Origin of the sequence: Aquimarina aquimarini, from assembly GCF_900299535.1 — a bacterium.
Classification (GTDB): Bacteria; Bacteroidota; Bacteroidia; order Flavobacteriales; family Flavobacteriaceae; genus Aquimarina; species Aquimarina aquimarini.
The window spans coordinates 57,672-115,342 of the sequence record NZ_OMKE01000001.1 but is presented as its reverse complement, the minus strand read 5'-3'; the positions used below and the strand labels follow the sequence as shown (position 1 = coordinate 115,342).

Genomic DNA, 57,671 nt, shown 5'->3' with positions numbered 1-57,671 from the left:
GCAAAGTGTTTCTGATCTTCTACAGACATTTCACTTACAAATGCTTTACCCTGAACAATAACTGTATCATTCTCTATATCTTTAGGCACAAAAAATCCATAATCTCTAAATTTTACCATCGTCTCCTGATCATTGTTTAAGGCAACTCTCATCCAACATCCTTTTACCTTACAAACACTATTCACTGTACCAGTAAAAGAAACATCTATAGAATCTCCTTCTTTTAAACCATCATAGGTATCTGTTATAGTACTGGTATCATATATTTTATCTGAAACTACTTTTTCTCCAAAACTCTTATAATCTTCAATAGAAATATCTGAGGTAGAGAAAGTATCTTTTTTTTGCACTGAATTGCAACTAATCAGTACTAAAACAGCAATAAGAAATAGTATATTATTTTTCATAATTCTTCAATATCTGAATGATTTGTAAAATTAAACATTTTTAGAATTCTTATTTTAATAGAAAAAAGTATTTTTGTAGGGAATCTCATGTGGTGTTAGTATTACCATGATTTTCGGACAAAAAACATAGACGCTAAATTTACTATTGTATCGATACTTTATTTTTTTCAATAATTAAAGTATTCAAACAAAATAAAAACATACGAAAAGTAAGAATCTAATCAACACTGAGAATTCTTGAGTTTTTAAATAAATCTAGCATCAAATAATTAAAAGTTCTAAACGTATGAAAAACACAATTCCTCAAACCTTAAAAATCACTAAGGCAAGCGAGTCTAAAATAGGGCAGGTAGATTTTGAAAATCTTGATTTTGGAAAGATATTCACTGATCATATGTTTGTCTGTGACTATGCAAATGGAAAATGGCAAACGCCAGAAATTACCCCTTACGGACCACTAACAATGGATCCTTCTGCACGTGTTTTTCATTACGGACAGGCTGTTTTTGAAGGTATGAAAGCGTATAAAGATGATCAAGGAAATACTTTCTTATTCAGACCTGATGAGAATTTCAAACGTATTAATAAATCTGCTGAGCGCTTAGCTATTCCTGAATTTCCTGAAGATTATTTCTTTGAAGGGCTACAGGCCTTATTAAAACTGGATAATGACTGGATAAAATCTGGTTTTGGTAATTCTTTATATATACGTCCATTTGTTATTGCAACACAAGCTAGTGTCTCTGCTTCTGAAGCTGATGAGTATAAATTTATGATCATATGCTCACCTGCACAATCTTATTACAGTGGTGATGTAAGTGTTTTAGTGGCCGAAAAGTTTAGCCGTTCTGCTAGTGGTGGATTTGGATATGCCAAAGCTGCTGGTAACTATGCAGGACAATTTTATCCAACAAACCTTGCCAAAAAAGAAGGTTACCAACAGATTATATGGACAGACTCTAATGCTCATGAATATATGGAAGAAGCTGGAACTATGAATGTATTCTTTAGGGTTAATGACACACTTCTTACCGCTCCTACAAGTGATCGTATCCTTGATGGAATTACACGAAAAAGTTTGATCGATATTGCCAAAAAAGAAGGTATTAATATAGATGTAAGGCCTGTAAAGGTGAGTGAAATTGTAGCCGCATCCAAAAACGGAAGTTTAAAAGAGATTTTTGGAGCAGGAACTGCTGCTGTAATAAGCCCTATAAAATCTTTTGGCTATAAAGGAGAGCATTATGAATTAGAAAAACAAGAGAACTCTTATGCTTCTTACTTTAAAAAAGCGCTGATGGATATACAATATAATAAAGCTGAGGATTCTTTTGGATGGAGACATAAAGTATGCTAGATGCTAGAAAATTATAACATCATTTTTAAATAAAAAAAAAAAATTGAATATGTATTCAAGAGTTTTTTTTTATTTAAAAGTAATACCGTTTTTACCAGACTTACTTATCCAATATCTCTTTTATATTAGGTTTGAAATAATTAGGCCCTTTTAGCACCTTACCATCTTCACGGTAAATTGGCTGACCATCTTCTCCTAATTTACTCATATTACTACGTTGAATTTCATTAAACACCTCTTCAATCTTATGCTGCATTCCATGTTCTATAATTGTACCACATAATATATATAACATATCACCCAACGCATCTGCCACTTCAACAAGGTCGTTATTTTGAGCTGCTTCAAAATACTCTTCATTTTCTTCTTTCATCAAATTAAATCGAAGTGTATTTTTAGCTTCTCCTAAATCTGCTATAGGTTCATTTTTATACCCAATATTAAACGAAGTATGAAATTCTTGTACTGCAGCAATTTTATCTTTCATCAGTATATTTTTATAGATTATCTTTGCTGTAAAAGTAACAAAATATGTTTAGTCAAGGTCAGTTAGTATTTGCAGGTTTTTTTGTGGTAGCTTTTATCTTTTTGATGATCTTCAGCTATCGTAAAGATATTAAGTTACATCGCAAATATTACAAAGGTAGCCTTTTTATCCTTGTAGGTTTTATCATCTTTATTTTGTTACTATTTGCACTAAAAACCTATTTACACCCCTAATCATCTGTAAACATACAACACTGGTATCCTCTAGATACTGATACATAAAATTACCCCACTTATATAATACCTAATAAATATACCTTGTATTGGGTATGGATTGATGATGCTTTTTCGGAGAGATTTGAAGAAACTAAATAACTATAAAATTCTTATATCATGAAAATTACTTTAAAAATTATTTATCTATCTTTAATTTGTGTTTTTTTTAATAGCTGTTGCACCAATTGTGATTCAAAATGTGAGAATAGAGAGGTAAAATCAAAAAACCAGTTCTTTTTAAATGTCATACCTCAAGAAAAAAATCAGGATAATCCATATAGATTCCAAACTATTTTTGTTGAATCACCTTGCACTAATGTTAATGATGTTTTTGCAATTGCAACTAAAGTTATAAAAAAAGAAAACAGCATTATTCTTGATGACTTCTCTATAAGAAGATTATTTGGAAACAACTATAAAATAACTAACTTAGAGCTACTTACACATTCAAAACAAAATATTCAAAAAATACTTTTTACTATAAAAGAAGTTGATAATATACCTTCAAAAGATGAAAACATCTATAATAAAACAATAGAAATCAAAAATACAAATACAGTTAACATGATAGAAACAGAAGTAAAAAAAGAAGGATCGGGACCGTTAGTTTGTATTGCTTCAAAAATTTGTCAACTCCAAATAGCTAACTAAAATTTGATTCTAAAAACAACAATATTATTTTTCCTGTTTACCAGCATTGTTTTCTCACAAGACTTAACAACGGATTTTGATGACATAAGAGTATTTAATCTTCATAAAATTAAATACAAGATTGATTCTATTACAAATCCACAAGATTTTTTCTTAAAACAACAATATCTCTATTTAAAAGAAGGAACTACTATAAACCCATTGTTAATGGGTTTTAAGTACCCTTCTTTATCACAAAAACAGAAAGTTTTTTTTCATCTTTCCTCAGGGGATTATTATATCATCAGTAATCAACATAAAAACCCTGACAGTCTTGCAATATCAAATTACTTTAATGCTTTAAAACTCTCTGAAGAGTTAAAAAACACACCTTTAATCTGCGAAAGTTTAAAACGTATTTTGGTATACCATTTTAAAAATCAAAAAGACATTAATGCTTTTTATAATTACGCAAAACAATATAAAAAAGTAGCATATGACAATCACGAACAGCTATATGCCAATTATTTTTACATGGGTAGCATTTTGGGTAAAATAGTATATCAAAAAGATTATTCGGAAGATCCTTTACCTATTGGGAAACATTACCTTCAAATATCAAAACAGAAAAACAAACCCTTTTTTGAAGGACGATTTTCGCAATTATTAGGAGTACACCATGATCTAATCTTAAAAAATCCGGAAATAGGAAGGCAATTCTACAATAACGCTATTAACTCATATAAAAAAATCAAATACTACTATGGGCAAAAACATGTGTATGATCTATTATACAACTTGGGAACACTAGAACAAGAACAAGGCAATTACAATAAAGCAATGCAATATTTTAATCAAATTGATCAAAGTTTGATAGAAAAAAGAGATGCGAAAGATGTAATTGCTATTACGGATTATATTTATAAAAACTACAAACAACAGAATAAAACTGATAGCGCTCTTTATTTCTTAGAAAAGAAATATATTCTTAATGATAGTTTACAATTATTGGAAAGAGCTAATTTAATTTCTGATATCGAAACAAAATATCAAACTGAAAAAAAAGAAAAAAAAATAGTTCAACTTCTAAATACCAACCTTAAATCTGAGGCCAGCAGAATACGCAACAGAAATCTATTAATAGGCTCTCTTTTTGTTTTAATAGTTGCAACAATCATAGCACTACTTATACATAAAAACACCAAACGAAAACAACGTATTGCAGAACAAGAACGTGAACTTGAAATTCAAAAAACCGAAAAACTACTTAAAGAACAGGAACTCACTGCCATTGATGCAATGATCTCGGGACAAGAAAAAGAGCGTCAACGGCTTGCTAATGATCTTCATGATAATCTAGGAAGTACCCTTGCCACGGTAAAGCTTCACTTTCAACATTTACGAAACAATAAAGACAACCCTAAAATCAAGAATATAGAAGAACTATACTCTAAAACAGATAACCTACTAGAAGAAGCGTATCAAAAAGTAAGAACCATCGCCCATGAAAAGAATAGTGGTGTCATGGCACATCAAGGATTATTACCTGCAATCAAAAATCTGGCTAAAAAAGCATCTAATGGGAAACATTTACAAATCGAAGTACAAGGATATGGACTCGAAGAGCGATTGGATAACACTTTAGAAATTTCAATTTTTAGAATCATCCAAGAACTAATTACTAATATAATCAAACATGCCGACGCAACAGAAATTCAGATTTCTCTAACCAATCATGATTCTCTACTTAATATTATTGTAGAAGATAACGGTAAAGGATTTGATGCCAAAATATTACCAGAAAAAGACGGAATGGGGTTAGCAACCATAGAAAAACGCATAGAACATCTAGAAGGAACATTTGAAATTGATTCTACTATTAATAAAGGAACAAATATCATCATAAATATACCCATATGATAACCGTGGCTATCGCAGAAGATCACCAGTCTCTAATTGATGGGATTGAATTACTTCTTAAGTATGAAGAAGAAATTAGTATTGTTGGCGTAGCTAATGATGGTGAAGCATTACTCACTATCGCAAGACGAAAACAACCCAAGGTGATATTAATGGATATACGAATGCCTAAAATTGATGGCATTGCCGCTACCAGAATCATAAAAAAGGAATTACCTCATACCAAAATTATCGGTTTTTCTATGTTTGATCAAGAGGATGCTGTGCGACAAATGATAGCTGCGGGAGCATCTGGGTATTTACTAAAAAACTCTCCTCTAGAAGAAGTATTAACAGCTATCAAACAAGTTGTTGCAGGAGAAACTTATTTTGATGCTGCTATCAATCTCTCACTTTTTTCTAAAGATGCAAAACAACCCTCAAAAAAACAGTTATTATCCAAAAGTGAGCGAGAAATTCTAACTCTTATCGGTCGAGGAAAAACCTCTTCAGAAATTGCCGCAATACGTTTTAATTCTGTATCAACTATAGAGACTCATCGCAAAAATATCATTCGCAAACTTGGCATAAAAGGTAAAGGTGAATTATTACGCTATGCCATCGAAAAAAAATACGATTTTTAAAGATTTATAAATAGTAGAAAACAATAAATATACCCTGCTATGGGTATTTTTTTGTACTTGATTATAAGGTAGTTTTGAAATATATGAAACAAAAAACCTTGGAAATCATGAAAAAATTCATCCTTATTTATGTGTTCTGTCTACTATACTCATTCAATGGCAAAACACAGGAACTACATGCCAGTTACATATTTAATACTAATTACACAAATACCTCGACAGCGTTAAACTACAAGAAAGGATACAAAATCAAAGTAATCAACATCATACCAGCATCAGACGGTAATGAAAAAAAAGATGATATCATATTCACAGTAAATAGATTCGTAGCAGATTCTACTAATAAAAACAACAAAGGCTTTGAACTTAACTCCCTATTTTACGAAACAACAAATAATTCCTCTATTCATCATAGTATGCCTCGAGAGGTATTCAACAAATATACCATCCCTATTTATTCTTCTTTTAGAGGAGTAAGAGCAGGATTTTATACAATTCCTTTTAAAATTAGAATAGATGACTTTGATTTTGAGCAAAATATAAATTTTGGAATGAACATTGGATTTCAATTTAGGTTTAACAAAAAAATCGAGGATCGATGGCTTTACGAACCTTCAATAGGAATAGGTCTATCTTCTATAAACTTGAATAACAAAAATAGTAATGTTAACGAGGAAAGAACAGCAAGTGCATTTAGCACTTCGTTAGGCCTAATTCTTCATTTTGACAAAAACATTAATCTAGGGCTATTTTCTGGAATAGATTTCTTAGGAAACAATGATGCCGAAGTAAACTGGAAATATGACAAAAAACCATGGCTTGGGATTGGTATCAACATTGGTTTTTCTCTTTCTGAAAGTAAAGGGAATAATTCTGAAAATGTTGCTCAAAAACCTGATTAATAAACAAAAAAACACCTGCTTTTTCACTATAAAAAAGTAGGTGTTTTTAGAATTTCTTAAAACAAACCCTTAGTTTACTTCAGGCAAGAAATTATAGTTTTTACTATATTCTAACATTTGAGAAACAAAATCTTTCGGTTGCGTTACATTGATCTTAGTAATTTCTCCTTTTTCATTGGTTTCTGGAACCAATACAGGATTTACAAAACCACTATAAGGAGCAGATGTAAATTGCTCATTACGTTTCAATACCTCGGCATGTATTGCCTGATCAACTTTCACACCATAACCTTCTACCAAAGCTTCTGCCGCTTTGTAATCTCCTTCAGACTTAATGCGTTGTGTTTCACGTAATAAACGCCCAAAAATCTCACGTAACTTGGTATAATCATTAATATTAAAATACGTTTTCCCTTCTCTGGTAACTTTCTCTATTACATTATCTTTCTTTCCTTGCTCAAAAGCCCAACCACTTACCCACTGGCGGTTACGCATATGCGCTTCTTCTACTTCATCTCCTAGGTTCAAACGAATTAATTGTGTCATCAATCCATTTCTGATATATCCATCATAGGCAGCTTTACCTGTTTTCTCCCAATCTTCTACCAGCCCAAGTTCTTGCAACTTTGGATCCATCAAGTAATATAGTCCAACTAAATCAGCACGACCTTCTTCCATCGTAGAAGCATAATTTTTTAACGTTTCTTTAGTTTCTCCTACTCCAGGGTTTAATTGTCCAGAGGCATGCCCTATTACTTCATGTAATGCTGTATGCAATTTATCTGCCAACTGACCATATTTTTCCTCTAACTCAAATTCTTCTTTATCATTTACAAACTCTTTTAGCCTTCCTGAACCTCCTGCATTGCTATACGCTTCTATTATATTCCCTAAGGAAACAGATTTTGATCCTACAGCAGCTCTAATCCAATTGGCATTAGGCAAATTAACTCCTATTGGAGTACTTGGTGAGGCATCTCCTGCTTCTCCTGCAACTGCTACCACTTTATAAGAAACCCCTACAACACTATCTTTTTTATGTGCATCCATCAATGGAGAATTATCTTCAAACCACTGTGCATTTTCTGATAACACAGACATCTTTTTTGACATATCAAAATCTTTGATTTGCACAACAGTTTCATAAGAACCTCTATATCCTAATGGGTCATTATACACCTCTATAAAACTATTGATGTAATCAATATTTCCTTCTGTAGCAGCTGTCCATGCAACATTATAATCATCCCAGATTTGTAAATCTCCTGTTTTGTAATATTGGATCAATAAACCAAGTGCATCACCTTGTGCCTTGTTTTCTGCTACTCCTTGTGCTTTTTCTAACCACTTGATGATTTCATCAATCGCAGCTCCATATAATCCACCAGATTTATATATTCTTTCTTTTAATTCTCCATTCTCTTTTACTAATTGAGAATTAAGCCCAAAAGACAATGGTTTTGTTGCATCAGGAGATTTTTTCTTAGCGTAAAAAGAAGTTACATCATCGTTTGTCACTCCTTGCCCATAAAAATTCACAGCAGATAATGCTACATTATCTACTCCCCTTGATTGATTTACTTTTTTAGCTTCTTTATCGTTAAAGATTACTTCATATACTTCTTTAGAAAACTCAACTCCTGTAGCAGCAAGCAATGAACTAAAGTAGTCTTTACTGAACTCAGGTTTAATCTTATCATTACTATAATGGTGATGTATTCCATTTGAGAACCAAACACGTTTTAAATATGTTTCAAAAGCTTTCCAGTCTGCAGCATTCTTATCTCCTTCATAAGTAGTGTAAATTTTCTCTAATGCCTTACGGATAGTAAGATTATAGCGATAATTCTGATCCCACATAATATCACGTCCACTCAATCCTGCTTGAGTAAGATAATACACCAATTTTTGTTCTTTCAAGGTAAGATTTTCCCATCCTGGTATTTGATATCTTAAAATCTTAAGGTCAGCAAATTGCTCTACAACATAATCAAATTTTTGCGTTGCTGTTTCTCCTTCCTGTTCTTGTTTTTCTGCAGTTTGATCAACTTGATCTTTTGCTTTTGGGTCTTTTTTACACCCAATCATCAAACCTATGATGGCTGCAAAAAACAATGTTCTATTGAGTTTCATTTGTTCTATTTTATTGTTTTGGCAAATGTAACAAAATAAAGGATGTTAAATATTGATTATATTAGCTGACCAAACAATCTAATCTAACTAAACATGAAAATAGTAAAGTATTTATTTTTTCTATTATTATTAGTAATTATTGGTGGTGCTGTTTATGTATCCACAATTGATGGTGAGTTTCAAGTAGAGGAAAGTAGGGTAATTGATGCTCCAGATGAATTATTATTTAGCACAATAAACGAATATAAAACTTGGGATAAATGGGGTCCTTGGATGGATGAATCTGATGATTTTATCATGGAGTATCCTGATAAAACTAGCGGAAAAGGCGCTTATTATAATTGGAAAAGTGAAACACAACCTAGTGGTAAAATGGAAACCAAGAAAGTTTCCCCCTTTTCTAGCATAGACCAACAACTCACAATGAATGTCCCTGTAGTTGGTGATATTTATAGTGATGTATATTGGAAGTTTGAAAAAATAGAAGGAAAAAAAACCAAAGTTACTTGGGGCACCAAAGGAACGCAATCATTTATGCAAAAAGTATATGGATTGACACAAGATAGTACAATGGCACAAATGATAAAGCCTATGTATGCTCATGGACTTAAAAAGCTTGATGTTTTTGTAAATGAAAAAATGAAAAAATATTCAATCAATGTTGACGGGGTGACCGAACATGGTGGTGGTTTTTATATGTATAGCGCAACAGCCACATCAATCGCTGTTATCCAAGAGAAAACAAAAGAAATGCTTCCTGCTGTTTCTATGTACATGAAAGAAAACAATCTTCCTCAAACAGGCATGCCATTTACTCTATATAACGAATACAACACAGATCATGGAACCGCAATTTTTTCTATAGCTATCCCTACAAGAGATAAAGTCATTACTCCAAAAGAAAGCTCAATTCTCTGTGACTTTCTGCCAAGGCAAAAAATTGTAAAAACTACTTTAAAAGGAGATCACAATAACTTAAAAGAAGCTTGGAATACTGCTTATAAATACATTTCAGAAAACAACTTAGAACTCAATACAACTTCTCCTGCCTTTGAGGTCTATAGAGTTCAACCTTCTCTACAACCAAATCCCGCAGAGTGGGTTACCGAAATTTATGTACCTATACTATAAAAGCATTATAACACACTGCATTTTATCATCTGATAAAATGCAGTATTATAAATTATTAAACTAATGAAACAACTATTTTTGGTATTTATTGGCGGAGGTACAGGCAGCATACTACGCTATCTTATAAGTAAATATCTCAATAGCTCTACTACAGGTATCCCATACGGAACTTTTACTGCTAATGTTTTAGGGAGTCTTTTTATAGGAATCATCTTAGGCCTTGCCCTAAAAAACAATACTATATCTCAAAACACCGTTGCTCTTTTAGCTACTGGGTTTTGTGGTGGATTTACCACTTTTTCTACTTTTGCATATGAGAATCATATGTTACTTAAATCTGGTGATTTCTTACATTTTCTAATCTATGCTCTTGGCTCTTTTATAATTGGGTTTTTATTTGTTTTCTTAGGAATGTTTATTGCTAAATAAACTCTCCTTGAGAATACCCATAAAGTGTTCGTTTAAAATGATTTTTTAACATAACTCGAAGAAATACCAAGGCAACTATTTCTTTTGGCGTACTTATCTGATATTCTATAAAAAAACCTAACGCATTACACTGATTTATAACTCATCTAAAATAGCTTTTTAAACATTCTTTATCCCTAATCTATTCCTTTTTAGAACTAACACAACACTTCAAAAAGCTAAAACCTTAAATTCAAATTCTTAAAAAAACACCATTATAACAAGTATACCCTATTTTTTACAAGGTATAAAATAAAATTATGATAAAAAAAACCAATAAACCCCTTAAAAAAATAGGATAACTAATGTTTTTAAATAAATTTAATACACAATTAAAAACTAAAATTCAAATTAATCCCTAAAGATTATGAAAACAAAAAGTGTACTAAATTTCTTCAAAAAAAATCTTCTAATTACTATTTTATTTTTGTGCCATACCACATACGCATTGCAAGAAGACACTTCTTTATCGGTAAAAAACATAACATCAAACATCCATTTATCAGGATCAATAGATGGGTATTACAGATATAATTTTAACACCTCTAACACTAATTCTATAGCTCCAAAAACTTCTTTTGTTAATCAAAGTGGTTTTGCATTAGGAATGGCTAACACTATTTTTGCATATAAAAATAAAGAAACAGGTATTATAGCTGATTTAGTATTTGGCCCTAGAGGAAAAGATGCTGTTTTTAACTCTGAAGGTTCTTCTCAAGTTATCAACCAGCTATATGCATACTGGAATATTACCAAAAGTATTAAACTAACTTTTGGTAATTTTAATACCTTTTTAGGATATGAAGTCATCTCTCCATCAGAAAATTTTAATTACTCTACATCATACATGTTTTCATATGGTCCATTCTCACATACAGGGTTAAAAGCAGATTTTACAATTAACGAAAAATGGTCTGCTATGTTCTCCATAATGAACCCTACAGATTATACTGAAACCAACCCTTTTGACACCTATATTATTGGTGGGCAATTAGGTTATAACGGAAATACCTATCTCAATATAAGATATGGTAACGAAGGAAAACCAAAGGAAGTAGCCCCTTCTTTTCAAGTAGATCTTACTTCTTGGTGGAACCTCACTCCAAGCTTTTATCTGGGAATAAATACTACTTACCTAACAACCAAACTTGAAGAAGGTAAAGAATCATCTGGTTTTTATGGGGTTGCACTATATCCTCAGCTTAAAATATCTGGAAATCTTTCTATAGGAGTAAGAAGTGAATATTTTACTGTATATAATAGTGGATTAACAGATGCTATTGGACTAAATTTTGATGGGGATGGGAGTGTACTAGCTACTACATTTACTATGGATTATTCTATAGGGAATCTAACATTAAAACCTGAATTTAGACTAGACACCACTTCAGAAAACTCTTTTATTGATCGAGAAGGAGAGATTACAAAAAGTATTTCTTCTTTTGTAATTGGATCTATCTACAAGTTTTGATCATATGACTATACTCTTGTTTTAATTATAAAAACATGAATATCAACTTAATATACAGCACAAAATAATTAACATATATTGTTCCTGTTAAAATTCTTTTATATAGTTTTACGCCCTTTATTAAAATATTTACGAGAACTACAATCAATTATGAAAACAAAAACCGTTACAAACTTTTTAAAAACAGTAACTCTTTTTACTTTACTTTTTTCAAGCTATTCACTTTTTAGTCAAGAAGAAAAACCAGCGAACACTCTAGATAAATTACTATCAAAAGTAAGCTTATCAGGATCTGTTGATGGGTATTATAGACACAATTTTAATGCACCTAATGACAATTCTGTAGCTCCAAAAACTTTTTTTGTAGATGAAAGTGGTTTTGCTTTAGGGATGGTGAATACCATTTTGAAATATGAAGATAAAAAAGTTGGTTTTGTTGCTGATCTTGTTTTTGGACCAAGAGGTCAAGATGCAGTGTTTAATTCTGATGAATCTGCTCAAATCATCAATCAATTATATGTGTATTGGAATGCTACAGAAAAACTTACTCTTACTTTTGGAAATTTTAATACATATATAGGGTATGAGTTGATTGCCCCTACAGGTAATTTTAATTATTCTACTTCGTATATGTTTACCTACGGGCCATTATCTCACACAGGATTGAAAGCTGATTATTCCATTAATGACAAATGGTCTGCAATGCTTTCTATAATGAACCCAAGTGATTATACAGAAAATAATCCTTTTGACACTTATATCGTTGGGGCACAATTGGGCTATGAGGTTGATAAAGGCAGTGCTTATCTTAATTTTAGATATGGTAATGAGGGAGAACCAGGAGAAGTAGGCCCTACTTTTAATGCTGATCTTACTACAAGTTGGGACCTCAACAATAAATTCTATCTCGGTGCAAATGCTACATATGTAACTACAGAGCCTCAAGAATCAGGAGATACATCAGGATTTTATGGAGTTGCTTTGTATCCACAATACAAGGCTTCTGATAAATTTTCTATTGGCTTAAGAGGAGAATATTTTTCTGTTTACAATGGAGGGTTAACCAACGTAATTGGATTAGATACTGAAGGTGACGGAGATGTAATTGCTACTACACTTACAGGAAACTATACTATCGGTAATTTAACCTTAAAACCTGAATTTCGATTAGATACTACTTCTGAAAATTCTTTTATTGATAGTGACGGAGAAGCTACTAAGAATCTTTTCTCATTTGTGTTTGGAACGGTATACAAATTCTAAAAACCTCTTAAAAAAACATATTAAACAGAAGCGTTCTGAATTTTCAGGACGCTTTTCTTATTTATTTTCAGGATGTTTATCATATTTTTTAACTCCAGCCAATATTTTTATATCTAGATTATTTTCTTCTGGCGGAATAGGACAAGAATAACGATCATTATATGCACAATATGGATTGTATGCTGTATTAAAATCGATGAGAATAAAACCATCTTTGGGGGTTTTGAGATCTATAAAACGTCCTCCATTATAACTTGATTTTCCATTGGTCAAATCTGTAAACGGCAGAAATAAATAATCTTCATACTCTGGCTGTGTTTTTAATCCTTGATTTTCATAGATCATCAAGACACATTTCTTTTCTTGTAACACAAAATGAGCTTCTCCATACTTTACATACAATGGCTCTCTTCCTGTGGTCGTTTTCATGATAAAAGGGGTCTCATGAGGGGTACGTATAAATTTTGCTCGAATACAAAAAGAAGTGTCAATTTCAAAAAAATCAAGAGTTTTAAAATTTTTTATAGCTTTTGATGGTAACGGTGATATTTCTTCTGTAGTAAAATCTTTATTCAACTTTTCCTGAAAAGATAATATTCTTTTTACCGTCGTAGAATCTTGCGCTACTATATTTCCAATAAAAAAAACAAATAAAACTGATAATCTAAACACTTGCCCCTATTTTTTTGCAAAAGTACAATTTACGATTAGTTAACTAATTAATTTCAACAGAAATGTGCTTTAATCATAGATAAAAAACTATTTTTATTCAATTATTTAAAACTTTAATACAAAAGACAAGTAGTTTCTTGAAAATTATTCTCCAATATTTCAAATCCTTTTCTGGCTTATCAAAAGAAGTTTGGTGGCTAGGTTTTATTACATTGATTAATAGATCAGGGGCAATGGTTATCCCTTTTTTATCCTTGTACTTAACAGATAGTTTAGATTTCTCTCTACAACAAGCAGGATGGGTAATGACTAGCTATGGCCTTGGTTCTTTTTTAGGAGCTTGGTTAGGAGGAAAACTATGTGATCAAATAGGATACTATAAAGTCATTCTCCTTTCTTTATTGTTAACAGGAGTATCTTTTATTATTATTCAATATTTCACAAGTTTTTGGAGCATCTGTATAAGTTTTTTCTTCCTAATTGCTATTGCCGATATGGCTAGACCTGCCTTTTTTGTAGCATTAAGTGCTTATAGCAAACCCGAGAATAAAACAAGATCGCTCACTTTTATTAGACTAGCTATTAATCTAGGGTTTTCTGCTGGACCAGCTATTGGTGGTATCATTATAGCATCAATAGGTTACTATGGTTTATTTTGGGTAGATGGGATTACCTGTATTATCGCAGGAATCGTAATGACACAAACCTTACATCCTAAAAAGGCTAAAATACTTGACAAAGAAGTCATTGTTGACAACCCTACAGAAGCCCATAAAGATGGTATCTACATATTGTTTTTGATTGCACTAGCATTATTCGGGTTTATATTCGTTCAATACTTCTCTACCATCCCATTGTATTACAAAGAGATACATCATTTATCAGAGCAAAAAATCGGCTTGTTATTGGCTCTTAATGGTGCGCTGATATTTTTTACTGAAATGCCTTTAATTGCTTATTTAGAAAAAACGAAAGTTTCTAAAATATCAAATGTAATTTGGGGATTTGCACTTACAGGAATAAGTTTTATCCTCTTCTTACTTACTCCCTGGGCAGGGATTTTGATTATAGGAATGGTCATTGCTACATTTGGTGAAATGGTCGCTTTCCCTTTTGGAAATGCTTTTGCTCTTGATCGTTCAAAAAAAGGAAAACAAGGAGCATACATGGGGTTATATACTATGGCATTTTCTGTTTCTCATATTTTTGGACATAACTCAGGAATGCAGTTAATCAATAATTTTGGTTATGATTTTACGTGGATTTTAATGTTTCTTATTTCTGTATTAGGAATCTTTTTACTTTATATAGTAAAACGAAAATCTGAACCCAAAACTATTGTAAATTAGCTTATTATTTTTCAATCTTTATCCTAATGAAACATTTATTTCTTGTCGTATCTATAGTATTGATTTTTGGTTGTTCACAGGTACAAAATCAACCAAAGGAAACACATCAAACAACGATTATAAAAAAAGAAAAAGTTTTTCCTAAACTAGTATCAAATCGTTATAATGTTGCTTTCTTAATTATGGATGGAACCTATAATACTGAATTAACAGCCCCTTATGACATTTTTCAACATACACAATATCGCAAAAACATAAAACAGATGAATGTTTTTACAGTTGCCAATACAGATGAAGCTATTACAACTTTTGAAGGGTTAAAAATAATTCCTGATTATAATTACACACTAGATTCTTTACCAAAAATAGATATACTTGTTGTTCCTAGTGCAGAACACCATCTGGATACTGATCTTAATGATAAGGCTATGATTAAATTTGTACAACAAGTTGATAAAACTGCTGAGTTTATAACCTCTCATTGTGACGGTGCATTTGTACTTGCCAAGGCTGGCTTACTTGATCATAGTGTATCTACTACTTTTCCTGGTGATATCGATACAATGCGTGCCATGTTTCCTGAACTCGATATCAGACATGATCTCTTATTTGTGCATGATAAAAAATATATTACCTCTGCTGGAGGTGCAAAGAGTTTTGAAGCTGCATTGTATTTATGTGAGTACCTATATGGCTCTGAGATCACAAAATCACTTGCCAAAGGATTAGTTATTGATTGGGATTTAAAAAATATTCCTTATCTAGTCATCAAATAAATTAGTATATAACAAAAGCGCTCCTTATCGGAACGCTTTCTTATATATAGGGTTAAATTACGTACTCTCTTTAGCTCAAGATCTGGGGTCTTTAAGACTAATGTCCTCACACCTAATTCGACCCTGATGTATTCCAAACTAATATTTTAATCCGTATCGTCATACAATCTAAAATGTTAGCTTTGAGACATACACCAAAGTATTATTTCTTATTGTAAATATACTGCAAAAAAACAGTACCAGCAAAAAAAACAACGATAAAAAACACAAATATTCGACTAAATACACAAAATTTTAAGATTTCAATTTAATTTGAAAAGAAATACTTTGATTTACCAAGGTATTTTTTGATCATTCTATTATATTCTTCAGACATTCTTATAGATAAAGTTCCTTCTATGGAATATAATCTATTAAAATCATTATACCCATTTTCTAATAATTGCTCTAAGTAAAAAAGAGCAGTTTCCTTATCTTGATCCGCAGCACTCAATGAGATGACCTCTAGATAGGACATAAAGTCTTTTTTATCAATTATAGTACTTAAGATATTTAGAAGTAATCGTTCTTCTAAATTATTATTGGTAGTAGATACTACTTTTTTATAAGTATCAACAAGATACTTCATATAGCCTTTGGTTCTATACGCCATATTATGAGCATATTTTTCTTTTTTCTGTTGCAGAGAGTCTAATTCTAAAATTTGATATTTCCACCAACCTAAATTTTCAAACTTTTTTTCTTTTACATCAATATCTAAAGAATATGCATATAGTTCTTTGAGAAAACGTTCTTTCTTAAAATACTTAGTTTGCAACCGTTTCTGACGTTTATATTCTTTTTCTTTTTTTATTTCTTTTTGTTTTTCTTTGAGATGAGTCGTTTGCATAAACATCCCGTATTTACTACGAATGCGTTCTATTTCATTATAAGCTTCTAAAAACAACCCTGTATCTATATATGATGTCACTTGTATCATATCTTTTTGAAAGAGTTTCTTGACCCAAAGTGTGTCTTTTGCCACTCTTCCTTTTGCCATTGCCTGAAGAGTAAATGTAGAAAGTGATTTGCCTATCAATTCTGAGCGCTGATCTGCTATTGTTTTTTGATATACAAAGACATCTGCGGGTATTGCCTTGTTTTTTAGATATTTTTTGTTATTTAAAAAGCTGGAATACTTATAATTATCGGCACTTACGATACCTAGATAAGAAAAATTCTTTTTATTTTTTATTTCGGGAGTATAGTAATAACTATCATTTATTGCAATTACCCCAAAAACCTCATCAGTATATATTAGAGGAATAAGACTTGCTAGTCTGGCGTCACTCTCCTGCCCTATTAGATATACTCTTCTATCTTGAATAGGAAAAAGAGAAAAAACATGATTCATAAAATCTGAGACATACTTTATCTTTTTTCCTTCTTTTTGATCTTCTAGAAAATTACTAATAGCTACTATATACCCATGTTCTTCAGCTACTTTTTTATATAACGTCGCAGTTTTACCAGTTTCTCCTGTAGAATCAAACCCTAGAAGTATTGGCCATTTTTTATTCAAATCAAACGATTTGGGTAAATAAATACTAAAACGATTTCCTGTTGAAGGAATAACCAAAGAATCTTTTACAATACCTTTCTTGAGGGTGAGTGTATTTTGACTAGAACTCACTATTGTAAAAAATAGCATGCTAAAAAAAAGGTACTTTTTGAGAGTAAGCACTTGCACAATTCTACAGTTTTATAATTAAGTAGCATAAAAATAACACCACTTGCTATACTTATGCAGTATTTTAATGCTTTTTTTTATTACAAATTTTGCAGTTTTCTTTGCTTTTGGTTTCGCCCACTAATTTCCCTTTGTTATTCATGGTGTAATTACAGCACTCCATATATCCCTTAACAATCAGTTTTCTAGCACGTTGTATCTGAGATTTTACAGTAGATATCGGCAATTGTAGTTGTTCTGCTATTTGTTCCTGCTTATACCCTTTTATATCTGATAAAAATAGTGGAACTCTATATTTCTGGGGTAGTGCATTAATTAGCCCTGGCAAACAATCTTTCTCAGAGTGCTCAGGCTCTATATTTATTTCTTCATATGTAGACTCTTCTACAATTTCAATCGTCTGTTGTTTCGTTTCTTTAAAAAAATCATAGACCGTATTCCTTGCAATAGTAAACAACCAAGATTTAATTTTTGATTCGTCTTTTAATGTATCTTTCTTATTATGGACTTTTATAAAAGTTTCTTGTACCAAATCATCTGTAATATGATCATTTTTGACTTTACTTTTTATAAAAATCCTAATATCATCCTGATATGTTTCCCAGAAATGTATTGTTTCCATAAAGAAAAAACAAAGAGATTATATTGGTTCGGTGATAGTATAAGATATCATTTTGACTTACTTTGATATCACCGAACCGATACTATAAATTAACAATTAGTACATTCTGTGTTTAAACAATTACCACATTGTCCTTCTGCACAACTTGAACACGTGCAGGTGCATTCTTTATTTTTCATAATTTTATAAATTTATATGTTATATCTATAAGACTGAAAAAGGTATAAAAAGATGCATTTCCTACTTTATAAAAATAAAAAAAAGATTCTTTAAATAACGAAAAAAACGCCTGAATTACTCCAGACGTTTTTTATCTTTCCCTCGTACTCTCTTTAGTTTCCCTAACTAATGTCCTCACACAAGATAAAGATGTTTTATACTACAAATATATCAATTCTTATGCCAAAAATTAAATTTCTGTCCCGTTCAATTCTTTATTTTTTGTAATTGGATTGTTCTCTATAAGATTAGATAATATGATATGAGTTTTAACCTCTCCATATGTTATCAAACGATCTATAAATTCTTGTAGATGCATCTGATCTCTTAATATAACCTCCATAATTATATTTTCGTTTCCTGTAATTCTATAACAATTCATGACCTCTTTAAAATCAGCAACTTTTATTAGAAATGGTTTTAATCTCCCCATAAACGCTCGTAATGTAATCATTGCTTTTAGCTGATACCCTGTTTTTGTATAAGAAACATCTGCTTGATATCCTTTTAAGATACCATAATCTTCCATTTTTTTTATTCTTTCTGCTACAGCAGGAGAACTTAACCCTACTTTTCTACCTATTTCTGCATTAGATAACCGTGCATTTTGTTGTAGGCATTCCAAAATTTCCCAATTGGTCGTATCGATTTTCATGTATTGATTTTTATTGCCTATTTATATTATTTTGAATATCTGTATTTACCATTAATTCATGATTTCATACCATCTATATCTAGGCATTTTATAAGCCAACCACAAGACCTTTATTATTAATCAAAAAATAACAATATTAATCAATAGTTAAAGCAAATTAGCCATTTGACCTTAAATATTAAAGTACTAATAGCAAAAATAGCATTATTTTTGAATTAGCAAACCATTATGAGATCAAAGCCTAGAAATAAAAGATTATATAAAAAGGCACTAGAGATATTTACACTTTCTAGGAGTATTTCTAATTATCTTGTTCATGATTTATCTGCACTACAACATAATGGTAATGAAAATCCTCATATTTATTTTACTGGTGATATTATAAGGCAATCTGATGCATTGGCTCCTAAAATAATCAAAGCAGAGAATCAAGCATATCAAGATGAACGTATAAAACAAGCAACTTCTCTTATACATATTACTAATAGGCTATATAAAAATTGTGAACGCCTAGAACAATCTGAGAGTAACGGAAAAGAGTTTTTAATTCTATTACGTAGGGAACTTCGTAAATTTAGACGCTTACAACGTTTATGGATGATGAGTTTATAGATTTTAAAAAAAGCTAGTCCTATAAACAAAAGTAACCATCTGTTATAAAGACTCTTTACAACAGATAGTTCTATAGTCTCTTTTATATTGTTTTCTAATTATTCTTTTCTGAAATTACTTTCTTTACTCGAAGTATTTTTTCTTCTAATTTTTTATCTGAAACACCTCTTTCTATTGCCCACTTATAAAATTCTAATGCTTTTTCTGGCATACTCTTCATCATACACAAATCTCCATAGGTTACAATTCGTGTAGGTGATGGCTGTAGTTGTACAGCTATCTTTGATGATTTTTTACTGAATTCTCCTTTTACATATTCCTTGGTCATTCTACTATCTAAATGTCTAAAGCTAGTATCATTTAGTAGTAGTGTCAATCCATCTTGAATTGCAGGAATCAAAACTGTATAATGATTTTTGTCTTTGTAAAAAATAGATTCAAAATCTGACATTTCCTTTTTGTGAGATTCCATAAGGTTTCTAAATTTCTCTATACTTATAGAATGTAAATTATCTTCTTTTGGTCCAGCCTCTGCAAGAAATAACATAGAATTATGTTTCTTATTCTTTTCAAAAAATGAGTTATACTCTTTTACTACCCCCCCATTATTCCACCATAAACTAGGGTCTATTGCAATAACACCTTTAAAAAAGGCATCTTCCTGCATAGCATGCAGTGCAAAAAGTCCTCCAAATGAATGTCCAACAAGGTTTACAAAATCATTGGTTCTATATTTTTTTTGTATTTCAGGATGTAGTTCATTTTTTATAAATTTATAAAAAGAATCTGCCCCTCCCATATTCATAGTTTCAGGAATCTTTATTCCATTAAAAAAATGAGTTCCTTTACTAGGCGTTAACTCATACGATCTATCAACTTGATTAATAGCAACAATGATAGATTCTAAAATCATCGGTCTCTTATTATCTGCCAAAAATTGATAGATGGTATGTACCAGATCTTTTCTTTTATTACCATCCAACACATAAATAATTGGGTATTCATAGTTTTTATTCTCTTGAGAATAATATGTTTTTGGCAGATATACTGTATACTCCCGATACTGTTTTAGTTCTTTAGAATATACGCTATCTGCCAACGTCTTTTTACCCCCTTCTTGTCCATACATAGAAAGATTGGTTATTGCTAACAAAAAAAAGGAATAGAAAAACATATGTTTTAGAGCTCTCATAAGAGTAATTTTTATATTTAGATTCACTTTATGCATTAGAAAAATCTATTACATTTTGCAAGTTCTACAAAAACGGGCGTGACGTTACATTTTTTAATTTAATCGTGGTGATGCTACGCTAAAATTAAGAAAGTATCTCTTTGTTATTGTACTTCATAGCTTCATAACGAAGTTCTAATGCATAAATCGGGTTAAAAAGTAATATTAATCGTACAAATATATTTCTATCTAAGAATATATTTGCAACGTAAAGAGCAGGAATAAAGCCGTAAAAAGTCTCTGTAATACTCTTTAATTTTAAATAGAGTGCGAGTAGAGTTTTTCATTACAAAAAAAGGAATGACAAAAATAACTGATCATTACTTTTGTCATTCCTTGATAAAAAATATAAGGCTTTTCAACCTATAAGTATATTTTACTAGATTATATAGTCTAATTTTTAGATTTTAAATCTTTACATATTTCTACGATACTGTCCCCCTACCTCAAATAAAGCTGCCGTAATCTGACCCAGTGAGCATTTTTTACAAACCTCCATCAGAGCCTCAAAAATATTTTCATTATTGACTGCTCTTTGTTGTAGGTCTTTTAATAAGTCAGTTGTAGTATCAATATTTCCGTTATGCAACTCTTTTAGCATTGTAATCTGATATTGTTTCTCCTCTTCTGTAGCACGAATAACTTCTCCTGGTGTTACTGTAGGAGATCCTTTTGAGCTTAAGAAAGTATTTACTCCTATGATTGGGAACTCTCCTGTATGTTTAAGAGTTTCATAATACAAGCTCTCTTCTTGTATTTTACTACGTTGATACATCGTCTCCATAGCTCCTAGTACTCCACCTCTTTCAGTAATTCTATCAAATTCTGTCAATACAGCTTCTTCTACCAAATCTGTTAACTCTTCTATAATAAAAGATCCTTGAATTGGATTTTCATTTTTTGCCAATCCTAATTCTTTATTAATAATTAGTTGTATTGCCATTGCCCGTCTTACAGACTCTTCTGTTGGCGTAGTAATCGCCTCGTCATACGCATTGGTGTGCAATGAATTACAATTATCATAGATTGCATACAGAGCTTGTAATGTTGTACGAATATCATTAAAATCAATTTCCTGAGCATGTAGTGATCTTCCTGATGTTTGAATATGATATTTCAACATCTGAGCTCTGGAGTTTGCTCCATACTTATTTTTCAAAGCTTTTGCCCATATTTTTCTAGCTACACGTCCTATTACTGCATATTCTGGATCAATTCCGTTAGAAAAGAAAAAGGATAAATTAGGTCCAAATTTATTGATATCCATACCACGACTTAGGTAGTACTCTACGTAAGTAAAACCATTTGCTAGTGTTAATGCCAGCTGTGTAATTGGGTTTGCTCCTGCTTCTGCAATATGATACCCTGAAATCGATACCGAATAAAAATTACGTACTTGCCTATCGATAAAATATTCTTGTACATCCCCCATTAATCTCAACGCAAATTCTGTAGAGAAAATACAGGTATTTTGTGCTTGATCTTCTTTGAGAATATCTGCTTGTACAGTTCCACGAACTGTATTTAGGGTTTGAGCTTTTATTTGAGTATAAACATCTGTTGGCAACACCTGATCTCCTGTAACACCAAGCAACATCAACCCTAATCCATCATTCCCCTCAGGGAGTTCACCTTGATATTCTGGACGATCTACTCCTTTATCTTGGTATATTTCTTTGATTTTTGCCTTTACTTCAGCTTCCAAATCATTTTCTTTTATATACTTCTCACAATTTTGATCAATTGCTGCATTCATAAAGAATCCTAATAACATCGGTGCAGGACCATTGATAGTCATACTTACAGAAGTCATTGCATGCGTAAGATCGAATCCTGAGTATAATTTTTTGGCATCATCAAGGCAACAGATAGATACTCCTGCATTACCTATTTTACCATAAATATCAGGTCTGATATCAGGATCATTCCCATATAAAGTTACCGAGTCAAAAGCTGTAGATAATCTTTTTGCTGGCATTCCTAAACTTACATAATGAAAACGGCGATTGGTACGCTCTGGCCCTCCTTCTCCTGCAAACATACGTGTAGGATCTTCCCCTGTACGTTTAAAAGGGTATAATCCTGATGCATACGGAAATTCTCCTGGCACGTTTTCTTGCAAACACCATTTGAGGATATCTCCCCAAGCCTGATACTTAGGTAATGCTACTTTTGGAATTTGACTGTGAGACAAGGACTCTGTATGTGTTTCTATTTTTATCTCTTTATCTCTTACCTTAAAAGAATAAATAGGGTCTTTATATTTTTTAACTTTGACAGCCCATCCTGTAATAATTTCCCAATTATAGGGATCAAGATTAAGCTTTACTCTATCAAACTCTGCAAGAAGTAATTTTAAAAAATCTGCATTCTCATCATTTTGTTGATGACGGAGTCCTTCTTCATCAATACCATTCTTTGACAGTCCAAGAAAATGCACATTGGCAACACTGCAAATAGTTTTATATATTCCATATAATTTTTGAGCTACCTCTACTTGAGTTTCTGCTGTTTTATCATATGCTCTATTATTTTCTGCAATTTCTGATAGATATCGGGTTCTACTTGGTGGAATCACGAATATTTTTTCAGACATTTCTTTAGAGATATGAAAGTCTGATTTGAGTGCAGCTCCTGTCTTCTCTACAACCTTATCCATGATCGCTTTATATAGCGTATTCATTCCTGGGTCATTAAACTGAGAAGCTATGGTTCCATACACTGGTAATTGATCTTGTGGAATATCCCATAATTGATGATTACGCATGTATTGTTTTTTTACATCCCGCAATGCATCTAGAGAACCTCGCTTATCAAATTTATTGATCGCTACCAGATCTGCAAAATCCAGCATATCTATTTTTTCTAATTGTGTTGCTGCTCCAAACTCAGGAGTCATTACATATAATGAGGTATCACTATGTTCAAGAATCTCAGTATCAGACTGCCCGATTCCAGAAGTTTCAAGGATAATCAGATCAAATTCTGCTGCTTTGAGAACTTCTATTGCCTCTGCAACATATTTAGATAGTGCCAAATTAGATTGTCTGGTTGCCAGAGATCGCATATATACTCTAGGAGAATTAATGGCATTCATTCTAATTCTATCTCCTAATAATGCTCCTCCTGTTTTACGTTTTGATGGATCTACAGAGATCAATCCGATTGTTTTTTCAGGAAAATCTATCAAAAACCTACGAACTAATTCATCTACCAAAGAAGATTTTCCAGCTCCTCCAGTACCCGTAATTCCTAATACTGGAGTTTTTGAGGTTTTATTTTTTTCATGAATTTGATCCAGCGTAGTTTTGGCTATTTCAGGAAAATTCTCTGCCGCAGAAATAACACGTGCAATCGCTCCTATTTCTTTTTCTGCTAAATGATTAGCTTCTCCATTAAGTTGATCACCAATAGGAAAATCTGATCTTTTTACCAAATCATTAATCATTCCTTGTAACCCTAGCTCTCTTCCATCATCAGGCGAATAGATACGTGTAATCCCATACTCCATCAAATCTTTGATTTCTTCTGGTAGGATTACTCCTCCACCTCCTCCAAATATTTTGATATGAGTTGCTCCTTTTTCTTTTAGCAAATCATACATATATTTAAAATACTCATTATGACCTCCTTGATATGATGTCATTGCAATAGCATTAGCATCTTCTTGTATAGCACAGTTTACAACTTCTTCAACACTGCGGTCATGTCCTAAATGGATGACTTCGACTCCTGTTGATTGAATAATACGACGCATAATATTGATGGCTGCATCATGCCCATCAAATAATGAGGCTGCAGTAACAATTCTAACTTTATTCTGAGGTATGTAAGGTGCTATTTGTTCCATTGACAATAATAAGTAGTTTTAATGTTGCAAATTTACGAAATATGCATCAAAATGACTATTTTTTTTAGAATTATCTAATTAACAGCACACGTTTGATATCTTCTTTATTTTTCATTCAAATTTAGCACTTATTATCCTTGGTTTTTTAAAAATTACGCATCGATTACAGCAATCTATCTCGAATCAATTAAAAAACAGGAATATTTACATGAAATATTAAAATTTTAATTCTTCAAATAGTAAGTTTATATTCTAAAACATAGGCTATAATGAAAAAAACAACCTTATTAATTAATTGCCCCGATAAAAAAGGAATCATTGCAACTGTTACCAATTTTATAGTAGCAAAAAAAGGTAATACTATATATATAGAACAACACGTAGATCATGAATTAAAGGAATTCTTTATGCGTTTGGAATGTGAGTTTGATCAAGATGAAGAAAAACTGGCTTTATTCAAAGACTCTTTCAACAAACATGTAGCCAAAGATTATCACATGCATTGGGAGATGTATAATGCCGAAAAAAAACCAAAAATGGCTCTTTTTGTATCTAAATACGATCATTGTCTTTATGATATTTTAGGAAGACATGCTTCTGGTGAGTTAAAAGTAAAAATCCCAATTATTATAAGCAATCATGAAGACTTAAAACCTATCGCTGATGCTTTTAAAATTCCTTTCAAATATATTCCTGTTACAAAAACAACAAAGATTCAGGCAGAGACTCAGCAATTGGATTTACTAAAAGAATATAAAATTGATTTTATTATTCTAGCTAGATACATGCAAATTCTCTCTTCGAATTTTGTAGATCAGTTTCCTCATAAAATCATAAATATACATCACTCTTTTTTACCAGCATTTCCTGGAGCAAAACCCTATCACTCTGCTTATGAAAGAGGGGTAAAAATCATTGGAGCAACGAGTCATTATGTAACTTCTGATCTAGATGAAGGACCTATCATCGAACAAGAGGTTGTACGTGTTTCTCATGTACATAATGTACATGACTTTATCTTAAAAGGACGTGACCTAGAAAAAATTGTATTATCACGTGCTATCAAACACCATATAGAGAGAAAGGTACTGGTTTATAATAATAAAACTGTTATTTTTTCATAAAGGAAATATATCTCCTGTATTTGCAAAACGATATCCTTCCTTTTCTAGAGATTGCCTTTCTTGCCCTCCCTTTTTTATTGCTGGGTTTGAATGATTAAAATGAATGAATATTATTTTGTTTTTTATTTCTCTTGGTTCATTTTTGAATAAGGTGATGGTTTCTTCTATAAAGGGATGTGGTACTTCTGCCATTGGCCTAGGGATTTCTCCGTTTTTAAAAAATGTAGCGTCAATAAAAGCATAATCTACTTGCTTTACTTCTGCTACAATATTTTTTTTCCAAAGCGACCATTTATTAATATCTGGAATAAATAATGTTTTTTTATGATCGCCAATAACTTTATACCCTACTGTTTCTGAAAACTCATCTCTATGAGGTACTAAAAAAGGAACTACTTGTATTGAGTTGGTCAATCTTATTGTGCTATCTGCCTGTATAGGATTGATCTGTATATTATTTAGTGACACTAATTGCGACCAAGGTCCATTATTCTCTAAAAAAGATTGCATTCTAGGCATGGCATAAACAGGAATTCTCTTTGCTCCCATAGCTTCTCTTCCTAGATACATCAACCCTGTATAATGTCCTATATGCGCATGTGTCAAAAAAATCCCATCAACAATCCTATTGCTCTGCAAATGACCTTTATTCAAAATTGCTAATTGCTCTGGCATATCTGGGGTTGCTTCAAACATAAATTTTTTACCCGCTGTAAGATCAATTACTCCTAACGAAGTCACCAACTCTTTTTTACTCTTACTCTCTTTGATTTCTTCAAATTCATCTGTATTATTTATATGAGGAAACCCTCCATCTTGCGCTATTCCTAATACAGTTATATATTGATTGGTTTTATTTGATAGATCAGATTGGTTTTTTATCGATACTTTCTCATTTTTACATGAAATAATTAGAATAGATACTATTAAAAAAATTAAATTTGATTTCATATGTTATTGGTATTAATTTCTAATAACGATTTAAGGGTGCTTATCTCTATTTTGACTAAAATCATCTTAAATTTGTAGCACATTTAATTACAATCTCAAATCTAACAAGAAATCATGAAAAAAATTTTTATTGTACTTACTGCTTTTTTATTATTTAGCTGTGCAGAACTTCAACAGGTAGTCAATAGTCTTCCGCAAACAACAACAGGTGGTGGTTTTGGAATAAGTAATATCGATATCGCTAACGGACTGAGACAAGCACTAGACAAGGGAATTGACAAACAAGTATCAAAACTTACTCTAAAAGATGGTTTTTATAGAAATCAACTAGTAAAAATATTACTTCCACAAGAATTACAAAAAGTAGATAAAACTTTACGAGACATTGGATTAGGTAGCCTTGCAGATGAGGGGTTAAAGGCTATTAATCGTGCCGCAGAAGATGCGGTAAAAGAAGCTACTCCTATTTTTGTAAATGCAGTAAAACAAATCACTTTTGCTGATGCTAAACAAATCCTTTTGGGTAAAGATGATTCTGCTACAAGATACCTTACTGGCAAGACTCAAAGTCAACTTTATCAAAAATTTAATCCAGTTATAAATAAATCTTTTTCAAAAGTGGGTGCTGATAAAATTTGGTCAAATATTATCACAAAATACAACACTATACCTTTTACAAAAAAAATCAACCCTGATCTAACTGATTATGTAACTCAACAAGCCCTAAAAGGAGTATATACTATGATTGCTGTAGAGGAAAAAGATATCAGAACAAAGTTTAGCTCTAGAACAACAGATTTATTGAGAAAAGTGTTTGCTTTACAAGACTAACACCATAGTAACCATTTAAATATCAAATGGCATATAATTATTGAATTGGTATAACACAATCTCACAAAAAACGCCATAAACACCTAAAAACTAATCCATAAGTTATATTTATCACAATTTTAAACTATGTTAACTAGCCATTAAGAAACTCTCTTTCTTTTATCCTGTACCTTTGTATCATAAATGATAAGAGATAAGAAATGTTAGCTTGGTTAAAACATAAAACTGAATTGGAAAAGTTACAGCATACCTACTGCAAATTAATGAAAAGTTCGTATAAACTGGCACTTACCGATAAGGATAAAAGTGATTTACTACATCAAGAGGCTGACAAGATTTTGATTCAAATAAAAAAAATTGAAGGGCAGTCAGCCTAAACAAAATTGTAAATCAAATTTGCTTAATAAATGCAATTGACTCTTTATTGAATATTTCTGGTTGTTCTACATTTACAACATGTCCTGAATCTTCAACAATAAACAATTCTGATAATTCGTGATCTGCCACTACCTTTTGTACCGAAGGTAGAAAAAGATAATCCTCTTTTCCCATCATATACAAAGTAGGGATACAAATATCCTTTGCTCTAAAAAAACGTAATAATGGATTAATTTCTGAAGTTAATTTAAACCACCTTACAAATTCTTTTTGATATAGTTTTCTTGCTTCATTTGCAAAAAGAAGCCTAGACTCTTTATGATTTTTTCTAGGCATAATAATAAAAGCAAAGAATTTATACAAAATCATATAAGGAATCACAGATTTGAACACTGTACCTAATCGCATCAAAATTTGTGATCTCAAGTTCAATTTCATAATTGCTCCTCCCATAATCATACTACACACTCGATCAGGATGTCTTTCTGCCAAATTTCTTATCAGTATGGTTCCCAAAGAAATTCCTATAAAATGAGATTTCTCTATTCCTTCTTTATCAATAACTTCTAAAATGTCATCTGTTATTGTATCAAAAGTATACTTAGGATTAAATGCCTCTTTAAGAACAGGCTTTGAATTACCATGCCCTCTAAGATCTAATAAAAGTACGTTAAAATGCTTTCTAAATTCTCTAACTTGTCTATACCAGATAGAAGAACTCCCTCCTGCCCCATGAACAAAAGTTACCCATGATGTACTTTCTGGGTGATTATATACTGTATAATTAAGCAATAGTTTGTAGTTTATGAATTTACATCAAAAATATACAGTTATTTTAATATCAAACCTATTTATAGAAATATTTATACAAAAATTACTATATCATCAAAAATTAATGAAGTGTTTTAAAATAAGAAAAAGCATTTACCAAACGTGATCCATACCACGAAAAATATTCTCCATCTACCAAAATAACTTCTGTATTAGTCATATTTTTCAACTCTTTCAAGTGTTTTTCTGAAAAAGGATAAGGCTCTGATGACAACAGTATTAAATCTATATTTTTGATTGTTAAAAGTTCTTTTTCTAGAACTTCTGGATACCTACTTTTATTTCCAAAAACATTGACAAAACCATTCATTTTGAGTATATAGTCTACAAAAGTATCTTTACCAGCCACCATCCAAGGTTTTTTCCAGATAAAGTATGCGACTCTTTTTTGAGGCTTGTTATCAATAAACGTGTCAAAAGATACTTTTTCTGATTTGATCCTAGTTATCAATACTGTCGCTTCTGTTTGCTTATCAAAAATCTCCCCGTATTGTTTAATCATATCCAAAGCTTCGGATAGAGAAAAAATATTTGAAACATGTACTGGATATTCTTTTTGTAGGCAAGCTACAATTTCTTTTGTATTTTCTTCTTTATTACAAAGTATGATATCAGGGTTTAATTTTTTGATCGTATCATAATTGATATTTTTGGTCCCTCCAACTATAACTTTTTCGTTTCTTATTGTAGCTGGATGCACACAAAACTTAGTGACACCAACAATACAATCAGACAATCCCAAATCTACTAATAATTCAGTCTGCGAAGGAACTAATGAAACAATGCTGGTTGGAATTCTAGAAAGAACAACTTCTCTATTTAATTGATCTTTATATATCATGAAACAAAACTATTATTATCTTCTTAATAAAAAAAACAAACAACACGCTAAAAATTAGCAAGTTACCCTAGGTTTTTCTTCAAAAAATTCTTATATTACATATAGTTACTTACTAATTTAAAACACGGGGCTATGAATTCAGTATTACTAAATGTTGCCATTTATGGAATAATGGCATTTTTCGTTATTTTCATTGCATATGGTCTTTATGGATATGCAAGACAAGTATTTAACGCCAATAGACGTTAATTTACATTCTTTTGAAAATAAAAAAAGGAACAAGTTTTAGAATTCTTGTTCCTTTTTTTTATTTTCTTTCTTCCAGAATCTCTTTCATTTGTTGTTGAAGCTCTAGTGCCTTATCTGTTGCTGCTTTTGCATACTCTTTATCATTTGAAGCATATATAATACCTCTGGATGAATTAATAAGCAATCCTACCTGATCATTCAATCCATATTTACATACATCTTGTAAATTTCCTCCTTGTGCTCCTACTCCTGGAACTAATAAAAAACTATCTGGTACAATTTTTCTTATTTCAGAAAAGTATTCGGTCTTGGTAGCACCAACCACATACATCAGGTTTTTAGAATTCTTATATGATTTTGATATTTCTAATACCTGTTTATACAACTCTTTTCCTTCTGTATCTTTTGTCTGAAAATCGAAAGCCCCTTGATTAGAAGTCAATGCAAGAAGTATCGTATGTTTATGATCAAAAGCCAAAAATGGTTCTACAGAATCTTTTCCCATATATGGTGCAATAGTAACAGAATCAAATGCTAAATCTTCAAAAAAAGCTTTGGCATACATTGTACTTGTATTACCTATATCTCCTCGTTTGGCATCTGCAATGGTAAATACCTCTGGATAATTTGTATTCAAATACTTAATTGTTTTTTCTAGAGATTTCCACCCTTTGATTCCATACGCTTCATAAAAAGCAGTATTAGGTTTATATGCTACAGCCAGATGATTTGTACTATCTATAATAGCTTTATTAAACTCAAAAATCGGATCTTCTTCTTCTAATAGGTGTTTTGGGATTTTAGCTAAATCTACATCCAAACCAATACATAAAAACGATTGTTTTTTATGTATTTGTGCCACTAGTTCCTGAGTCGTCATAATTTATTAGTCAAATTTTTATTAAAATTATTCTTTACCATCTACATAGTCTTGTAAATAGCTATATCTCTCTGTTAGTTTTCCTGCTTGGGTCATTCTTGCTCTTTCAAGAATCCCATCTTTATCATTATTAAAAAAGGCAGGAATTACATATTCTAAAAACATTTCTCCAAACCCTTCACTTGCATCTTTTGGCAATTCACATGGCAAATTGTCAACCGCCATCACCACAATAGCATTTGATTTTTTGAAATCAATCTCTGTTTCTGTATTTGGATCATACCCATAAATTGGGTCGGTAATTGTAGAGGAACGAATTGTACTTGCAACAGGTCCATCGACATCACAAGATATATCTGCGACCAATTTGATTTTAAAATCTTTATGTCTGGCATCTTCTCTTGTAAAGATATAAGGTGCTCCATCTCCAAAAAAGTGTCCCGCAATATACATATCACTTACTTTTGCAAATTTCATAAAATCTCCTAGATACTCCTTTGCATTGGTATAAAAATCAGCATTATCAATAAAACGTCCATCTTTGCGTTTATTATAATCCAAAACATCTAATTGCACATAAACAGGCTCATCAAAAGTAGTATTCAAATATTCAGACACAGATACCTCTTTGATTTGCATAGCATCTAATATTTCTTTAGCTCCGCTTCCTACCTTACCATTTCCAGTAAGTACTATCTTTATATTGGGTAATTTGATTTTTGACAGCGTTGTTTCCAAATCTTCTTGGTTATTCAACGTTTCTGCTTTTGGCAATAAAAAAGTATCATGCTTTAATCCCCACGCTCTAAAACCATTATAAGTACCAACAATCCCAGCATATCGCCCAAAACCAATTAATCTAAATCCTTGTTTATTAACAATCACTTCATGATCGTATAATTCTATATTCTTATCCAAAATTACTCTAAGCAGATCTCTATTATAAGTTTGCTTTTTGATAGTATGCGAAAAGAAAAAATATTTTTTATTAGGTATCAATGCATCAATAGGCACCTCTTTTACTCCTAGTAATACATCACAATTAGATAAATCATCAGAAATTTTGAACCCTGCATTATGATATTCATTGTCATCAAAAACTCTAACATCAGAAGGTTCTATTACAAAAGAAGCCTTAGAGAAATTATTAATCACTGATTTTAAACCTTCTGGCGAAAACACTACCCGACGATCTGGCGGGTTTTTTCGCTCTTTGATAACACCGAATTTGGTCATATGAATTGGTATAAATTTTGTATTAAAAAACGGGAGTAAAGATATGATAATTATGATTATATTTGTTGCCCGAAAGTTTTTTTGATCAAATTGGAAATAGTTTTTCTATTGATCAAATAAGAATAATCAAATTTCGGAAAAACACTACTGGGGTCGACTGGTTTTGACAGCGAGATTAATGTGGTGGTAAGCACGCCGAGCTATGAAATTAATGCTCGTTAATATCTATTTCACCTTTTTAAACGGCGAGAATAACTACGCCCTAGCTGCATAATCTGAATTTTAGTAGGATAATGCCTCGGTTCACAAGGTGAACAAGCAGGATACCTCTCAATAGCCTTGGTTTGCGGCGATTGATTATGAGGTATCGTAAAAGTAAACCTAGAGATTATAGTGTCTTGATATAATTTCGAAATTTAATTGAGAATAAGCTGTGCGTTGGTAGTTTTTGACCGGCAATCAGACGAAAATCTAAACAAAAACTAAGCATGTAGAAAGCTATTGTATTACTTGTTTGGACGAGGGTTCGAATCCCTCCGACTCCACAAAGACATTTTTTTCAAATGCCAGACAATTTTGTCTGGCATTTTGATTTTAAAAAACATAACGAATACATATATAAGACAGGTTTATGTATTGATTACCAGTCTTTAAACTTGTTTTTCATACACTAAGTAATCTTGCAGTTAGTATTGGGAATATAATCTTTTCAAAAAAATGTTATTTTTTTTCTTTCAGTTTCAAAAAACGGGACTTCTAATGCTTACTATTGCACTGGGAAAAAATTAAATTAATAATTACTTAAAACAAACTCACAAACAATGCATACACTATTTGTATCCTTATTTTCTTGTGGTATTACCATGAGAAAAATAATAATAGGGTTATTTATTCTAGGGGTAAGCAGTATTTCATCCTTTGGTCAAAATGCTGTTCCTGTAAACCAATTTAATGTAAATTCAGCTTTAGGTGTTTACAATGTAAGTACGCCCAATATGGCTAGCTTTCAAAAAGTAACACAAATACCCATGAATCCATACACTGGTAGGGCAAATGTTACTATTCCTTTATATGAAATTCAATCAGGGGGTCTTAGTGTTCCAATTACTATCTCGTATAATACCTCTGGGGTAAAGATAGGTGATATCCCATCCTCAGTAGGGAGTAACTGGTCATTAAGCGCAGGAGGAAGTATAAATAAGACGGTAAAAGGTCTTGAGGATTTTTATTATAAAGCAGAAAAAACACCTCGAGTTGATAATCATTATACGTTAAAAAGTTTAGGGTGGAGTCATCGTTTAGATTATGCTTCTCATACATCAATACAATCATTATTAGGAGCTACTTTGCCTTTTGCATTACCAGCCAATAATAGTGCTGATATGAATACCAATGCATTTAACTTACAAACAAAGCATGATGACCCAAGGCCTGATATTTTCAATGTGAATGCCCCAGGATTATCAACATCATTTGTACATCGCTTGGATAAAAGTGTGATGGAATTACATCATCAAGGGAATAGTATTACTTCTACTTTTGGAGAGAGTAATCCTATTAATCTATTTGGATTTGATGATGGCTGGCAAGGAGTAAGAACCATTAAATGTGTTAATAATATTAGCATAACCAATCCACAAGGTATTACCTATCAATTTGGGAATCTTGATATTTCTCAAAATGCAGATACATTTCATACAAAATCAAGAGATAGAGAAAGAAAATATGAGGTGTACTCTTATAATCAGGTAGATACTTATCATTTGTCATCTATAAAGAGTAATACAACCCATAGAGAAATTAAATTTGAATATGATACCTACAGATTATCAAGTAGTGAGGTTAAATTAACACAGGTTAAAAGTTATCTAGGAAGTAGTCTTGATACAGGAAGACCGCTAAACCCTTTTGTTCATGAGGCTCAGTTTTTAAAAACAAAACATCCGCAATTAAACAGACTTAATACCATTATTTTTGAAGAAGGTTCAGTAGAATTTATTCATGCTAAAAATAGAGAAGACCTATTAGGAGACCGAGCTTTGACCATGATTAAAATTAAGAACTTTCATGGGGAGGTAATTAAAACATTTAAGTTTGAGTATACTTATTTTGAATCGAGTTTAAATTGTACCACTCCTGAATGTAAGCGTTTACGACTAGATCGAATTCGTATATTTAATAAAATAGGAAGAGAACTACCTGGATATGTATTTAGTTATGATACAACACCATTACCTCCACGAGGGACTTATAATCAGGATTTTTTAGGATATGCCAATGGACCTGCAATTGCTCGTGATGGATATCCAGCTTTTCCAAAGCTATATTTTTCTGTTAATAAAGGGAAATATTCCTTTTTTCCAGTTTCATTAGGTCAAAATTATCGTGAATTACCAGGAGATTATTCTATGGTGCCCGACCTAAAATATGCAAAAGCTGGAGCTTTAAAGAGTATACGATATCCAACAGGAGCTTCTACACAGTTTTCATACGAACTAAACTCTTTTTTGGTAAACACCAAAGAAATAAAAGGAGGAGGTCTACGTATCAAATCTCAGCGTATTATAGATGAAACAGGACATCAAGAGGTATTGGACTATCGTTATATTGATACCAATTGGAAACCATCTGGGCAGTTAAATGCAATACCTACTTACGGTAATGTAAAGATTGGTTATGGAGATTCGACAAATGGCAATCTAGAAGACCTTCTTTTTGAGGTATATTCATCTTCACAATTTCAGGCAGAACTAACAGATGGTGCATATGTTGGATATTCTAGAGTTTTGATTAAAAATCGAGAAAATCATGGAATAACCGAAAATATATATACAAGCTCAAAGGACGAGCCTAATATACAGGCTCCCGTATATGATATAGGAACATTGTTTAGAAATCAAACAAATGCAGTAAGTGAGCCTGCTGTTACTTTTTATAATAAAAATGGAGGTTTCCAAAATGTAATGGTAGATGAAGGTTTATCTCGAGGAAAACTAAAACTACAGCGTTTGTATGATGCTACAGGTAAATTATTACAAAGAACTAATGTTACCTATACAAAGGATGTTTTAGATTCCTTTTCTGTAGACCTTATACAGATAGAAGGGGATTTTATCGATCCATCTGGAGAACCATCTACGCGTTCAAATTATTATTCACAAAAATTAGATTTGTCATCGCAACGCCATATAAAAACAGGAGAAAGTGTAAAAGATTTTTATAAAGATGGTACCACCAAAACTACTCAAACAAATCAAAAATATCACCCTTTGTTTTCTGTGCTTAAAGAACAAACTGCAACCAACAGTTTAGGAACGCCTGTTAAAAATATCTTTTACTATCCCGATGAAAAGACATCTCTGTCTGGTCTAAGTACAACAGAATCCTTGGCAATTGATCATTTGATTAATACTAAAAGATATACTACGCCAATCCAAAGTGAATCTTATGTAGGAGATAAAAAAATTCAAACGCAGCGCACAAGTTTTAAAACTTGGCAAAATTCAATTATAGCTCCAGAACTGCAACAAACAGCCAAAGAAAATACAGCTTTAGAAAACAGAATAGAGTATAAACAATATGATGGATCAGGTAATGTATTGTCTGTATTGCAAACTGATGGAGTTGAAACCTCTTATATCTATGGCTATAAAAACAGTGCGATAATTGCGGTTTTAAAAAATGTTCCTTATAAGGACATTCCACAAGCTACCATTACACAATTACAACAACTATCTAATGAAGATAGTAATGCTACCACAGAGCAAACATTTAAAAACGCATTAGATGCTTTGAGAGCTACCTTTATCCAAGGGCAGATAACTACCTATACTTACGACCCTTTAATTGGAGTAACTAGTATTACAGATCCTATAGGTATGACTACATATTATTATTATGATGATTTTAACCGTTTACAAACTATTAAGGATCATTATGGTAAAATTCTAAAAGAATATTGTTATGCCTATAAGGGGGCAAGTAGCCCGTGTAACAGAACAGCACCAATAGTTGATATAAATGATATTGTAGGAAATGAATCGTCTAAAGTTTATATAGAAGTGGGGGCTCTAAAAGATTATCGTATTCCTATTCCTAATGAACCATATGTATCAGAATATTATTGGCCAGAAATAGAGGAGAATACTGTGACCAAAAATAAAAGTTTACATCCTGTATTATATTTTCCTAGACCAAAAGCACATGAAAATGGGATACCTAGTGTACCTATTACACTAAGTGGATACAATCTGCCTTATCCTGATACATTTTACAGTTCAGGATGGTGGACAGCCAGAAAAGGAATGTCTTATAAATTAGTAGGTAAAGATGTAGATAACACATCAAATAGAGTAGAATGGGGTATTGTTTTAGCAAATGGAAAAGAAATAGCTATGGCAACAACTGTATCAGAGTTACCCAATGTATTGTTTCCTGTTGGTTGTCTAAATGGAGTAACTGGAAAAATATTTTGTAGAATAACTAAAACAGGCTCTGGTACTACTACAGTTTCTGGAACAACTACTTCAGAAATATACTATAGTAAGCCTGTTGTATTTAAAAAAGGCTTAGACCCCTATGATAGATCAACTACTCATTTTTTAACAAATTCGAATACCAATGTTTGTGAAGTAGTAGCCAGTACAATTTTAGGTATAGAAGACACTAATTTTCCTTCAACAGGTTTCGATATTCCCTGGGGGTATAGTAATTGGGATATTGATCTGGAGCAAGATCCTGATTCTACTACAATTACTGTTGGAGGTACAGGTAATCGAAATACAGAACTAGATCGTGTAAAAGTTCACTTAAATTACGGGCAATATAAAATTCCTATTCCTAGTGATTTTAATGCTACAGAATTTCCTTGGAGAGAAGGAAGTAGAGCTAGTTTACATCCTGTATTTTACTATCCACGACCTCATTTAATAGATAATATTACAATACCAAGTGCTGCACAGTTCAGTACTGTTTTTAAGCTACAATACCCTAAATCATATTACAGTTCTGGATGGTATACAGAGCGAGGAGGATATCGTTATAGTATCACGGGATTAGAAGCAATAACAACGCCTTATACCACAGAATGGTTTATAGAAATAGGAAAGGCAAAACATCCTCTTGGAATATTTATCCCTGAAACTACCGAAATCTTTTTTATACCAAGAAGTCTGATAGGTCAAACAGGACAGCTAGTATGTAGAGTTACCATAGGCCCTTCTGCAAACCCCACTAGAATTATGGATATTAAAAGTGAGCTTACAACTTTTCAAGAAGGCATGTTGTCGGTGGATTTAGAAAGGGCAATACTTACTCCTTTTGACTTACAGAACTAATAATGTAAGCAACTATTGATATTCAAAATATTTTAATTATTAAGAGATTGTATTATGAAAAAATTATATATATACATACTAGCGATGCTATGTACCCTAACAGGGTATTCGCAATTGCTGCAACCTATATTTCCTGGCCCAACTCCTACTCCTATTGGGCCTATTGGTCCTATTGGACCAATAGGAGTTACATATTATAGAGATGCTGATGGGGATACATGGGGTAATCCATATGTGTCTAAAACAATAGAAAATGGTTTCTTTTTAAGAATTCCACCTACAGGCTATGTAGATAACAATCTAGATTGCGATGATACCGATCCATCTATACATGCAGGAAGTCTAGAAACAATATGGTATTTAGATTTTGATAAAGACGGACAAGGAGGTGAGAAGGATTTAAGATTGACTGAAGCAGATTTTGTATTTAAGGGGTATCCAGTTCCTTCAGTATTTTCACAAAACCCAAGGCCTCTTTATATCACAATCTCCGCAAAAACATATAGAAGGTGTCGCCCTAGAGGCCCTTACTCTTATTCTACAAAAAAAGGGGATTGTAATGATAATAACAGTGCTATTAAGCTTCAAACGTGGTATCGTGATAAAGACGGGGATGATTATGGTACAGAGACCGATACCAAACAACAATGTAATCAACCACCTGGATATGTGTTAAAAAAAGGGGATTGTAATGATAATGATGCTAATTCAATACCAAAATACTGGTATCGTGATAAAGATAATGATGGTTGGGGTAAGGCTGTTTTTATAATAACTCCTGAAGGAGGTAGTACCAATATAAAAATACAGTGTAATCAACCACCAGGGTATGTTTTAAAAAAAGGCGATTGTAATGATGATGATCCGTCTATAATACCAAAATACTGGTATCGTGATGATGATAAAGATGGCTGGGGTGTTATCGTAGATACTGCAGAATTAAATAATAGTTTTAGTAGAAAAGTAATATCATCCTGTACAAAACCTATAGGTCCGTATGTGTTAAAAACAGGGGATTGTAATGATGATAATGAATTGACACATCCAGATGTTATATGGTATCAAGATATAGATAGAGACACTTGGGGTAATGTTGCTATTACCAAAAAACAATGCAGTCAACCAGCAGGTTTTGTGTTGAGATCGGGAGATTGTAAAGATGATGATAATCAGATACACCCAGAAACTGTATGGTATAAAGATGGTGATGGAGATAGATGGGGAGATACTACTATTACCAAAAAACAATGTAGTCAACCTACAGGTTTTGTGCTAAAATCTGGAGATTGTAAAGATGATGACAATCAAATGCACCCTGAAACTGTATGGTATGTTGATGCAGATAATGATGGATTTGGAGAAGAAGGAGATATCAAACAGCAATGTAATCGCCCTATCGGATATAGCGCAATAAAAGGAGATCAATGCCCTGGTGTTTATGGCACAGATGCTGGCTGCCCTTCTGATGAGTATATCAACCCATACATCAGTGATCAAAATTTTATATACACGCGTACTCCACAAAAAGAGATTAGTGATTTATCAGAAATTCAAAAGCGACAAGACGTAATTGAGGAGGTAACTTATTTTGATGGATTTGGAAGACCAATACAACAAATAGGAATAGCACAGTCAAAAGGAGGAAAATTACATCCTTTTAAAGATATTATACAGCATTTTTCTTATTCAAGTATTGGTAGACAAGATAAAGATTATCTCCCTTATGTAGAAGGAATAGAAGACTATAGCGGGAGCTATAGAAAAGGAAACAAGGAAATTGCGTTACAGTATTATTATAAAAATCGATATCAGGATGATTTTCAAGGAGTAGAAAATCAGGGGGTCAACCCATACTCAGAACGTCAGCATGAACGCTCACCTTTGGCAAGATTAGAAAAACAAGCTGCTCCAGGAAAAGATTGGGCAATGGGTAACGGACATGAGATCAAGTTTGAACATACTACCAATACCATACATGAAGTACAAGCATTTACAGTTACTTTTACTGCTAGTGGAGAAACAACTTTAAGTAGCCCAATACCCTATTATCCTGTGGCAAGTCTAACCAAAAATATTACCAAAGATGAGAATTGGGTATCTGGTAGTGATCATACCACAGAAGAATTTATAGATAAACAAGGAAGGGTACTCTTAAAACGAACCTATAATGCGGGGCAACAACATAATACCTATTATGTATATGATGATTTTGGGAATCTCTCATATGTACTCCCACCTAAAGTAAATACTACTGATGGGGTAAGTCAGAATGAACTTGACCAACTTTGCTATCAATACAAATACGATTACAGAAACCGTTTGATAGAAAAGAAAATTCCAGGGAAAGGATGGGAGTATATCGTATACAACAATCTAGATCAACCAGTAATGACTCAAGATGCTCTTTTAAAACAAGAGAGCCAATGGCTCTTTACCAAGTATGATGCTTATGGAAGAGTTGCATATACAGGAAGTATTATAGATAATCGGGAAAGAAATGTTCTACAAACCGAACTAAATAGTTTTGTAGGATCATTATGGGTAAAACGTGATATAGCTGTTATGACAGGTGGCGTTACTATGTATTATAACAATGATGGATATCCTAATGCCCAAAATGCAGAAATATTAACCATTAATTATTATGATGATTATGAGTTTCTACAAAATACTTCATTTACAGCTCCAACTACAAGTTTGGAACAAGCAATAGCTGCAAATACAAAATCGCTAGCTACTGGTAGTAAAGTAAAAGTATTGGGAACCAGTTATTGGATTACCACAGCAACTTGGTATAATAAGCGTTTACGGCCAGTCTATTCTATTACAAAGAATGAATACCTCAATACTCAAGATGTTGTAAAAAGTAAATTTGATTTTGTGGGTAAAGTACTAGAGGAGCATACACAGCATCTTAAAGATAATAATGCACCTATTGTTACGATAGATACCTACCAATATGACCATATAGGAAGGTTATTAACACAATATCAGAAAATCAATGACCAAGCCCCCGTACAATTGGTCTTAAATTCATACAATGAGCTCGGGCAATTACAATCCAAAGCTGTTGGAGGAGGATTACAGAATATAACATATGATTATAACATACGAGGATGGCTCACTGATATTAATAAGAATAAGGATAATAACCTTGCTTTTCAGCCATCGAATCCAGACACCTCTCTTGATAAGCTGTTTGTTTTTAAGATCAATTATAATACTCCAGAGCATGGAGCTACCCCTTTGTTTAATGGTAATATAGCAGAGGCAGAATGGGAAACTGCCAATGATCATACACAACGATGGTACACCTATTCTTATGATGGGTTGAATCGCATCAATAGCGCTATAAGCAATGATGGCAGATATAACTTGAGTAATGTTACCTATGATAAAATGGGAAATATTTTAACCCTACATAGAACAGGTGCTATTGTTGAAAATATAGACCCAACAAATTCACAACACTTTGGGGTAATAGATCAACTTAACTATACATATGGTGATAATAATATTGGAAATAAATTAGTAAAAGTAACCGATGCTTCTAATAAGCCTTATGGATTTAAGGATGGTAGTACTACTAATGATGATTATAGCTATGATGCCAATGGGAATATGCTCACAGATCAAAACAAAGGCATTACAGGAATAACTTATAATCATTTAAACTTGCCTACAGCAGTTACTGTAGATAATGCTTCTAATACTGGAAATATTACTTATATTTACGACGCCACTGGAGCGAAATTAAAGAAAATCGTTACAGAGGGAAGTTCATCAACAGAGACCGCTTACATAGGTAAGCATGTCTATAAAAATGGAAATCTTGAGTTCTTTAACCATCCAGAGGGCTATGTGGAGAAAGAAGCAGATGGGTATAAGTATGTATACCAGTTTAAAGATCATTTAGGGAATATACGATTGTCCTATAAAGATGCTGATAAGAATGGTTCTATTACTCAAAGTGAAATTATAGAAGAGAAGAACTATTATCCCTTTGGGCTGCAACATAAAGGATACAATTTTGCCGTGAATGGGAGGGAAAATAACCACTTTACATATGTAGGTAAAGAGCGTAATGAAAGTCTTGGTTATAATATGCTCGAAATGGATTGGCGTCATTATGCCCCAGCTATTGGTAGATTTGTAAGTATCGATGCTCTTGCTGAAACCACAGGAGACCAATCTGTTTATCATTACGGGTATAATAATCCTATCTTTTATGTTGACCCAACAGGATTAACAGGAGAAGCTATTACAACTATTTATAAAGATACAAAAGGGAATACTCTTTTAGATACTAATGATGGTAGTGATGACATTGTAATTGTTCCTGATGCAGAATTAGAAGATTTTAAAGAGTTAATAGATGTCACTCCAACAGAAATGTCTGATACTAAAGCTTGGAACGACCATTTTAAATCAGAGTTTTTAGGTGTTACTCTTGAAGAATTGGATTTATTAGATGGTTTTACAACGCAATGGGCGAGACAAAAAGCTATTAATTATTGGCAAAACCCGACAGTAGGTAATGGAGTTGCAATGTCATTTGCAGAAGCTTTAAGTCAATGGACAGACCCACAACAAGTACTGGCAGCAGCTTCGATATTATTAGTTAGACCAAGGGCAAAAGTAAAACCTACAGAAGCTTATAATAGAAGAAAACATTATGGTAATACACCTACAAAAGCAGATCGTACACATTTTGGAGCAAATAGTAATGAAGTTATAGACCATACAACACCTTTAGTTAAACATTATTATGAAGGGGCAAATGGTAGTGCGCCAGGACATACAATGTCAAGTCAAGCGAGAAAAGCTTTTGCAAAAGACCGTACCAGAATGCAAATACAACCGAAGAAAGAATCTCACATACAAGGAGGAAAAATGTCTGCATATTCTAAACAACAAAAAAAGAAACATGGATTGTGATTTGAGAAATAAAATAATAGAACATTATGAAAAAAATTGGAGAAAACTTTCAAAGGCTGAAATTTGGGATACTGAAAAAGTTGATAAAAGATTAGATAATTTTGAAGTATTAGTTTTTAAGCCAAATAAAGATAGAGATATGTGGACGTACGCTACTTGTGGTATGTCTACAATGGAAGAAGATACTCCTATAGAATTGCATATTTTTTCTAAAAAAGAAGATAATAGTTTAATAGAGTTATTAACTGCTATAGCCTATTATCATAGAGAGATGAATTTAAATTTATCTCATACAGTTAATTTTGGTAGACCGTGGCAAGAAAAATCAAAATGTAATTATGGTTTAATATCATTACCTTATTTAGATGGGCCTAATCTAGAGAGCCTTTATATCCCTTCTTATGATGAAAATTTAAAATTTTATTGGTTGATTCCTATAACCCAAGATGAAGTAGAATATAAAAAGAAATACGGAATGGAAGGATTAGAGGATAAACTTGATGAAGTTGAATTTAATTATTTAGACCCTAACAGACTTAGTGTTGTTAGTTAAACTAATAAATAAAATTAAAATAAACCCCTACCGCGAAGCTGTGCTTCGTGGCGTCAAAGATTGGCGGGTAAGAGTAAGCAGTACGAGTAAATAAAAGCAAAGAACCAGTTACAGCAATGTAGCTGGTTTTTGTTTTAAAGTACAAATCTATCCTTTTCCAGAGTTTAGCGATATTTTTATCATTTTTTCACTAGTAACTTATTTAGGTCTGATTTTGAAATAATTAATCGAACATCTTCGATCAATAAGTTCGAACTTTGTCCCTCCGACTCCACAAAGACCTTTTTTTCAAATGCCAGACAAAATTGTCTGGCATTTTTATTTATTTTTAAAATGATCAAGAATATCTAAAATCTATAATTTTATATTCAAAGAAATCTTACCATTTATACCATCTCCTTTAATATAATCTGCTGCTCTTCCTGAATGCTGAGAATAAATAGGATAATAATCACTATTAAATAAGTTTTCTATCCCTACCAATAAACTAGTATTTTTTGTTAGCTTATATGATGTAAATATATTGGTAACAAAAGTACTTTCAACAGGAGCCTGCCCAAAAGAGTATCTTCCGTTTTCATTTTCTGAAAATCTATCCCTCTTCCCACTGATTATACTGGCTATATTTAATTCCCACTTTGATGTTACTTTATAATTAATACTACTTCTAAAAATAGTTGGACTAATTCTTAACCCACTTATATAACTATCTTCTGCATCATTGAAATCCTTATTGTTATTATTGTCTACTTTACCTTCAATAGTAGCTAATGAAAGATCTACATCAAGTTTTTGGTTAACACTAAAACCTAATTCAAACTCAAAACCATATATTTTCTCCGGTAGTCTGGCTAATTCAAAGAAACCGTTAGATTTTTCAGTATAAGTTGTACCTAATTTTGAATGACTAATAAAATAATTCCCTTTATACCTTATGTTATCGGTAATATTCCCTTCTAAACCTAACTCAAAATTATTGGTGATCACAGCCTTGGCATCTTCAATATTATTGGTTATTATGTTAGAATCTTCTGTGGTACGCAAAATTCTTCCAAGTTCACCCACAGAAAAACTTTGCGAAAAATTTGCATAAGGTTGAATGCTATTCAAAACATTATAACGTAATCCAAAATTAAAGGTAATTGCTCTGTAATCTTGTTCCCCTCCATTAATATCAATACCGCCACCAGTTGTTTCTCCATTGTTACGAAAAAGAGTAGTATAATCATCTACGGCGATATTTATAATTTCGTACCTAGAACCAGCTCTGAATATAAAATCATTATATTTTGCTTTGGTTTGAAAATATACGGCATAGTTTTTCATATCCATTTCAGGAGCAAATACCCTTCCATCTTTCATAGGTTGTGCCGTTTTGTTCCTTAATAAATCCAGTCCGTAAACGAGATTTCCGTTAAAATTATTTGAAAAACTATAGTCGGTCTTTAAATTAAATCTCAGACCACTTTGTTTGGTGGTAACACCAGGTTGTCCTGCTGATAAACCCTGTGAAACATTAGCAAAGTAAGCAAAGGAGTCATATATAGTTTTAAAGTTTTGTAAATAATATGATGCCGTTAAATCTGTGTTTTTGTATATGTTTTTTTTACTCAACGTAAATTTGAGGTTATGGTTATATTTTACTCCACGAGTTAAACTTTCTGCACCTTGTAACCCAAAGGTTCCTGTGGAAGGGGATTCTCTGTAGACTCCAACAACTGGACTTAACTCCGTTCTTTGGTTGTTACTAAAAAAATTGTACATTACTCCTACATCATACCCATTACCTATTTCATATCCAATTTTGGCAAAAGCATTGTACCATTGGGTTTCTCCTAATCCATCTCTTGGCGACAATATTTCACCATTAGCATCACGCTTAATCCCAAATTGTTTATACGTTCCTCCTAGTACATAGTTCCACTTTCCTGCTCGTCCATTGAAAAATTGTGAAAAGGAACTCCCCGAGGTATGGCTAGGTTCAGTTAAAGAAATAGAGCTACCAATAGTAGTATTAGATTCAAACGTATTGGCTGTAGTATTCTTCTTGGTAATATAATTAATTATTCCTCCTTCAGCGCCATTTCCATAGATAGAAGTTGATCCTTTTACAACTTCTATCCTTTCAATAGCTGAAGGGTCCAATAGATTCATGTTTCCTGTTACAAAAAGAGGAGATGACTGAGGTACTCCATCAATTAGTATTAACATATTTCTTCCTCTCAAGTATTGCCCTCTGGTCTGTTGCCTATTTGTTTGAATATTGGTTCCTGGAATTTTTGCTACCAAATCCGATACTACATTTGAATACTGACTGATCTGTTTAATGTCTTTTGAAGCCAGTACAGAAATTGATGAGGAAACTTCAGACAACTTTTCAGAAGTTCTACCTGCTGATACAATAATTTCTTCTAGGTTTTCTAGCGTTTTGGATAATGTAAAATTAACTTGCGTTACATTATCAGAAACAATAGTTATTGGTTTTTCTTCACTTTTGAACCCTATAGATGAAACAACTATTTTATAATTTCCTTCGGGGGCATAAAAGTTAAAGTCTCCGTTTTCGTCTGTCGACGCTCCGTAATTTGTACTTTTTAATACTACCGAAACAAAAGCTACTGGATTGCCATCTGGAGTTATTATCTTTCCTGAAACCTGTTTTTTTTCTACATCGGTTCTTATCAAGATGACATTTCCTCTAACCGCATAATAAATTTGGTGCTCAACCAAAATATCATTCAGTATCTCCCGTAAAGTTGTATTAGTGTAGTTTTTTGAGATACTATGTTCTTTTTTTAATTGAATAGATTCATAAGAAAAGTTACAATCAACTGCATTTTTGATTTTATCAAGAGCCGAGGCTATATCGTCATTTTTAAAGGTAATAGTAATTTTTTCATCAAGTATGGTAGCATTTTGAGCAAAGACAGATTGCAGGTTACTAAGTATAAGTAAAAAAAGGGTGAATTTTAGTGTCCCTTTTATAAATGGGATTACTGTATTATTTTTCATATTTTTGTAAATAGTGTTGTTTTAATTTTGCTATTAAAGCATCGAATACCAGCATAAAGTTTGCCGACGGATTGCTGGTTTTTTTTAAGTATAGTTTTTTCTCTATTCTTTCATTTCTATAATATATATTTAAAAAATTAATAATTTATTTTCTTCTTTTTTGTAATTGAAGTTAAACACAAAACTCAAATCATTCATCAAAACTTCTAAAGGAGGATTATCATAAACGCCATTGTACTTTCTGTTATGGATTCCTTCTTTTTTGACGGTAATGGTAATATTGTAAAAACGTTCTATTTCGCGAATTACTAATGAAAAGGGTTTATCTCTAAAAACTAGTTTTTTCTTAATCCATGCATTATATTGCTCGGGTTTTACTTTCTTTTTTAGTATGCCTATCTTATTTAAGGTTACTTGCTCATTCGGTAATAAGATTACTTTATTATTATAGGCAGGCAATAGCCCAGAAAACTGCACTTTACCTTCATTTAGTGTTATCGTATTGTCTTCACCTGCATAGGCATAAAGATTAAATTTGGTTCCCAACACTTGGGTTTTAGTGGTTTTAGTTTGTACTACAAAAGGATGAAGGCTATCTCTGATTACTTCAAAAAAAGCTTCTCCATCTAATAATACCACACGTTCTTTTTTATTGAAGTTTTTTGTTATTGTAAGTGTAGATGCTGCATTTAAAGTAACTTTAGTTCCATCTTCAAGTATAACTGTTTTTAACTCGGCAGCTGCTGTAGCATAAGTAACAGGTTTGTTGAAAAATCCCCAAAAACAGGAAGTTCCTAAAAGTATTACAATAGAAGCTACAATAGTCCACTTTTTAATATTAAGTATCTTTTTCTGTTTTTCAGGAATGCTATTTTTTGTTTTTGCTATCTTCTTCCAAAGTACTTTTTCTATCTCTGGATGTAAACAAACATCTATTTCGCTGTTTAGTGTATCAATCCCTCCTTTTGGGTCTAACCAGGATTCTATTTCCAACTCCTCTGTTTTAGAGCATTTTCCTTCTGCATATTTTTGTAGTAATTCTGGTGTTATTTCCATTTACTGATTTGTTATTCATATATAAAAACGAAAATACTCTGGGGGGAGACCTAGTTGTACCTAATATTTTTTTTCTGGTATTATTTAAAAACAACAACAATGTAATTTTAACACTAAAAACGAAACAGTTACACTTTACATTTTTAATAAAAAAATACATCTAGTTACTGAATAGAAATGCAAATTATTGATGGACTAAACTCTGTCTAATGTGTTTTTGTAAAAAAGAAAGGGCTTTGGTAAGGTGGTTTTTTACTGTTTTTTGAGAAATATTTAATTTTTGGGCAATTTCGTTTGTCGTTAGTTGCTTTTCACGACTTAATCGATATACCTTTTGACACTGAAATGGTAATTGACTCACTATTAATTCTAAATCACTTTCTAGAAAATGATGCAAAGCTAAATTATGGGTAACGGCATTAGTATTAAAACAACTTTCCTTACATACATCCTTTGAAGGATGTACTTTTACTTGATTTTTTGAGTTTTTCCTGTAATAATCAATGATTTTTGACCTCGTCGATTTTAACAAATAATTTTCTACTCCTGAAGTAACTACAAATTTATCCCGACGTTTCCATATAGAAACATACACATCATGAACTATTTCTTGGGACGCTTCGGCATTATTTGTTTTTGATAAACAAATAGCATACAACTTTTTCCAATACATTTTATATAGCTTCTCAAAAGCTAATTCATTCATTAAATGATATGTCTTGGTATTGGTAGAAATAATCCTTACTTTTTCTAATCAACCTTAATGATATATAGTACCATGGTTAAAAACTAAGGGCAAATATATATTTATTTAGATTTGTTCCAAATAATATACAGCATAAATAATCGTTCCTGAAGCATCTATATTATATATTCTTAGTTTATACGAGAAATCAAAATAATGCATACCATAACTTGTTTAAAAGACTTTTGCTTAAAAAAGCAGTAGAATACATTTCATTTTTAAGCTCTATATTAAGATAATTAACCGAATAACTTCCACCAAAAAGTTCGAACTTTGTCCCTCCGACTCCACTAAAAAGGATAATTTAATGGTTGTAAAACTTTGGTATATAGAGCATTTATAAAACAGTTATAAAAGCTTAAACCCCTTGTAAACAAAACACAAGGGGTTTAATTATGTTAAGCATTAATTATAGTTTTATAATTTTAATAGTTTTTCTTTAAAAATAACCCTTGAATTAAGATCTTTTACAACAATGAAATACAAATTTTTGCTTAAAGAGCTTAAATCTAAAGCTTTTTTACCTCCTTCTTCCTTAATTTTTAGATGCGCATCATATACTTTTCGTCCGTTGAGATCAAGAATATTAACTTCTAAATCATTTTTATAAAAATCATTGGGGATTTTTATAAATGCTATGTCTCTAACAGGATTGGGGGATATAATTATTTTTTGTTTTTGTAATGTTTGATGTGTCTGTTTTATTTTATTACTAGTAATCTTAGAAACTGTAAAAAAAGTATATTCAGGTTCCTCTTCGTTATATTGTGATTTGAATACCCAATATCTACTTGAACCAAAACTCTCATTATCAAATGTTACTTTTTCTGACCAAAAAGTCCATTCTTTACTTTCGATAGCTCCTCCCCATTCTTTAAATAAAGTTCCATCAGGAGTGTATATTTGTCCCTTAAGATTATCTCCTACTTCTGCATCATGAAAATATGTTACAAAATTTCGCTCATCCCCTACTTTAAAGTCTCTATCCTCTATTATAGTATTATGAAAAAAATCTCCATTAGGGTTGAAATCAAGTATTTTCAAACCTAGTATTTTTCTATACTCTACATAAAAATAAGTTTTAGAAACACTTACATCTCCTAATTTTGACTCATAATAATACCATCCTTCATCTGTGGCCCATACATATCCCCAAAAATTTCTATTTCTTATTGTACGTTCTACAGTACCAGGGTCCCATCCAAAAAGGAGTTCATTATTTTTTACTTTTCGAACTTCATTTTCAAACTTTAATTCTGGTGTTTGATTTGCTATATAGGAAGTAACCCATATTTGATCTCCACTTTTAAAATTATATTGAGAGTAAATTGTTTCTGGATCACTACATTTAGTTACAGTATCTACTCCATTTGGAATATTATTAACTCCCCCTAATGTTATAGGGTTAAGTTTTGGGTAATGACGATGAACTCCTCCTCCAATTACAATAGGGTTAAAATAATTTTGTTTTACTTCCCATAGATCAAGAAGGTAAGGATCTAATGTTTCTCCATTTTTCTCTATTTCAAAATGTAAGTGTGGAGCATCAGAATAGCCAGCACTCCCTATATAACCAAGAAATTCTCCTTTTCTTACTCTCTGCCCTACCATTTTTTTAGTTAATGAATATTTTTGCAAGTGAGCATAAATAGTTATTGTACCATCATAATGTTTTACTTTTACAACATTCCATGGTGAATTCCCGTCAATATCAGATAACAAACCACAATTTCGGTCAAAGTTTCCATCTATTTTTTCTATAATAATTCCATCTTCTGCTGCAACCGCATAAGCCAACCTCATGTCCATTGAAAGCCAAGGGTAAGGCCAAAGTGCAAAATCTGTACCTTTATGACTATCATATGTCCATTTTCCTTCTCCCCAATCTTTAATTGAGTTTACATTAGGATCTTGGTCAACATAATTGGTTATAAAATACAAAGTATTATATCCATTTGGCAAGTATTCTAATTGAATAGGAATCTGAAATTTTAGTGGACAATAATTTTCACTAAACTTATTTGGTCTATTATTTAAATATTCAGATTTTTTTTCTAATTGCTCCTCCAAATCAGTATATGAATGCGATTGAATCGCAAAGGCACTAACTGCTATAAATATGGCTAATAAAAATGTTGCTTTTTTCATGACATTGGTTTTTATAATTGTTTTACGTGTGTAATTTTTGTTCTAATATTTTGTAGAATTCTTCTTCTTAAAAAAAATCCTTATTTTTTTACATTTTTAGCCTTTTAAAAAAAATTCAAAACTCAATTCTCTTATTGTTAAATTTTCAGAAGAATAATTATCGTACAATGTAAATCGAGGTAAAAACTTACGAACTTTGTCATCTAATTTTATTTTGTTTTGCTCTACTAGTATTGCAATAGCAGTAGATGTAAAAACTTTTGTGTTTGATGCAATAGCATAATAGCATACATTGTTTTACTATCAGGTTTTTGGGAGTTTCCTTCTTTCACAACTCCATACTCCTTAGCAAGTACTATTTGCCATCTTTAATAATACCAACTGACATTCCAGGGACATCTTTTTTTTATTGCTTCTTCAAATAAGATATCTAATTCTCCTACTGATTTTTGAGCATATACAGATAGTTGCATTATCAATATCGACCATATTAAAATAAATGCTTTCATATTTATTTAAAGTGTTTTGGTTACCAGTAATTTTCTATATCTGATCTATACTTTTAATAGCAATTAATCATTATGCAAATTCAGAAATAATAAGCACAAAAAATAGTATGAAATTGCCTTTATCATACTATTCGAAGGTGATAGAGCTACTAATTATTATAAGTCATTCACTATTCTTTTTTTATTACGTTTCATATCACTATAGAAGCATATTTTTTTGGAGTAACTCCAATAACCTTTTTAAAGTTTTTAATAAAATGACTTTGATCAAAAAAACCAGTTTCATGGGCTACTTCTGTAGATGATATTTTTTTCAATAATAGTTTTTTGGCTTTCTCTATTCGTAAATTGAGTATATACTGACGAGGAGGGAGATCGTAGTACTGTTTAAATGTTTTTATAACTCCATCTCTTTTCAATCCAGTAATAGACGATAAGTATTCAAGAGATACATCATTTAAGTAATTTTTATGTATATGTTTTCTTATTTCATTAGCTACTTTATATTTATAAGGCATAGCAGTTATATTCTTTTCATAAACAGTACCATACTCTTTAACTAATAGCTCTAGAAATTTTATTAAATTATCATGATTATAGCTATCCTTGTTTTTATCTAATAGACTGTAAAAGGCAAATTTAGCAATATCATACAAAATTTTATTTTCTATAATGTTTTGGCTAAAATAAGGAGGCTTATTATCCTTAAAATCTATATTTACTAAAGCTTTTTTCATGATCTCTACAGGAATATACATTGTCAAAAAACTCCAGGGGCTTGTACCAACAGCTTTTCCAGTATGTACTTCATACGGATTAAAAACTAAGATAGATCCTGAAGATAGTACCAAATTAGAATTACTATTAGAATAATCTCCTATTCCCTTATCTATTAATATAACAGTATAACTCTCATGAAAATGAGGTTTAAAATTATGAGTAGTAAATGTTCCCATGAGGAGTTCTAAATTTTCTAGATAAGTACACACTGCGTGAGAAGCTATGTTATGAGGTTTTTCCATATCTATTAATTCATAATATTCGCCTCAATACTTTGGTAACATTTGACATATCTAATCCAATAATGATACAACAATCGCATAAGTTCTGTATCAATTTCTGAATATTGCACTATTGTCGTCCAATCATTAATTTCTATAACAATTTTATCCAGCTCACGTAAAAGAAATATCGTTGGAACTCCTATTATAACTATTTTCATATTAGGTTTCCATTTTCTGATTATTGGTATAGCATCACTACATTCAAACCCAAGTACTATTTGATTAAGCCTGTCTATTACTTCTTCCTGAAAAGGGTCAATATTTCCGCTATAAATACTATTTTCTGAGGTGTTACTTTTTGAGTAAGTACAAGTAAATAGAAGTAAAACTCCCCCTGTTATGTGTTTTTTCATAAATCATGTTTAAAGAAAAATATTCTTATTATTGTATGATAATCATTCTTTATCATCTTGCATAAACTTCTGTAATAGTAAAATTTCCATCGGTAGGATGTGAACATTGATAGGTTACATTGATTTCTCCTTGTGGAGTATAAGTTCCGATTCCTCCTGTAATATCAAAGATATAACCGCCAGGGGTCGTATATCCATTGATTGGAACTACAGTTACAACATCCGTTGTACAAGAAAGCTCAAAGAAAACTGGTTGAGTATTTTCCCATCCATAGAAATTGGTATTAGAAAGCAATAATGGAGTATCAGGGTCTGTAATTAATGTAAAATCTGCACGACCATCCCAATCCCATGAATACCCAAAACTATCACCTGTTTGTATAATATAGGGGAGCGCAAACTGTGCTATATTCACCGTACAAATCCCCCCTGTTTTTGTATATGTTTCGGTAATGGTAAAATCACCATCGGTAGAATCTAAACATTGATAAGTTACATTAATTTCTCCTTGAGAAGTATATGTTCCTGAACCACCAGTAATATCAAAAGTATAACCTCCAGAAGTAGTATATCCTACAATTGGTATTACATTTATGGTATTGTCTGTACACGAAAGTTCGAAAAATACAGGTTGAGAATCAGTCCATCCATAAAAATTAGTGCTAGACAATCTATTGATTATGTTTGGATCTAACTGCAACGGAAGGTTGTTTCTTCCATCCCAACTCCAAGAATAGCCAAAACTATCACCAGTAGTAATACTATAATCTCCAGAATATGGAGTAAAATCTTTATTGCAATCAGGAACAGGTAGTTTTTTAATATTGAGAGTAAATTTACTTAAGTTAACTCCAGATTCTTGATTTGTGCCATTGGCTTCTATCTGAAATGTAGCTATTACTTTTTCTTGATCTTCAAACTTATTTGGATAAATAGTAATTTCAAAATTAGTACTACTACTATTTGCTGGAATGCTAACTATAGAAGGAAAATTAATCTTTTTTTCTGACGAAGTTATATTTGACTCATCTAACTTAATATTCGCAATAATTGCAGTTGTTTGTTGCTGCCCTATTAATTGAATAGTAACCATAATCGTTTTTTCTAAGACCTCATCATGAGCAAACTCTGCTGTTGCTTCTTCTGATGAAAAAGCAAGTATTGAATTACCTTCATAGAGGTAATTTTCTTCTTCAACACAAGAATATATATTTATAACAATTAAAAGTATGAGCCATATCTTTTTCATAATATCTTGTTTTTTTTGATTAATAACCAGGGTTCTGTATAAGGTTCTTGTTAACATCTGTTTCTGAAACAGGTATATTTGCAATTACTCTAAAATCTTCATAAGAGATATTACATTCTTGTTGACAATCTATTTCTAACATACCTTTAGGAATATCAAGTCCTCTTCTTTTGAGATCAAATATTCTATGACCTTCAAAAGCTAATTCTATTCTTCGTTCCTCTAATATGTTATTGATAACTTCTTCCTTGGAACCAATTAATATATTAGATAAGCCTACTCTATTCCTGATTTTATTTAGGTCACTTAATGCTGCGGACAAATCATTATTTTCAGCTAGAGCCTCAGCCCTATTTAATAAAATTTCAGAGAGACGAATTATAGGAATATTGTCTAGTCCAAATGCACCTTGATAGCCTAAGTATTTTCCAATAAAATTTACGTTTTCTCCAGATTTAGTAGTTGGTATATATAGGCTTAATCTTAGATCATCAGTTTCATGTAGGTTGTATAATTTATCTCTTACAACAAAATCACCATATCCAATACCTGTCTCGTTATCAATATAAAAAAGTCCTTGTAATGAATTATTTAACCCAGGATTCTCCAAGGCGCTATAAGATAACCCAAAGATTGTTTCTGAAGCTTCAGAAAATATTAACGTATACCCATCTGTTTCAATATCAAAATCTACATTTTGAATAACATAATTTGCAGCTTCAATAGAATTTCCCCAATCCTTCTGATAAAGATACACTCTTGAAAGTAGTGCTTGTACAGCTACCTTAGAAGCTCTATTGGGTGTTACTTCATTACTATTTATTAAATTAAAAGCATTATTTAAATCTGCAATTACCTGATGGTATACTTCATCAATAGAGTTGCGAGCAGGCAACCCAAATATATCATTAGGATCAGTAATAATTGGTATTCCCATGGGGTCTCCTACCAAATGATTAGGATTGCGAGCATAAGCTCTAACCAGATCAAAATGTGCAAGTGCTCTAAGAAAGAGAGCTTCGCCTTTTAATTGTTTTTCTTGACTTTCTGTTGCATCTTGTAAATCATCTACACCAGCTATTACAAAATTGGCAGAATTAATAACTTCATATGCATTTTGCCAAAATGAAAAATGTGTATACGGTTGATTCTGAGATACTCCATTTAATCTAGACGTATTATTTATAGTTTGTTTGATATTATCGGCTAGACCATCAGCAATAACAATAAAATCTCTTTGGTAATAATTAACTCTACGAAATCTATCATAGGCTCCTAATAATGTTGCTTCTGCACTTTCAAAATCACTAACGGCTCTTTCATTAGATATTCTATCATTTGGTTCAGTTTCTAAAACATCATCACAGGCTACGAAAATGCACATCAGTAGAATAGACCTGATTATATTTTTATATGACTTTTTCATAATTTAATCTTTTTAAAATCCAATATTAACTCCTAATATATATGACTTAGCTTGGGGATAATCCCCAGTATCATCTCCACCTAAAAGTTCAGGATCTCTTCCTGAATATGGAGTATAGGTTAAGAGATTGTTTCCACTTAAATAAACTGTCATACTTTGAAGGTGTAAATTTTTTAATAAAAGTTTTGGAAAATCATACGAGAGGTTTATTTGTTTCATACGGATATAATCTCCTTTTTCAATATGTTTAGAACTATATGCATTGCCTGGTCGTGCATCATAAACAAAACCATTTAAAGCGATAGGAACATCAGTAATATCACCTGGTTTTTGCCACCTATTCAGTTCACTACGTTGTTGATTTCGATCAGTAAAACCTCCTGAAGCTTTTGTAGAAAATGCCAAACGATTTCTAATATAATTACCTCCTGAATATTGAAATAAAACCGAAAGTTTAAGTCCTTTATATGAGAAATTATTAGTAAATCCTCCATAATAAGTAGGAATACTTCCACCTACAACCACACGATCATCATCTGTAGGGTTAAAGGTAAGCTCTTCGTTTCTATCATAATACATGGGCCTACCATCAGCAGGATTTACTCCTGCCCATCTAATGGTATACCACGCCCCTAAAGACTCACCTACTCTATGGGCTATACCAAAATTACCATCATTAATTTGGTCTACTTCACCAGATAAAGCTTTTATTCTATTATCAACAGTACTCAAGTTAAAATCGGTAGACCATTTAAAATCTTTTAGCTTAATATTTATGGTATTAAGAGATAATTCGATACCACGATTCTCTATCTCTCCAATATTATCAAAAACACGGCTATAACCACTAGTTGTAGCCAAAGGTCTTTCTAACAAAAGGTCATTAGTAATTCTGGTATAATAATCGGCTGAAATACCTATACGGCCATCAAAAAAACTTGCATCGAATCCAACATTAAGAGTTTCTGATTCTTCCCATGATAAATTAGGGTTTGCCACTGTATTAGGTAACAAAGTACCTCTTCCAACAAATGTACCTGTTGTAAAGAATCCTCTTGAAGCAAAATTATCAACGTTAGCATTACCAGTAACTCCATAACTTCCTCTTATCTTTAACTCTGTGATAACATCCTGAAAACGAGACATAAATTTTTCTGAAGATATAAGCCATCCTAGAGAAAATGCTGGAAAAGTACCCCATCTATTATCTTTACCAAATCTTGAAACTCCATCTCTTCTGATTGTTCCTGAAAAAATATATCTATCATCAAATACATAATTTATCCTTCCAAAAACACTAGCCATTCGCCATTCTGTATCAAAACCGTCTATTTCCTGCACAGAGGCATTCCCTTCAGAAGTTAATGATGAAACTGTAAATTCAGTTCCTGTTGCTGAAAAGAAACTTCGCTTTTCTTGTCTATAATTTACTCCAACAAGTACATCAAATTTGTGAACATCATTGAATATATTATCATAAGTTAATAACTGATCTGTTTGCCAGTTAAGATTTCTATTATTACTAGTCACTATTTCTCCATTTGAACTAGCGCCTACATTGGCTTTTGGACTAGCAAAATATTTATAATTATTAGTAAGAAAGTCTAATCCAAATTTTGATTTATAAATCAAATTTTGAAAAACTTCATAATCCGCAGAAAAAGAAGTCAAAATTTTATAAGTGGTTGAGGATTCATTGAAAAGACTAGGATCGTCATTTACTAGAGGGTTTTCAGAATATAACCCAAAAAGAGGTTCTCTTATAGCCCCATCTTCATTATAAGGATTATTTGTAGGAACAATAAAAGCAGAAGCAATAGTTGGGTTGTTAAAGAAAAACCCATCATCTCTTGTAGCTTGGTTTTGGGTAAGACTAAAATTAGTAGACAAACTAGTTCTAAATCTAGTACCTAAACCATTATCAAGATTAAACCTCAAGGTTCCACGTTCAAAGCCAGTACCAACTACATGTCCTTCGGTTTTATTATATGACCCTGAGGCAAAATATCTTGTTTTCTCTGCACCACCTGATACAGAAAGCTGATAGTTACTAACCAATGCTGTAGTAAATAATAAATCTTGCCAATCATAATTAGGAGCATTTGATGGGTTTCCTAAAAAAGCTAATTGATCCTGATATTGAATGCTATTTATTCCATACCGATTAGCATAACCTTCTAATACTAGTGCAGTCCACTCTGGGCCTGTCAAAAGATCAAGCCTATTTATCACACTGTTAACTCCCCAGTGTGCATTTAAGTTTATTTTTGTCCCCCCCCCTGTTGTTCCTCTTTTTGTTGTAATGATTACTACACCATTTGCGGCTTGAGCTCCATATATAGAAGCCGAAGCATCTTTTAAAATGTCTATAGAAACTATATCATTAGGGTTAATAGTTGATAATACATTTTCTTGTGTATTAACCTGTGAAAACTGACCTTGAACTATTTGTACACCATCTACTATGTATAATGGACTATTACCTGAATTTATTGAACCTATTCCACGAATTCGAACTTGAGTTGCTCCTCCTGGCGCACCAGAATTAACGATTTGAACTCCTGTAGTACGCCCTTGTATAGCTTTATCAAAACTTTGAATAGGAGTATTTTCTAATTCATCAAAATCGATCTGTGTAATAGCTCCTGCAATCTCTCTTCTGGTTTTCGATCCATATCCAATAACAACAACTTCTTCTAATTTACTGGTATCCTCTTCTAATATTATTTCAATTGTTGAAAGGTCTTTTATTTGAACTTCTTTATTTTTAAACCCAACATATGAAACTTCTAATACTACTTCATTATCAGTTAACTTGAGACTAAAAGCACCATCAAAATCAGTAATTACTCCATATTTAGTGCCTTTTACCAATACAGAGGCTCCCATCAGAGGGTATCCATTTTTATCCTTAACAGCTCCATTAATAGTAAATTGTTGCAAATTATTTTTTTTGGAAGAGGAAATTGAATTTTTTCCTTTCTTGTTGATGTGTACACCTTCTTTTTCAAGCTTTTCAATCTCTGATAAGTGATACAAAGCTTTTTCAAGATATTTACGCCCTCTTTTTGTATTCTCATAAACCACATAATATTTGTTTTCAAAAGACTTGTAATTAAAATTCGTTTTCTTGAGCAATTGCTTTATGGTAACATCTATTTTTTCACTATCAACAATAT

General features: G+C 31.8%; 43 protein-coding genes and 1 other RNA gene (2 of these 44 cut by a window edge). 19 read left to right on the top strand and 25 right to left on the bottom strand.

Annotated elements, in window-relative coordinates; genetic code table 11:
- A protein-coding gene (locus DG508_RS00470) for a DUF4920 domain-containing protein (RefSeq protein WP_108866265.1) crosses the window boundary here: on the bottom strand, positions 1-407 show its 5' portion. It extends 97 nt beyond the left edge of the window; the window shows 407 of its 504 coding nt (coding positions 1-407); its start codon is at positions 405-407; its stop codon lies beyond the left edge, outside the window.
- A 286-nt stretch (positions 408-693) separates the two neighbouring features.
- Between DG508_RS00470 and DG508_RS00465 the strand changes: the two genes are divergently transcribed.
- A complete protein-coding gene (locus DG508_RS00465; protein WP_108866264.1) occupies positions 694-1,764 on the top strand; it encodes a branched-chain amino acid aminotransferase in 1,071 nt (356 codons plus the stop codon).
- A 100-nt stretch (positions 1,765-1,864) separates the two neighbouring features.
- On the opposite strand, the gene DG508_RS00460 is transcribed toward DG508_RS00465, so the two are convergent.
- On the bottom strand, positions 1,865-2,251 hold the full coding sequence (locus DG508_RS00460) for a pyrophosphohydrolase domain-containing protein (RefSeq protein ID WP_103865563.1): 387 nt from the start codon (positions 2,249-2,251) through the stop codon (positions 1,865-1,867).
- Positions 2,252-2,643: 392 nt separating this feature from the next.
- Between DG508_RS00460 and DG508_RS00450 the strand changes: the two genes are divergently transcribed.
- The 4 genes from DG508_RS00450 (at position 2,644) to DG508_RS00435 (ending at position 6,601) form a co-directional block, all read left to right on the top strand.
- A complete protein-coding gene (locus DG508_RS00450; RefSeq protein WP_108866262.1) occupies positions 2,644-3,177 on the top strand; it encodes a hypothetical protein in 534 nt (177 codons plus the stop codon).
- 3 nt (positions 3,178-3,180) lie between these two features.
- Positions 3,181-5,076, top strand: coding sequence for an ATP-binding protein (locus tag DG508_RS00445; RefSeq protein ID WP_108866261.1), 1,896 nt, complete (start codon positions 3,181-3,183; stop codon positions 5,074-5,076).
- A complete protein-coding gene (locus DG508_RS00440; RefSeq protein ID WP_108866260.1) occupies positions 5,073-5,699 on the top strand; it encodes a response regulator transcription factor in 627 nt (208 codons plus the stop codon). Before DG508_RS00445 ends, DG508_RS00440 begins: the two co-directional genes overlap by 4 nt.
- A 107-nt stretch (positions 5,700-5,806) precedes the next feature.
- Complete coding sequence (locus DG508_RS00435; RefSeq protein ID WP_159090563.1) at positions 5,807-6,601, top strand: hypothetical protein; 795 nt, start codon at positions 5,807-5,809, stop codon at positions 6,599-6,601.
- A gap of 69 nt (positions 6,602-6,670) precedes the next feature.
- Here DG508_RS00435 and DG508_RS00430 read toward each other — a convergent pair whose 3' ends face one another.
- Positions 6,671-8,734: a dipeptidyl-peptidase 3 family protein gene (locus DG508_RS00430; RefSeq protein WP_199912736.1), complete on the bottom strand. Its 2,064-nt coding sequence runs from the start codon at positions 8,732-8,734 to the stop codon at positions 6,671-6,673.
- A gap of 93 nt (positions 8,735-8,827) precedes the next feature.
- Here DG508_RS00430 and DG508_RS00425 point away from each other — a divergent pair, with 93 nt between their 5' ends.
- The 4 genes from DG508_RS00425 (at position 8,828) to DG508_RS00410 (ending at position 13,067) form a co-directional block, all read left to right on the top strand.
- Positions 8,828-9,865: an SRPBCC family protein gene (locus DG508_RS00425; protein WP_108866258.1), complete on the top strand. Its 1,038-nt coding sequence runs from the start codon at positions 8,828-8,830 to the stop codon at positions 9,863-9,865.
- A gap of 63 nt (positions 9,866-9,928) precedes the next feature.
- Positions 9,929-10,294 (top strand): fluoride efflux transporter CrcB, encoded by a 366-nt coding sequence (gene crcB / locus DG508_RS00420; RefSeq protein ID WP_103865592.1) that lies wholly within the window; start codon positions 9,929-9,931, stop codon positions 10,292-10,294.
- Between the two features lie 406 nt (positions 10,295-10,700).
- Complete coding sequence (locus DG508_RS00415) at positions 10,701-11,804, top strand: outer membrane beta-barrel protein (RefSeq protein ID WP_108866257.1); 1,104 nt, start codon at positions 10,701-10,703, stop codon at positions 11,802-11,804.
- Positions 11,805-11,954: 150 nt separating this feature from the next.
- On the top strand, positions 11,955-13,067 hold the full coding sequence (locus DG508_RS00410) for a porin (RefSeq protein ID WP_108866256.1): 1,113 nt from the start codon (positions 11,955-11,957) through the stop codon (positions 13,065-13,067).
- A gap of 57 nt (positions 13,068-13,124) precedes the next feature.
- On the opposite strand, the gene DG508_RS00405 is transcribed toward DG508_RS00410, so the two are convergent.
- The gene (locus DG508_RS00405) at positions 13,125-13,739 is read right to left on the bottom strand and encodes a DUF1684 domain-containing protein (protein WP_108866255.1); all 615 of its coding nucleotides are present in this window, start codon (positions 13,737-13,739) and stop codon (positions 13,125-13,127) included.
- 137 nt (positions 13,740-13,876) lie between these two features.
- Between DG508_RS00405 and DG508_RS00400 the strand changes: the two genes are divergently transcribed.
- Positions 13,877-15,088, top strand: coding sequence for an MFS transporter (locus DG508_RS00400; RefSeq protein ID WP_108866254.1), 1,212 nt, complete (start codon positions 13,877-13,879; stop codon positions 15,086-15,088).
- A 26-nt stretch (positions 15,089-15,114) separates the two neighbouring features.
- Entirely contained in the window at positions 15,115-15,864 is a 750-nt protein-coding gene (locus DG508_RS00395; RefSeq protein WP_108866253.1) for a DJ-1/PfpI family protein, read from the top strand.
- Between the two features lie 307 nt (positions 15,865-16,171).
- Here DG508_RS00395 and DG508_RS00390 read toward each other — a convergent pair whose 3' ends face one another.
- The 3 genes from DG508_RS00390 to DG508_RS00380 form a co-directional block, all read right to left on the bottom strand.
- A complete protein-coding gene (locus DG508_RS00390; RefSeq protein WP_108866252.1) occupies positions 16,172-17,554 on the bottom strand; it encodes a hypothetical protein in 1,383 nt (460 codons plus the stop codon).
- A gap of 103 nt (positions 17,555-17,657) precedes the next feature.
- A complete protein-coding gene (locus tag DG508_RS00385) occupies positions 17,658-18,215 on the bottom strand; it encodes a sigma-70 family RNA polymerase sigma factor (RefSeq protein ID WP_108866251.1) in 558 nt (185 codons plus the stop codon).
- 409 nt (positions 18,216-18,624) lie between these two features.
- Positions 18,625-19,089, bottom strand: coding sequence for an Lrp/AsnC family transcriptional regulator (locus DG508_RS00380; RefSeq protein WP_108866250.1), 465 nt, complete (start codon positions 19,087-19,089; stop codon positions 18,625-18,627).
- A 228-nt stretch (positions 19,090-19,317) separates the two neighbouring features.
- On the opposite strand from DG508_RS00380, the gene DG508_RS00375 reads away from it, so the two are divergent.
- Entirely contained in the window at positions 19,318-19,701 is a 384-nt protein-coding gene (locus tag DG508_RS00375; RefSeq protein WP_108866249.1) for a hypothetical protein, read from the top strand.
- Between the two features lie 94 nt (positions 19,702-19,795).
- Here DG508_RS00375 and DG508_RS00370 read toward each other — a convergent pair whose 3' ends face one another.
- Positions 19,796-20,893, bottom strand: a complete 1,098-nt coding sequence (locus DG508_RS00370; RefSeq protein WP_159090561.1) for an alpha/beta hydrolase — start codon at positions 20,891-20,893, stop codon at positions 19,796-19,798.
- Between the two features lie 454 nt (positions 20,894-21,347).
- Positions 21,348-24,782, bottom strand: coding sequence for a methylmalonyl-CoA mutase family protein (locus DG508_RS00365; RefSeq protein WP_108866247.1), 3,435 nt, complete (start codon positions 24,780-24,782; stop codon positions 21,348-21,350).
- 269 nt (positions 24,783-25,051) lie between these two features.
- Between DG508_RS00365 and purU the strand changes: the two genes are divergently transcribed.
- On the top strand, positions 25,052-25,906 hold the full coding sequence (purU, locus tag DG508_RS00360) for a formyltetrahydrofolate deformylase (protein ID WP_108866246.1): 855 nt from the start codon (positions 25,052-25,054) through the stop codon (positions 25,904-25,906).
- Here the strand turns inward: purU and DG508_RS00355 are convergent.
- A complete protein-coding gene (locus tag DG508_RS00355) occupies positions 25,901-26,857 on the bottom strand; it encodes an MBL fold metallo-hydrolase (protein ID WP_108866245.1) in 957 nt (318 codons plus the stop codon). The genes purU and DG508_RS00355 overlap by 6 nt on opposite strands.
- 114 nt (positions 26,858-26,971) lie before the next feature.
- Here DG508_RS00355 and DG508_RS00350 point away from each other — a divergent pair, with 114 nt between their 5' ends.
- Positions 26,972-27,688: a DUF4197 domain-containing protein gene (locus DG508_RS00350; RefSeq protein ID WP_108866244.1), complete on the top strand. Its 717-nt coding sequence runs from the start codon at positions 26,972-26,974 to the stop codon at positions 27,686-27,688.
- A 200-nt stretch (positions 27,689-27,888) separates the two neighbouring features.
- Positions 27,889-28,065 carry a Lacal_2735 family protein gene (locus tag DG508_RS00345; protein ID WP_103864835.1) on the top strand — a complete coding sequence of 59 codons (177 nt, stop codon included), beginning with the start codon at positions 27,889-27,891 and terminating at the stop codon, positions 28,063-28,065.
- A gap of 13 nt (positions 28,066-28,078) precedes the next feature.
- On the opposite strand, the gene DG508_RS00340 is transcribed toward DG508_RS00345, so the two are convergent.
- The 4 genes from DG508_RS00340 to DG508_RS00325 all read right to left on the bottom strand — a co-directional run bounded on the left by DG508_RS00340 (position 28,079) and on the right by DG508_RS00325 (position 32,103).
- Complete coding sequence (locus DG508_RS00340) at positions 28,079-28,858, bottom strand: alpha/beta fold hydrolase (RefSeq protein ID WP_108866243.1); 780 nt, start codon at positions 28,856-28,858, stop codon at positions 28,079-28,081.
- A gap of 100 nt (positions 28,859-28,958) precedes the next feature.
- Positions 28,959-29,738 (bottom strand): ABC transporter substrate-binding protein, encoded by a 780-nt coding sequence (locus DG508_RS00335; RefSeq protein ID WP_108866242.1) that lies wholly within the window; start codon positions 29,736-29,738, stop codon positions 28,959-28,961.
- A 307-nt stretch (positions 29,739-30,045) separates the two neighbouring features.
- Positions 30,046-30,867: an orotidine-5'-phosphate decarboxylase gene (gene pyrF, locus DG508_RS00330; RefSeq protein ID WP_108866241.1), complete on the bottom strand. Its 822-nt coding sequence runs from the start codon at positions 30,865-30,867 to the stop codon at positions 30,046-30,048.
- A gap of 27 nt (positions 30,868-30,894) precedes the next feature.
- Complete coding sequence (locus tag DG508_RS00325; RefSeq protein ID WP_108866240.1) at positions 30,895-32,103, bottom strand: NAD(P)-dependent oxidoreductase; 1,209 nt, start codon at positions 32,101-32,103, stop codon at positions 30,895-30,897.
- A gap of 149 nt (positions 32,104-32,252) precedes the next feature.
- Between DG508_RS00325 and ssrA the strand changes: the two genes are divergently transcribed.
- The 4 genes from ssrA (at position 32,253) to DG508_RS00305 (ending at position 42,930) form a co-directional block, all read left to right on the top strand.
- Positions 32,253-32,651, top strand: a transfer-messenger RNA (tmRNA) gene (gene ssrA, locus DG508_RS00320).
- Between the two features lie 273 nt (positions 32,652-32,924).
- Entirely contained in the window at positions 32,925-37,439 is a 4,515-nt protein-coding gene (locus DG508_RS00315; RefSeq protein WP_159090559.1) for an RHS repeat domain-containing protein, read from the top strand.
- 54 nt (positions 37,440-37,493) lie between these two features.
- The gene (locus DG508_RS00310) at positions 37,494-42,377 is read left to right on the top strand and encodes a DUF6443 domain-containing protein (RefSeq protein WP_108866238.1); all 4,884 of its coding nucleotides are present in this window, start codon (positions 37,494-37,496) and stop codon (positions 42,375-42,377) included.
- The gene (locus tag DG508_RS00305; protein ID WP_159090557.1) at positions 42,367-42,930 is read left to right on the top strand and encodes a suppressor of fused domain protein; all 564 of its coding nucleotides are present in this window, start codon (positions 42,367-42,369) and stop codon (positions 42,928-42,930) included. The genes DG508_RS00310 and DG508_RS00305 overlap by 11 nt, the downstream gene beginning before the upstream one ends.
- 354 nt (positions 42,931-43,284) lie before the next feature.
- Here the strand turns inward: DG508_RS00305 and DG508_RS00300 are convergent, their stop codons facing one another.
- From DG508_RS00300 to DG508_RS00255, 11 genes are all read right to left on the bottom strand, one after another.
- Positions 43,285-45,942, bottom strand: a complete 2,658-nt coding sequence (locus DG508_RS00300) for a TonB-dependent receptor domain-containing protein (protein ID WP_108866236.1) — start codon at positions 45,940-45,942, stop codon at positions 43,285-43,287.
- A 129-nt stretch (positions 45,943-46,071) separates the two neighbouring features.
- On the bottom strand, positions 46,072-46,998 hold the full coding sequence (locus tag DG508_RS00295; protein WP_108866235.1) for a FecR family protein: 927 nt from the start codon (positions 46,996-46,998) through the stop codon (positions 46,072-46,074).
- Positions 46,999-47,182: 184 nt separating this feature from the next.
- On the bottom strand, positions 47,183-47,704 hold the full coding sequence (locus tag DG508_RS00290; RefSeq protein ID WP_103867214.1) for a sigma-70 family RNA polymerase sigma factor: 522 nt from the start codon (positions 47,702-47,704) through the stop codon (positions 47,183-47,185).
- Positions 47,705-48,160: 456 nt separating this feature from the next.
- Positions 48,161-49,891, bottom strand: a complete 1,731-nt coding sequence (locus DG508_RS00285) for a peptidoglycan DD-metalloendopeptidase family protein (RefSeq protein ID WP_108866234.1) — start codon at positions 49,889-49,891, stop codon at positions 48,161-48,163.
- Between the two features lie 96 nt (positions 49,892-49,987).
- Positions 49,988-50,167, bottom strand: coding sequence for a serine hydrolase (locus DG508_RS21435; protein ID WP_108866324.1), 180 nt, complete (start codon positions 50,165-50,167; stop codon positions 49,988-49,990).
- 92 nt (positions 50,168-50,259) lie between these two features.
- Positions 50,260-50,400 (bottom strand): hypothetical protein, encoded by a 141-nt coding sequence (locus DG508_RS20910; RefSeq protein ID WP_159090555.1) that lies wholly within the window; start codon positions 50,398-50,400, stop codon positions 50,260-50,262.
- Between the two features lie 191 nt (positions 50,401-50,591).
- Positions 50,592-51,422: an AraC family transcriptional regulator gene (locus tag DG508_RS00275; RefSeq protein ID WP_108866233.1), complete on the bottom strand. Its 831-nt coding sequence runs from the start codon at positions 51,420-51,422 to the stop codon at positions 50,592-50,594.
- A gap of 5 nt (positions 51,423-51,427) precedes the next feature.
- Entirely contained in the window at positions 51,428-51,817 is a 390-nt protein-coding gene (locus DG508_RS00270) for a hypothetical protein (protein ID WP_108866232.1), read from the bottom strand.
- Between the two features lie 52 nt (positions 51,818-51,869).
- Positions 51,870-53,066 carry a hypothetical protein gene (locus DG508_RS00265; RefSeq protein WP_159090553.1) on the bottom strand — a complete coding sequence of 399 codons (1,197 nt, stop codon included), beginning with the start codon at positions 53,064-53,066 and terminating at the stop codon, positions 51,870-51,872.
- 19 nt (positions 53,067-53,085) lie between these two features.
- Positions 53,086-54,492 carry a RagB/SusD family nutrient uptake outer membrane protein gene (locus DG508_RS00260; protein ID WP_108866230.1) on the bottom strand — a complete coding sequence of 469 codons (1,407 nt, stop codon included), beginning with the start codon at positions 54,490-54,492 and terminating at the stop codon, positions 53,086-53,088.
- Positions 54,493-54,504: 12 nt separating this feature from the next.
- Positions 54,505-57,671 carry the 3' portion of a SusC/RagA family TonB-linked outer membrane protein gene (locus DG508_RS00255; RefSeq protein ID WP_108866229.1) on the bottom strand. 187 nt of this gene lie beyond the right edge of the window, so 3,167 of the gene's 3,354 nt are visible here — the last part of the coding sequence; the start codon falls outside the window, past its right edge — the gene reads right to left on this strand; its stop codon occupies positions 54,505-54,507.

Excerpts from the sequence above, each read along its gene's own strand:
- DG508_RS00465 (WP_108866264.1), top strand. The coding sequence starts at position 694 with ATGAAAAACACAATTCCTCAAACCTTAAAAATCACTAAGGCAAGCGAG.
- DG508_RS00460 (WP_103865563.1), bottom strand. The coding sequence starts at position 2,251 with ATGAAAGATAAAATTGCTGCAGTACAAGAATTTCATACTTCGTTTAAT.
- DG508_RS00450 (WP_108866262.1), top strand. The coding sequence starts at position 2,644 with ATGAAAATTACTTTAAAAATTATTTATCTATCTTTAATTTGTGTTTTT.
- DG508_RS00440 (WP_108866260.1), top strand. The coding sequence starts at position 5,073 with ATGATAACCGTGGCTATCGCAGAAGATCACCAGTCTCTAATTGATGGG.
- DG508_RS00435 (WP_159090563.1), top strand. The coding sequence starts at position 5,807 with ATGAAAAAATTCATCCTTATTTATGTGTTCTGTCTACTATACTCATTC.
- DG508_RS00430 (WP_199912736.1), bottom strand. The coding sequence starts at position 8,734 with ATGAAACTCAATAGAACATTGTTTTTTGCAGCCATCATAGGTTTGATG.
- DG508_RS00425 (WP_108866258.1), top strand. The coding sequence starts at position 8,828 with ATGAAAATAGTAAAGTATTTATTTTTTCTATTATTATTAGTAATTATT.
- crcB (WP_103865592.1), top strand. The coding sequence starts at position 9,929 with ATGAAACAACTATTTTTGGTATTTATTGGCGGAGGTACAGGCAGCATA.
- DG508_RS00415 (WP_108866257.1), top strand. The coding sequence starts at position 10,701 with ATGAAAACAAAAAGTGTACTAAATTTCTTCAAAAAAAATCTTCTAATT.
- DG508_RS00410 (WP_108866256.1), top strand. The coding sequence starts at position 11,955 with ATGAAAACAAAAACCGTTACAAACTTTTTAAAAACAGTAACTCTTTTT.
- DG508_RS00395 (WP_108866253.1), top strand. The coding sequence starts at position 15,115 with ATGAAACATTTATTTCTTGTCGTATCTATAGTATTGATTTTTGGTTGT.
- DG508_RS00390 (WP_108866252.1), bottom strand. The coding sequence starts at position 17,554 with ATGCTATTTTTTACAATAGTGAGTTCTAGTCAAAATACACTCACCCTC.
- DG508_RS00385 (WP_108866251.1), bottom strand. The coding sequence starts at position 18,215 with ATGGAAACAATACATTTCTGGGAAACATATCAGGATGATATTAGGATT.
- DG508_RS00380 (WP_108866250.1), bottom strand. The coding sequence starts at position 19,089 with ATGAAAATCGATACGACCAATTGGGAAATTTTGGAATGCCTACAACAA.
- DG508_RS00375 (WP_108866249.1), top strand. The coding sequence starts at position 19,318 with ATGAGATCAAAGCCTAGAAATAAAAGATTATATAAAAAGGCACTAGAG.
- DG508_RS00370 (WP_159090561.1), bottom strand. The coding sequence starts at position 20,893 with ATGAGAGCTCTAAAACATATGTTTTTCTATTCCTTTTTTTTGTTAGCA.
- DG508_RS00365 (WP_108866247.1), bottom strand. The coding sequence starts at position 24,782 with ATGGAACAAATAGCACCTTACATACCTCAGAATAAAGTTAGAATTGTT.
- purU (WP_108866246.1), top strand. The coding sequence starts at position 25,052 with ATGAAAAAAACAACCTTATTAATTAATTGCCCCGATAAAAAAGGAATC.
- DG508_RS00355 (WP_108866245.1), bottom strand. The coding sequence starts at position 26,857 with ATGAAATCAAATTTAATTTTTTTAATAGTATCTATTCTAATTATTTCA.
- DG508_RS00350 (WP_108866244.1), top strand. The coding sequence starts at position 26,972 with ATGAAAAAAATTTTTATTGTACTTACTGCTTTTTTATTATTTAGCTGT.
- DG508_RS00345 (WP_103864835.1), top strand. The coding sequence starts at position 27,889 with ATGTTAGCTTGGTTAAAACATAAAACTGAATTGGAAAAGTTACAGCAT.
- DG508_RS00335 (WP_108866242.1), bottom strand. The coding sequence starts at position 29,738 with ATGATATATAAAGATCAATTAAATAGAGAAGTTGTTCTTTCTAGAATT.
- pyrF (WP_108866241.1), bottom strand. The coding sequence starts at position 30,867 with ATGACGACTCAGGAACTAGTGGCACAAATACATAAAAAACAATCGTTT.
- DG508_RS00325 (WP_108866240.1), bottom strand. The coding sequence starts at position 32,103 with ATGACCAAATTCGGTGTTATCAAAGAGCGAAAAAACCCGCCAGATCGT.
- DG508_RS00315 (WP_159090559.1), top strand. The coding sequence starts at position 32,925 with ATGCATACACTATTTGTATCCTTATTTTCTTGTGGTATTACCATGAGA.
- DG508_RS00310 (WP_108866238.1), top strand. The coding sequence starts at position 37,494 with ATGAAAAAATTATATATATACATACTAGCGATGCTATGTACCCTAACA.
- DG508_RS00305 (WP_159090557.1), top strand. The coding sequence starts at position 42,367 with ATGGATTGTGATTTGAGAAATAAAATAATAGAACATTATGAAAAAAAT.
- DG508_RS00300 (WP_108866236.1), bottom strand. The coding sequence starts at position 45,942 with ATGAAAAATAATACAGTAATCCCATTTATAAAAGGGACACTAAAATTC.
- DG508_RS00295 (WP_108866235.1), bottom strand. The coding sequence starts at position 46,998 with ATGGAAATAACACCAGAATTACTACAAAAATATGCAGAAGGAAAATGC.
- DG508_RS00290 (WP_103867214.1), bottom strand. The coding sequence starts at position 47,704 with ATGAATGAATTAGCTTTTGAGAAGCTATATAAAATGTATTGGAAAAAG.
- DG508_RS00285 (WP_108866234.1), bottom strand. The coding sequence starts at position 49,891 with ATGAAAAAAGCAACATTTTTATTAGCCATATTTATAGCAGTTAGTGCC.
- DG508_RS20910 (WP_159090555.1), bottom strand. The coding sequence starts at position 50,400 with ATGAAAGCATTTATTTTAATATGGTCGATATTGATAATGCAACTATCT.
- DG508_RS00275 (WP_108866233.1), bottom strand. The coding sequence starts at position 51,422 with ATGGAAAAACCTCATAACATAGCTTCTCACGCAGTGTGTACTTATCTA.
- DG508_RS00270 (WP_108866232.1), bottom strand. The coding sequence starts at position 51,817 with ATGAAAAAACACATAACAGGGGGAGTTTTACTTCTATTTACTTGTACT.
- DG508_RS00265 (WP_159090553.1), bottom strand. The coding sequence starts at position 53,066 with ATGAAAAAGATATGGCTCATACTTTTAATTGTTATAAATATATATTCT.
- DG508_RS00260 (WP_108866230.1), bottom strand. The coding sequence starts at position 54,492 with ATGAAAAAGTCATATAAAAATATAATCAGGTCTATTCTACTGATGTGC.